Source organism: Kitasatospora sp. NPDC087861, from assembly GCF_044742585.1.
GTDB lineage: Bacteria > Actinomycetota > Actinomycetes > Streptomycetales > Streptomycetaceae > Kitasatospora.
Map to the genome: position 1 here is coordinate 173,015 of NZ_JBIUUS010000003.1, position 57,671 is coordinate 230,685.

Sequence of the window (57,671 nt, forward strand, 5' to 3'; positions counted from 1 at the left end):
CCGTTGTCCTTCCGGGTGGTCGCGGCGATCTTGCCGAGGACGTCCGCGCCGCCGCCCGAGTAGGTGCCGACCACCTCGGTCTCGCCGGTCTGCGCGACGTGGAAGGCCAGGCTCGGGTTGGGGCCGACGTAGGCGTCGATCCGGCCGGAGGAGAGCGCCAGGTAGAACTCGGTGCCCTGGAAGTACTTGATGTCGATCGGCTTGAGGCCGTTCCTGACGTTGTCCTCACTCCAGGAGATCAGCAGCTTCTCCTGGTTGGTGCCGGAGGCGACGCCGACCGACCGGCCGGCGAGGTCCTTGGCGCCGGCGACCTTGAGGCCGCTGCCCTTCTTCGCCTCGAAGCCGAGGACGTCCAGCCGGTAGGTGGCGAAGTCGTACTTCTCCTTGCGGGCCTCGGTGACGGTGATGTTGGAGAGCCCGACGTCGTACTTTCCGCTGTCCAGGCCGACGAAGATGTTCTCCCAGGAGACCGGGTTGAACTCGACCTTGAGGCCGAGGACGTTGCCGACCAGGGAGGCGAGGTCCGGCTCGACGCCGATGACGGTCCGGTCGTCGTCGGCGTAGAAGTCCAGCGGCGGGGTGGTGCCGAGGGAGTCGACGACGGTCAGCGTCCCCCGCCTTCTGATCTCCTCCGGGACGAGCGCCGCGATCGCGTCGACCTTGGGCGTGGTCACCCGGTTCTGATGGGGCGTCAGATTCACCGCGGTGCCGTTCGGCGCCGTGGTGCCCCTGGCCGGGGCGAGTCCCGCCGAGGCTCCCGAGGACGCGCCGCCGCAGGCGGCCAGGGCGAGGGCGGCGGCGAACACGCCGGCGGCGGCCACCAGGGCGCGACGGGGTAGGGACATGGCGGAACTCCTGCTCGGTGAAAGGGATTTCGGCAGTAAGGGGGGTGATGGCGGTGCGGCGGGTCAGAGCACCTTGGCCAGGAAGGCCCGGGTGCGCTCGTGCCGCGGGTGGTCCAGGACCTCGGCCGGCGGGCCCTGCTCGACCACCACGCCGCCGTCCATGAAGACGACGGTGTCGGCGACCTCGCGGGCAAAGCCGATCTCGTGGGTGACTACGATCATGGTGGTGCCGGTCCGGGCGAGGTCCTTGATGACGTCCAGCACCTCGCCGACCAGCTCCGGGTCGAGCGCCGAGGTGGGCTCGTCGAACAGCAGCACCTTCGGCTCCAGGGCCAGCGCCCGGGCGATCGCCACCCGCTGCTGCTGGCCGCCGGACAGCTGCCGGGGGTACGCGTCGGCCTTGTCGGCCAGCCCGACCCGCTCCAGCAGCGCCAGCGCCGCCGTCCTGGCCCGGGGCCGGCGCAGCGCCGCGATCGGCGCCTCGACCAGGTTCTCCAGCACGGTGAGGTGCGGGAACAGGTTGAAGTTCTGGAACACGAAGCCGATGTCGGTGCGCTGGCGCAGCACCTCGCGCTCCTTGAGCTCGTGCAGCCGGTCGCCGGAGCGCCGGTAGCCGATCAGCTCGCCGTCGATGGCGACGTAGCCGCCGTCGAGCTTCTCCAGGTGGTTGATCGCGCGCAGCAACGTGGACTTGCCGGAGCCGGACGGGCCGAGCACCACCGTCACCGAGCCGGCCGGGACGTCCAGGTCGAGCCCGCGCAGCACCGCCAGTTGCCCGAAGCTCTTGTGCAGGCCGCGGACCTGCACCATCGGCGCGGCGGTGTCCGGGGCGGGCTTGGCGAGCGCGGTCATGAACGTCCTCCGGGGGTACGGGCGGCGGCCGGCGTGCGGGCCGGCCGGGCCCGGACGAAGGCCCGGGCGCGCTGGAGCGGGGTGGGCGGCGGGGTGCGCTGCGCGCCGCGGGCGAAGTAGCGCTCGACGTAGTACTGGCCGATCGACAGCACCGTGGTCAGCAGCACGTACCAGACGGTGGCGACCATCAGCAGCGGCACCACCCGGCCGGTCCGGCCGTAGACCACCTGGGCCTGGTAGAAGAGCTCGCCGATGGCCATCACGTAGACCACCGAGGTGCCCTTGAGCAGCGAGATCACCTCGTTGGCGGCGGCCGGCAGGATGCCGCGCATCGCCTGCGGCAGCACGATCCGCCAGCCCTGGCGCCAGCGCGGGATGCCGAGCGCGGCGGCGGCCTCCCGCTGGCCGGCGTCCACCGCGATGATGCCGCCGCGGATGATCTCGGCGGCGAACGCGCCCTGGTGCAGCCCGAGGCCGAGCACGGCGGCGCCGAGCGCGCTCAGCACGCCGCCCGTCTCCACGTCCCCGAAGGTCGGACCGAACGGGATGCCGATCCCGAACCGCTTGTACAGGTACGACAGGTTGAACCAGAACACCAGCTGGACGATCAGCGGGATCGACCGGAACACCCAGACGTACGCCCAGGCGATGGACCGCAGGATCGCGCTGCGGGACAGTCGCATCCCGGCCACCACGGCGCCCAGCAGGAAGCCCAGCAGCGTGCCGTAGGCGGTGAGTTCGAGGGTGCGGCCGACCGCCTGGACGATGGTGTCGGCGGTGAAGTAGACCCGGAAGGTGGCCCAGTCCCAGCCGGGGTTGGTGGCCAGCCCGTGGGCGAACTGGACGAGGACGACGAGCGCGGCGATCCCGATCCCCCAGCGCCAGGGGTGCCGGGCGGGGACGGTCCGCAGTCCGGCCAGTTCGTCGAGGTCGAGGCGGGGATCGGGGCCGGGGTCGGAACCCGGGCCGGACGCGGGCCCGCGGCGGGCCGGGGCCCCGGGCGGTGCGGTGGTGCTGACGGTCATCGGGGGGCTCCTTCGGCAGACCCGGGGATCACGGGTGTTCGGGCGGGCTGATCCGGGACTCCGCGATCGCCGAGTCGGTGACCCCCCACTTCCGGAGGATCCGCTCGTACGTCCCGTCCTTGATCAGCTGGTTGACCGCCGCCTGGAAGGCCGGGGTGAGCTTCGAGCCCTTCTTGAACGCGAAGCCGACGTCCAGCCGGTGGAACTCGCCGAGGAAGCGCGTCCCCGAGGCCTCCTGCGCGGCCTGGTAGCGCAGGCCGTTGATGGTGGACATCAGGACGTCCACCCGGCCCTGCTGGAGGCCGGTGAGCACGGCGCCGCCGTCGCTGAACGCCTTGACCTCGTACGGCTTCTTCCCGGCGTCGGTGCAGACGTTCCTCCTCGCGTTCAGCGTGGTCTCGAAGGTGGTGCCGGCGCCGGTGCCGATGGTCAGCCCGCAGAGCTGGACCAGGTCGGTGACCGGCTGGACGTCCTTGTCGTCCTTCCTGACCGCGAAGCCCTGGCCGTCGTCGATGTAGGTGACGAAGTCGATGGTCTTCAGCCGGGCCGTGGTGACCCCGAAGTTGCCGGTGCCGACGTCGAACTTGCCGCTGTCCAGGGCGGGCAGGATGGTCTCGAAGGCGGCCTCCTCGCGCCGCACGGTCAGCCCGAGCAGCCTGGCCACCGCATCGGTGAAGTCCACGTCGATCCCGGCCGGCTTCTTCGTGGCCTGGTCGGCGTAGAAGGCGGTGGGCGGCGCGCCGAAGGACGCGCCGAACGTCAGCGTGCCGGCCTTGCGGACCTCCTCGGGCAGCAGCGCGGCGGCGGCGTCCGACTTCGCGAGGCCGGAGACGACGTCCTGGGAGGCGGCAGTGGCGGCGGGCCCGCTCGCCCCCGCCGCACCCGCGATCTTCGGGTCCGAGCCGCACGCGGCCAGCGCCAGCACCGGCAGCAGGGCGGTGGCCGCGAGCAGGCGGCGGACGGTGGTGGTTCTCACGAAGGGCCTTTCAGGGGGTCGGAGCCAGCACCGGCAGGTGCTTCTCGAAGGGGAGCGGGCCGATCGGAATGGGCCCCTCCTGCCCGTCGGCGGGCAAGGAGGGAGGATCGGCGGCGACGTCGAACAGCGGGGTGTAGCCGGCCGCCAGGTAGAGGCCCCTGGCCTCGGGTTGGCGCGGGCCGGTGGTGAGGTGGATCCGGGCGTAGCCGGCGGCCGCCGCCGTCCGCTCCAGCTCGGCCAGCACCCGGCGGGCCAGGCCGCGCCGGCGGTGCGCGGAGTGCGTCCACATCCGCTTCAGCTCGGCGGTGCGCTCGTCGTACCGCTTGTACGCGCCGCCGGCCACCGGCTCGCCGTCCTCCAGCAGGAGCAGCAGCACGCCGTGCGGCTCGGCGAAGGCGTCCCGGGGATAGCGGGTCATCTCCTGGCGCGCCTCGGGGCCGTAGCGGCTGACGTACTCGTGGGTGAGTTCGCGCAGCAGCGGCTCGACCAGCGGGTCGTCGATGGTGACCCGGCGGAACTCGGCCACCGGGCCCGCGCCACTCGTGCCGCTCCTGCTCGCACCGCCCGTGCGGGAACCGCTCACGCCTGCACCGCGATCAGCTGGTGCCGGTCGCGCTCGGCCCGCTCGGCCGCCGCCTCGGCGGCCTTGGCGGCGTCCCGCTTCGCGACCTCCTCGCGGACGATCGGGATGACGTGGCGGCCGAAGTCGATCGCGTCGTCGAGCAGGTGGTAGCCGCGGGCGGAGAGGATGTCCACGCCGAGGTCGTAGTAGTCGAGCAGCGCCTCGGCGACCGTCTCCGGGGTGCCGACCAGGGCGTTGGAGTTGCCGGCCCCGCCGGTGGCCGCGGCGGTCGGGGTCCACAGCGCGCGGTCGTAGCGCTCGCCGGCCTCGGCGATCTCGATCAGGCGCTGGGAGCCCGTGTTCTCCGGCGTCACGGCCGCGGCGCCGAGCGGGCGGCCCCGGCGGACCAGGTCCCCGGCGGCCCTGCGGGCCTTGATCGCCGCCACCGTCCGGTGCGCCTTCTCCCAGGCCAGCTCCTCGGTCGGCGCGATGATCGGCCGGAACGCCACCTGGATCCGCGGCACGTCGGTGCGCCCGGCGGCCCGGGCCGCCTCCTTCACCCGCTCGATCTGCTCGGCGGTGCGGGCCAGCGGCTCGCCCCACAGGCAGTAGATGTCCGCCTCGGCGCCGCCGGCCGCGTAGGCGGCGTCCGAGGAGCCGCCGAAGGAGACCGCCGGGCGCGGCTGCTGGACGGGGAAGACGTCGGAGACGAAGTCGTTGAAGCGGTAGTGGGCGCCCTCGTGGTCGAAGGGCTCCCGGCTGGTCCACGCCTTCTTGACGATGCCGATGTACTCGCGGGTGCGCTCGTAGCGCTGGTCCTTGGCGAGGAAGTCGCCCTCGCGCTGCTGCTCGTGGTCGCTGCCGCCGGTGATGAAGTGGACGGTCAGCCGCCCGTCGCTGATCTGGTCCAGGGTCGCGAAGGTCTTGGCGGCGAAGGTCGGGTAGGAGACGTTGGGCCGGTGCGCCAGCAGGATCTGCAGCCGGTCGAGGTGCGAGGCGAGGAAGGCCGCCGCGGCCGCCGGCTCCGGGGAGCCGGCGCCGTACGCGAAGAGCACCCGGTCCCAGCCGTGGTCCTCGTGGGCCCGGGCCAGCCGCAGGGTGTAGTCGCGGTCGAAGGCGGCGGTGGAGCGGGGGGTGGTCTCCGAGCCGTCGCCGGTGGCGGCGATACCGAGGAATTCGACGGGCATGGCGGAACCTTTCGGGTGAGCGGAGTCCGGCGGACTGCGGGTGGGCAGGCCGGAGTCGGCCGGGAGGGACGGCCGTCAGTTCCTGTCCGACCGAGTAGGGGTGCGCGGCGGGCGCGCCGACAACGGTGTCGGCGCCCGGGCTCGGCGGGAGGCAGGCGTGGACGAGGGAGTACTGCCGGAGTTCAGTGCGAGGTCGTCGGACGGCAGCGTGCGCCTGGGGCGCCGTCAGCTACGAACGGCGGATCCCGGCCCGCGACGGGGCGGACCGAGGGAGGACTCCCCGGGGGAGATCAGGGCCGGACGGGCGGCCCGCTACCGGGTCAGCCGCGACACGCCGCGGACCACACCCGACCGAAGTCGATGTGGTCGCGGGTGACCAGGGGCTGCTCGGCGTACATGGCCTCAAGTTGAGCAGCCGCCCGAGTGGTCCGTCAACCATCCATCATTGCCGCTCTGTTGCGATCTCCTGTCGTCCTGCAACCGGCCCCGGCCAGGGCTCGATCCGGATCCGGACCGCCCTTGACAGCCGTCGATCGCGCATGCGTACGATCACGGCGGAGTGCAGTGCACAGCGCCGGCCGTGTTGAGGGACGCGGGCCGGTGCGACGGCCGTACGTGACCACACCCGTACCTCCCGCCCGCCCGCACCTCCGCCAGGAGCCGCCGTCATGGCCACCCCGCAGGACGTCCTGCCCGCCCCGTCCGCCCTCGACCGCCCCGCCCCGCCGCCCGGCCCCGCCCCGGAAGCCCGGATCGTCGCCCGCCGCCGGCCCGGCCAGTGGGTCTTCGCCGGGATCGCACTGCTGCTGGCCGCGATGGCCGTCCACTCGATCGTCCGCAACAAGGCCTTCCAGTGGAGCGTGGTCGCCGACTGGTTCACCGCGCGATCGGTGCTCGACGGCCTCACCCTCACCCTCTGGCTCACCGCCGTCACCCTCGCCCTCGGCTTCGTCCTCGGCACTGGCCTCGCCAGCATGCGACTGTCCACCAACCCGGTGCTGCGCACCCTGAGTTGGGGCTACATCTGGGTCTTCCGCTCCACCCCGCCGCTGGTGCAGCTGCTGTTCTTCTTCAACATCGGCGCGCTCTACCCGACCCTCGGCCTCGGCATCCCGTTCGGCCCCGAGTTCGTCACCGTCAAGACCGTCAACCTGATCGGCCCCACCCTCACCGCCGTCATCGGCCTCACCCTGCTGGAGACCGCGTACGCCGCCGAGGTGATCCGCGGCGGCATCCTGTCCGTCGACCGCGGCCAGCTGGAGGCCGCCGCGGCGCTCGGCCTCGGCCGGTGGCGGGTGCTGCGCCGGATCGTCGCCCCGCAGGCGATGCGCTCGATCGTGCCGACCGCCGGGAACATGCTGATCAGCGCGCTCAAGGGCACCAGCATCGTCAGCGTGCTGGCCGTCTCCGACCTGCTCTACTCGGTCCAGCTGGTCTACCTGCAGTCGTACCAGGTCATCCCGATGCTGGTGGTCGCCACCATCTGGTACCTGGCGATCACCACCCTGCTGTCCATCGGCCAGTACTACGTCGAACGCCACTACGCCAAGGGCGCCACCCGGGACGGCCTGCCGCCCACCCCGCTCCAACGGGCCCGGGCCGGGCTGCGACGGCTGCGCGAGGTGGCGGCGTGAACCGGCTCGCGATCGTCGGCGCGGGCCCGCGCGGCACCGGCCTGCTGGAGCGGATCGCCGCCAACGCGACCGAACTCCTGCCCGCCGACCGGCCGTTGCACATCCACCTGATCGACCCGCACCCGCCCGGCGCGGGCCGGATCTGGCGCCACGACCAGTCCCCGCTGCTGCGGATGAACTCGATGGCCGAGGACGTCACCATGTTCACCGACGAGCGCTCGACCATCGACGGGCCGGTCCGGCCGGGCCCCTCGCTGGCCGAATGGGCGCCCCGGCAGCGGGAGTTCGCGCCCTACCGGGAGGTCGCCGACCCGGCCGTCCGGGCCGAACTGGACACCCTCGCCCCCACCGACTTCCCCACCCGCCGGGCCCAGAGCGCCTACCTGGACTGGGTGTTCCGCCGCGCGGTCGCCGACCTGCCGCCGCACGTCACGGTCACCGTGCACCGGGACACCGTCCAGCGGATCGACGGCCCGGCCGACGGCCCGCAGACCGTCCACCTCACCGACCGGACGCTCACCGCCGACCACGTCGTCCTCACCCTCGGGCACCTCGACTCCACCCCGCACCCCCGGTACGCCGCCGACGCCGACTTCGCCGCCCGGCACGGCCGCTTCCACCTCCCGCCCGCCTACTCCGCCGACGCCGACGCCGACCTGGACGGCATCGCCCCCGGCGAGCACGTCGTCCTGCGCGGCCTCGGCCTGGCCTCCGTCGACCTGATCGCCCTGCTCACCGAGGGGCGCGGCGGCCGCTTCGAACCCGCCTCCGCCGGGCTGCGCTACCGCCCGTCCGGCCGCGAGCCGGTGCTGCACCTCGGCTCCCGGCGCGGCGTCCCGTACCACTCCAAGACCGGCTACCGCCTCCAGGGGCCGCCCGCCCCGCTCCCCCGGTACTTCGACGCGGCCGCCGTGGACGCCGCCCTCGCCACCGAGGGGCCGCTCGAACTCCGGCGCGACTTCTGGCCGTTGATGGCCAAGGAGACCGCCTTCGGGCACTACCACGAGCTGTTCCACGCCCACCCCGAGCGCACCACGCTGCCCTGGCCGGAGTTCCTGGCCCGGTACGACCGGCACGACTGGTACTCCCCCCGGCTCGCCGCCCTGATCGCCGAGGCCGTGCCCGACCCGGCCGACCGGATCGACTTCGAACGGCTCGACCACCCGCTGGCCGGCCTCGAACTCGGCTCCGCCGACGAGCTCCAACAGCACCTGCGCGCCTACGTCACCGCCGACGCCGACCGCCGCGCCGACCCCGCGCACAGCGCCGACCTCGGCGCCTTCCTCGCCCTGCTCTCGCTGTTCGGCCAGCTCCCGCGCATCCTCGCGACCGGCCGGCTCACCGCCCGCTCGGTCGCCGAGGAGGTGGACGGGTGGTTCTTCGGCTACTTCAGCCACCTCGCCTCCGGCCCGCCCGGCTTCCGGCTGCGCCAGCTGCTCGCCCTCTCCGAGGCCGGGGTCGTCCGCTTCCTGGGCGCGGGCGTCCGGACCGAGCGGGACGAGGCCACCGGCACCTGGCGGGCCTGCGGCGACACCGTGCCGGGCCACACCGTCACCGTCACCGCGCTGGTCGAGGCGTACCTGCCCAAGCACCAGCTGGCCCGCACCCTCGACCCGGTGCTGCGCGCACTGCACCGTGCCGGGCGGATCGTGGAGGAGGTGGTCACCGACGAGGAGTACACCCACCGCTCCGGCCTGGTCACCATCGCCCCCGGCGACAGCCGGCTGCTCGACCCCGCCCTGGACGGTGCCCCGCACCCACGGCGCACCGCGCTCGGCCCGCACACCAGCCTGCGCGCCGCCGCCGCCTTCGCCCGCCCCCGCACCGACTCCCCGGGGTTCCGGCAGAACGACGCCGCCGCCCGCGCACTGCTGCGGGCACTGGCCGCGCTCCCGGCGGCCGCCCTGGCCGCGTAGCGTTCGCGCGCGTCGCCTCAGGGCCCGAAGATCTCCTCCACCAGGTCCTCGGCCGAGACGTGGTCCGGGGCGTTGAGCACCACCTCCGCGACGCCCTTCAGCCCGGTGCCGCGCTCCAGCGCGGTGATGCAGGCCCGCGCCTCCTGGTCGGTGGCGAAGTCCCAGGCCAGGAGGCGCCGGACCAGCACCACCGCCTCCATCGGGCTGATCCGCGGCCGCCGGGCGGCTCCGGACGGCGCCCGGCGGCCGGCCTCGACGAGCCGCTGCTGGTAGCCGGCCAGGTCGTGCCAGGCCTGGACGGTGCTCGGGTGGCCCTCCCCCAGCACCCGGGCGAGCTCCGGCAGCAGGGCGTGCAGCTGGCGCGCGGCGCCCTGGAGATCGCCCCGGTTGGCCTGGTGGACCGCGAGGTCGTGCCGGGCCTTCAGGACGCGGGTGTCGTGCGGGCCCCAGGTGGCGTGCAGGTCGGGCAGCAGCTCGGACATCAGCCGGACCGCGGTGACCGCCGCGCCGCTCTCGCCGATGCACCACACCAGGTGGTACCGGGCACCGAGGGTGTCCGGGTCGGTCGGGCCGAGCGCCGAGCGCATGTCCTCCACCACGGTCGACAGCAGCCGGATCGCGCCGTCCAGGTCGCCCGCCCGGCTGAGGTACCAGGTGAAGTCCCGCCAGGTGCACAGGGTGTCCCGGTCGGCGGCGCCGAGCGCGGTGACGCAGTCCTGGGCGACCGCCTGGAGCAGGATCACCGACTCGCCCGCGGTCGCCGCCCGGAAGGCGGCCGAACGCCGCTCGCGCAGCGCGGCCCGGACGCCGTCCGGCGGGGGCGCGGCGACCACCGGCGGCGTGGTGAGCGGCGACAGCACCGACGACGGCGCCGCCGGCGCCACCGCCGTCGGCGGGACGGCCGGAACAGGCGGCGGCCCCACCGGAACGGCCGGCGGTGCAGGCGGCAGGGTCGGCGGCGCCGGCGGAACCGGCGGCACGACAGCCGACGGCACCGGCGTCCCGCCCGTCCCACCGAGCCGTCGCTCGACCGTCCGGGCGTCGGCCGGCCGGTCCGCCGGGTCCTTGGCCAGCAGCTCGGCGACCAGCCCGGCCACCTCCGGCGGCAGCCCGAACCGCGCCGGATCCAACGCCGGGGGCGGCTCGTTGAGGTGCTGGTACATCAGCACCGGCGTCGAGTCCCCACCGAACGGCCTTGCCCCGGTGAAGAGTTCGACCAGCACGCAGCCGAGCGCGTACAGGTCCGTCCGGCCGTCCACCCGCCCGCCGGTCCAGCGCTCCGGCGCCATGTACGCGGGGCTGCCGACGATCGTCCCGGTGGTGGTCAGCCCGCCCGCGCCGATGTCCAGCTGGGCGATGCCGAAGTCGAGCACCTTCAGGCTCCCGGCCTCGGTGATCATGATGTTCTCCGGCTTGACGTCCCGGTGCACCATGCCCGCGTCGTGCGCCACCGCCAGCGCCTCGCAGAGCTGCCGCGCCCAGCGCAGGCTCTGCTCCGGAGCCGGCAGGCCGGCCCGCAGCACCTCGGTCAGGGTGCGGCCGGTGAGCAGTTCCATCACCAGGAAGGTCACCTGCCGGTCGCCGAGCACGCACGCGCCGAGGTCGTGCACGGTGACGATGTGAGGATGGGACAGGTTGCCGGCCGCACAGGCCTCCCGGACGAACCGCAGCGCCGCCTTCGCCTGGTCACCGCCGTGGTGCCCGATGACCTTGACCGCCACCGGCCGCCGCATCCGGGTGTCGAGCGCCCGCCACACCACCCCGAAACCGCCCTGGCCGAGCTTCTCCACCAGCTCGTACCGGCCGTCGAGGACATCACCGACGCGCATCCGCCCCTCCCCCACCCCTCCTGGACCCCCCGAGACTCTACCGACGCCCGTTCGGCCCCCCTCCCCCCGCCTTCACCCAGGTGGAAGGATGGGCCGGAGCCCCCGCGACGGCGCGGCGGCGCCGGTGGCGCGGCCGCCGGACGAGCAGAGCCGAGGAGAAGCGGTCATGGCCAAGCAGGCCCCGCAGAGCGACCCGGCGCAGGACGCCCCCGAGGTGTCCGCGCCCCAGCAAGCGGCCGCCGGGCTGCCGGCGGTCGGCCACAGCCTGCGGATGGCCGCCGAACAGATGGGCGCCCGCCGCACCCTGGCCACCCTGCTCAAGGTCAACCAGCCGGACGGCTTCGACTGCCCCGGCTGCGCCTGGCCGGAACCGGGCAAGACGCACACGGCCGAGTTCTGCGAGAACGGCGCCAAGGCCGTCGCCGAGGAGGCCACCGAGCGCCGGATCCGTGCCGAGTTCTTCGCCGCCCACCCGGTCGCCGAGCTGGCCGAGCGCTCCGGCTACTGGCTGGGCCAGCAGGGCCGCCTCACCCAGCCGATGCTGCTCGACGAGGGCGCCACCCACTACACGCCGGTCTCCTGGGACGACGCCTTCGCGCTGATCGCCGAGGAGCTGCACGCGCTGGACACCCCGGACGCCGCCGCCTTCTACACCTCGGGCCGGACCAGCAACGAGGCCGCCTTCGCGTACCAGCTGTTCGCCCGCCGGCTGGGCACCAACAACCTGCCGGACTGCTCCAACATGTGCCACGAGTCGTCCGGTTCGGCGCTCACCGAGACGCTCGGCGTCGGCAAGGGCAGCGTCAGCCTGAAGGACCTCTACCAGGCCGACCTGATCATCGTGGCCGGCCAGAACCCGGGCACCAACCACCCCCGGATGCTCTCCGCGCTGGAGCGCGCCAAGCGGGCCGGCGCCACCATCGTCAGCGTCAACCCGCTGCCCGAGGCGGGCCTGGAGCGCTTCAAGAACCCGCAGCAGGCCCGCGGCCTGGTCGGCCACGGCACCAAGCTGACCGACCTGTTCCTGCAGATCCGCCTCGGTGGGGACCTGGCGCTGTTCCGCGCGCTCAACCGGATCGTCCTGGAGCAGGACGGCGTCGACCGCGCGTTCGTCGACGAACACTGCCACGGCTTCGAGGAGTTCGACGAACAGGCCCGGACGACCGACCGCGCCGAGGTGCTCGCCGCGACCGGCCTGCCGTGGGAGCAGATCGAGGAGCTCGGCCGGCTGGTGCTGGCCTCCCGGAAGGTCATCGTCTGCTGGGCGATGGGCCTCACCCAGCACAAGCACGCCGTCCCCACCATCCGCGAGGTGGTCAACTTCCTGCTGCTGCGCGGCAACGTGGGCCGCCCCGGCGCCGGGGTCTGCCCGGTGCGCGGGCACAGCAACGTCCAGGGCGACCGGACGATGGGCATCTTCGAGCGGCCCGCCGCGGCCTTCCTGGACGCACTCGGCAAGGAGTTCGGCTTCGAGCCGCCGAGGGCGCACGGCCACGACGCGGTGGACACCATCCGGGCGATGCGCGACGGCCGGGTCCGGGTGTTCTTCGCGATGGGCGGCAACTTCGTCGCGGCCAGCCCGGACACCGACGTCACCGAGGCCGCGATGCGCCGCTGCCGGCTGACCGTGCACGTCTCCACCAAGCTCAACCGCTCGCACGTGGTCACCGGCGCCCGCGCGCTGATCCTGCCCACCCTGGGCCGTACCGACCGGGACGTCACCGGCACCGGCGCCCAGTTCGTCAGCGTCGAGGACTCGATGGGCCAGGTGCACTCCTCCCGCGGCGGCCTGCGCCCGCCCGCACCGGGCCTGCTCTCCGAGACCGCGATCGTCTGCCGGCTCGCCCGTACCGTCCTCGGCCCCGGGGACACCGTGCCGTGGGAGGACTTCGCCGCCGACTACGACACCCTGCGGGACCGGATCGCCCGGGTCGTCCCCGGCTTCGAGGACTACAACGAGAAGGTCCGCCGCCCCGGCGGCTTCACCCTGCCGCACGGCCCGCGCGACTCCAGGACCTTCCCGACCGCGACCGGGCGGGCCAACTTCACCGTCAACCCGCTCACCGCCCCCGAGGTCCCGCCGGGCCGCCTGCTGCTCCAGACGCTGCGCTCGCACGACCAGTACAACACCACCGTCTACGGCCTGGACGACCGCTACCGCGGGATCAAGGGCGGCCGCCGGGTGGTCCTGGTCAACCCGGCCGACGCCGCCGAACTGGGCCTGGCCGAGGGCGGGTTCGTCGACCTGGTGAGCGAGTGGCGGGACGGTGTCGAGCGCCGCGCCCCGCACTTCCGGGTGGTCCACTACCCGGTCGCCCGCGGCGGTGCGGCCGCCTACTACCCGGAGACCAACGTGCTCGTCCCGCTGGACTCCACCGCCGACATCAGCAACACGCCGACCTCCAAGGCCGTGGTCGTCCGCTTCGAACCGGACAGCGGCGCCCCGGCGTGACCGACGCGAAGGCCGCCCGGTGTCCCGAGGGACGCCGGGCGGCCTTGGGGCTGGTCTCAGTGGGTGCCCGCGGTGGCGCCGCCCGGGGCCGAGGCGCTCGCCGAGCCGGTGGTCCCCGTGGTGGCGGTGCCGGTGGAGCTCGGGGTGCCGGTGCCCGTCGGGGTGGGCGTCGCCGGGGTGCCGGTCGACGTCGGGGTCCCGGGGCCGGTCGGAGTGCCGGTCGGCGTCGGGGTGGGTGTCGGCGTCGGGGTGGGCGTCGACGTGCCCGTGCCGGTGGGCGTGCCGGGCGTGGTGGTCCCGGTGCCGGACGGCGTCCCCGGGTCGGCGGGCGTCCCGGTGCCGGACGGCGTGCCCGGGGTGGTGGACGGCGTGCCCGGAGTGGCCGGCGGGTTGGCGGGCGTGCCGGGGGCCGGGGTGGCCGGGACCTGGTTGGCCGGGCTGGGCGCGATCGGGGTGACGGTGTCCCAACCGGCGGGCAGGTCGGGCACCTTCCAGCTGCCGCCGGCCTCGTCCGCCGCGCCGGACGGGTCGGGCCGCACCGCCCCGAGGATCGGCATCGAGCCGATCGGCGACACCTTGATGACGGCGCCCGGCCGGGGCGCCTGGACGACCAGCCCGCCACCGATGTACATCGCGACGTGCGTGGCGCCCTCGAAGTAGATGACCAGGTCGCCGGGGCGGAGCTGGTTCAGCGGGATGTGCTGGAGCTGGGCCCACTGCTCCTGGCTGGTGCGCGGGATCGGCCGCCCGGCGTGCAGCCAGGCCTGCGAGGTGAGGCCCGAGCAGTCGTAGGAGTCCGGCCCCTCCCCGCCCCACAGGTACGGCTTGTTCAGCTGGGCGAGCGCGAAGGCGACGGCGGCGCGGCCGGCCAGCGACGGGGTGCGCTCGCCCTGGCCGAGGGCGCCGGAGGCGAGGAAGGCGAGCTGGGCCTCGTCGGCCTTGGCCTTCTCCAGCTTCTCCAGCTCGGTGCGCTGCGCGCCGGTGAGCGAGGCGACCAGCTGTTCGACGGACGCGAGGTCGGAGGCGACCTTGGCCTTGGCGGCGTCCTGCTGGGCGACCAGCGTCTGGGAGGTCTTGAGCGCGTCCTCGGTCTGCTTCGTCAGGCCCGCGAGGGCCTCGCGGTCGCTCTTCAGCCGGTCCAGGAACTCGGACTGCGAGCGGCTGGCGGCGGCGAGCAGCTCCGCGATGGTGACGGCCTCGTACGGGTCCTTGGAGAGCAGCAGCTCGGCGTAGGCGGAGGCGGCACCGTTGCGGTACTGGGCCGCGGCGAGCTGCGAGGCGATGTCGGTGCCGGCGTCGACCTGCTTCTGCTGGCGATCCAGCCGGCCCTGCAGGTCGGTGAGCGCGGCCTGCTGCTCGGTGACCTTGGCGACGGCGCCGTTGTACTGCTCGGTGGCGGTCTCGGCGCTCTGGTAGAGCGTGTGCAGCTGGTCGAGCAGCGGGCCGAGGGTGGCCTTGGCGGCGGCGAGCGGGTCGTCGCCCGGGCTGGCGGCGATCGGGGCGCCCGGATCGGGGGCCGCGTACGCGGCCTGGGTGGCGAGCGGGAGGGCGAGTGCGGCGGCCGCGAGGACGGCTCCGCACCGCAGCGCCGCCCGCAGCCAGGGCCGTACACCTGTCGCCTCCGTGCGCCGTGCAGCCCCGCCCATGGGTTGGTCCTCCCCGCCCCAGCCTTCTCCGGCCTCCCCGGAACCCGCCGATCCTCCCACGGGTTACTCGCCGGAAACAGAGCACATCCGGACCGGGAGGTTAATTCTCGATTGATCTGTGAGACAGCTCTCAGCAAACCGGATCGAACCGGGGCGAACTTCGCTAATGTCCAGCTCAGCGCGACCGAAGACACCCCTCCGAAAGCTGCTGGACACCACTGGGACACTATCGGAACCACGATTCCCGACCTAGTTCACCTTCCGTTTACCAAACAGACCTACGGTCGCGACGACACCAACGTCTCCGTGCGACAACTACGACGATTGTTTGGGTATGGAACACATCTCGTTCCTGGTGGCCGTTGTGATCATCACGGCGCTCGCCTTCGACTTCACCAACGGGTTCCACGACACCGCCAACGCGATGGCCACCTCCATCGCGACGGGAGCCCTCCGGCCGAAGGTCGCGGTCACCATCGCGGCCGTCCTCAACTTCGCGGGCGCGTTCCTGTCCGTGAAGGTCGCCACCACCATCTCCGGCGGCATCGTCAACGAGAAGACCGGCATCCACCCCGAGATCATCTTCGCCGCACTGGCGGGCGCGATCCTGTGGAACCTGCTGACCTGGCTGCGCGGCCTGCCGTCCAGTTCCTCGCACGCGCTGTACGGCGGCCTGATCGGCGCCACCGTGGTCGGCGTCGGCATGAACGGCGTCAACTTCGACACCGTCCTCTCCAAGATCCTGATCCCGGCGATCGCCTCCCCGCTGGTCGCCGGCCTGGCCTCCTGGGGCGCCACCAAGCTGGCCTACGCGATCACCCGCAAGGGCAACGCGGAGACCGCCACCAAGGGCTTCAAGACCGGCCAGATCTTCTCGTCCTCGCTGATCTCGCTCGCGCACGGCACCAACGACGCCCAGAAGACGATGGGCATCATCACCCTCACCCTGGTCTCGGTCGGCGCCCTGCCGCACGGCGCGCTGCCCCCCACCTGGGTGATCGTCTCGGCCGGCGGCGCGATCGCGCTCGGCACCTACATGGGCGGCTGGCGGATCATCCGCTCGATGGGCAAGGGCCTGGCGGACATCAAGGCGCCGCAGGGCTTCGCCTCCGAGTCGGCCGCCGCGACCGTCATCCTGACCTCGTCGCACATGGGCTTCGGCCTCTCCACCACCCAGGTCTGCTCCGGCGGCATCATGGGCGCCGGTCTCGGCGGCCCGAAGGCCGAGCTGCGCTGGAGCCTGGTCCGCCGCATGGTCTACACCTGGGCGCTGACCCTGCCGGCCGCCGCGCTGGTCTCGGGCGGCGCGGCGCTGCTGGTCCGCCAGGGCACCTGGGGCATCGTCCTGGTCGGCGCCGTGCTGGTGGCCGGCTCGGGCGCGATGTGGCTGATCTCCCGCCGCCAGCCGATCAGCGCGGACAACGTCAACGACGTCACCCCGGTGGAGGTCCCCGCGACCGCCCCCGCGAACGCCCCCACCCCCGCCTCGACCACGGTCGCGGCCTGAGCGCCGCAGGCTGAGGAGCACCCGCCATGCACATCAAGTGGAACGCCCTGGCCCAGACCGCCGGTGCCAGCTTCGGCATCACCGTCGCCGTGGTCGCCGTCTTCGCGCTCGGCATCCTGGCCCTGTCCCGCCGCGAGGCCGCGCTGAGCGCCCGCGAGGGCGAGGCCGCCCCGGCGGCGGGCGGCGGCCGACTGGCCCTGGCCGGCGCCTACGTCTGCTTCGGCCTCTGCGCCGCGGCCGTCGTCTACGGGCTGGTGCTGATCGCCGCGCCGTAGCGTCCGACGGTTCCCGCCCGGGACGCCGAAGGGGCCGGGGAGTGTGGTCCACACTCCCCGGCCCCTTCGCGCATCCCCGCCGGCGGTCAGCCCTGCTGGCTGGTCTTCAGCGCGGTCTCCCGGATGAACAGCACCGTGATGAAGGCCAGCAGCGCGAACGGCGCCGCGAAGAGGAACACCATGCCGACGCCGTGCCCGAACGCGTCCGTCACCAGCGGGACGATCGGGGCCGGCAGCTTGTGCAGGTCCGGGATGCCCCCGCCGCCGACCGCGCCGCCGGCCGGGATGTGCGCGGCGGCGAGGTTCTCCGTCAGGTAGTGGGTCACCTTGTTGTTCATCAGCGCGCCGAGCGCGGAGACGCCCATCGCGCCGCCCATGGTGCGGAAGAAAGTGACCACCGAGCTGGCCGCGCCGAGTTCGTGCCGCGGCACGGTGTTCTGCACCGCCAGGACGAGGTTCTGCATGGTCAGGCCGAGGCCGATGCCGGTGATCGCCATGTAGACGGACAGCAGCGTGTAGTCGGTGTCGGCGCGCACGGTGCCGAGCAGGCCGAAACCGATGGCGAGCAGCGCCGTGCCGGAGACCAGGTAGGCCTTCCACTTGCCGTACTTGGTGATCAGTCGGCCGGCCACGGTGGAGGAGAGCGCCAGGCCGAGGATCATCGGCAGGGTCATCAGGCCGGCCATGGTCGGGGACTTGTCGCGGGCCAGCTGGAAGTACTGGCTGAGGAAGGTGGTCGCGCCGTACATCCCGACGCCGACCAGCACGCTGGCGAGCGCGGCCAGGCTGACGGTGCGGTACTTGAAGAGGTCCGGCGGGATGATCGGCTCGGCGGCGCGACGCTCGATCACCACGGCGAGCGCGCCCAGCAGCAGGCCGCCGCCGACCATCGCGGCGGTCTGCCAGGACAGCCAGTCGTAGTTCTTGCCGGCCAGCGTGATCCAGATCATCAGCAGGCTGACGGCACCGGTGATGACCAGCGCGCCCAGGTAGTCGATCTTCGCCTTGCGCTTGACCACCGGCAGCTTGAGGGTGCGCTGGATCACCAGGATCGCGGCGATCGCGAACGGGATGCCGACGTAGAAGCACCAGCGCCAGCCCAGCCAGGAGGTGTCCACGATGACGCCGCCGATCAGCGGGCCGCCGATGGTGGCCAGCGCGAAGACCGCGCCGAAGTAGCCGCTGTACCGGCCGCGCTCGCGCGGCGAGACCATCGCGGCCAGGCAGATCTGGCCCAGCGCGACGACGCCGCCGGCACCGATGCCCTGGAGGGCCCGGCAGGCGATCAGCTGACCGGTGTTCTGGGAGAGGCCGGCCAGCGCCGAGGTGGCGATGTAGATCACCAGGGCTATCTGCAGCAGCAGCTTCTTGCTGGCGAGGTCGGAGAGCTTGCCCCAGATCGGGGTGGAGGCGGTCAGGGTGAGCAGGGCCGCGGTGATCACCCAGGTGTAGGCGGACTGGCCGCCGTGCAGGTCGGTGAGGATGTGCGGCAGGGCGTTGGAGACGACGGTCGACGAGAGCACGGCCACGAAGAGGCCGAGCAGCAGGCCGGACAGCGCCTCCATCACCTGCCGGTGGGTCATCGGTCGGTCGTCGACGGCGGCGGCTGTGCCGGTCGCGGCCTCGGTGGTCACGGTCATCTGGGTCCTTCGGCGAGGCGTGCGGGGATACGCGGGCGGGGTACGCGGGCGGCGGCGCGGACGCTGTCCGCGCGCGGCGAAAATTCGTTGCCTTAGGCAACCATAAGACCAATGGTTGACTTAGGCAACTTTCTTCAAGGCCACGTAAAGCCCGGCCGGATCCCGCACCGCACGGGCCCGCCGGGCTCACCCCGTCGCCGCCGGTCACTCCACCGGAGGCTCCCCGATCACGTCGTTGAAGCGGTGCAGCAGCTCCGCGAAGCGGTCGACGTCCCCCCGGGACCAGTTGCCCAGCAGCTCGCGCACCCGCCGCATCCGGACGTCCCGGGCCGCCAGGTAGCGCCGTCGCCCGTCCTCGGTCAGCGAGACCAGCGCGGCCCGGCCGTCCTGCGGGTCCGCCTCCCTGGCCACCAGACCCAGCTCCTCCAGCGCCCGGATCTGCCGGCTCACCGTCGCCTTGCCGACCGCGAAGTGCACGCCGACGTCCGTCACCCGCACCGGCCCGGCCTGCTCGACGTAGCCGAGCAGGCTGTACGCCATCCCCTCCAGCTCGGGGTGCACCCGGCGTGAGAGCTCCGCCACTCGGGCCCGGCCCCGCCGGAACATCAGCGCGACCTCGTGCTCCACCGCCAGCAGGGCTTTCTCGTCACTCACCGCGCCAGTATCCCGCAGCCGCACGGGCCCGGACCCGGCGCGCGAGGTGAGACAAGACAACTAGTTCATGGTATGAAGTATCCGCTTTCCCCCTATACACAAGGAGATGTGGATGGCCGCCCCGGGGCAGGGTTTCATCGCCGAACTCAAGGGAGCGGTCACGCCGCGCGCGGCGCTGCTGGTGGTCGCCGTACTGCTGCTCCAACTCGGCTTCATCACCTCGTACGTCGGGGCGCTGCACCACCCGACCCCGCACAACCTGTCGATCGCGGTGGTCGCCCCGCCGCAGGTCGCCCCCAAGCTGGTCCAGGCGCTGGACTCGGCGCCGAACGACGCCGTCAAGGCCGTCACCGCGCCGGACGCCGAGACCGCCACCCAGCAGATCAAGGACCAGAAGATCTACGCCGCGCTGGTCGTGAACCCGGCCGGCAACCAGGACACCCTGCTGGTCGGCGGCGCCCGCGGCCCGTCCGCCGCCAAGGCCGCCGAGACCATCACCACCGCGGTGGAGCAGACCCAGGGCCGCACGGTCAAGGTCGAGGACGTCGTGCCGCTCGCCAAGGGCGACACCAACGGCCTCTCCGCCTTCTACCTGGTGATCGGCTGGTGCGTCGGCGGCTACCTGGTCGCATCGATCCTCGGCATCAGCGCCGGCTCCAAGCCCGCCAACGCCCACCGCGCGGTGATCCGGCTCGGCGTGCTGGCCCTGTACTCGATCGCGGCCGGCATCGGCGGCACGGTGATCGCCGGGCCGGTCCTGGACGCGCTGCCCGGCTCGATCCCGGGCCTGTCCGCGGTCGGCGCCCTGGTGGTGTTCACGGTCGGCGCGTTCACCATGGCCCTGCAGTGCCTGTTCGACATCGTCGGCATCGGCATCGCGGTGCTGATCTTCGTGGTGCTGGGCAACCCGAGCGCGGGCGGGGTCTACCCGCCGCCGATGATGCCGGCCTTCTGGCGGGCGATCGGCTCCGTGATCCCGAACGGCGCCGGCACCAGCGCCGCCCGGTCGATCGCCTACTTCGGCTCCACCAACCTGGCGATGCCGATCGTGGTACTGGTGGTCTGGGCGGTGGCCGGCGTCGCCGTCACCTTCCTGGCCGTCCTGCGCGGACCCCGCTCCGGCGGCCGCGAGCTGGTCAAGGAGGCCTGAGCCTCCCGGTCCGGACGACCGCGCCCCGGCCCTCGGCCGGGGCGCGGTCGCGTTCCGGCGGCTCCGGCCGCTCCGGCCGCTCCGGCCGGAGGACGTCCGCCGTCGGTGCTCAGCCGCCGGCCAGCCGGCCCGGGTCGGCGACGACGGCGCGCACCACGCCCACCGCGGCACCCAGCAGCGGTCCGCGCCGGCCGAGCCGGGACACCGTCAGCCGCTCGTCCGACCAGGGCCGTACCGTCACCCGGGCGGCCAGCTCGGCCCGCATCGCCGGCAGCAGCCAGGGCGCCAGCCGCGCGTAGCCGCCGCCCAGCACCACCTCGGCCGGGTCCAGCAGGTTGACCGCCCCGGCGGCCGCGGTGCCCAGCGCCGATCCGGCCCCGGCCAAGGCCGCCCGCGCCGGTTCGTCCCCGGCCTCGGCGCGCTCGGCGAGCAGCGTCACCCAGTCGCCCCGCACGTTCGCCGACCCGGCCGCCCGCAGCACCGCCTCCCCCGCGTACTGCTCCAGGCAGCCGTGCGCGCCGCAGGCGCAGCGGGGCCCGTCCGGGTGAACCGGCACATGGCCGAACTCCCCCGCGTAGCCGCGCGCCCCGCGCAACAGCCGCCCGCCGACGACGATCGCCGCGCCGACACCGGCCTCCGCCGAGACGTACAGGAAGTCCTCCGGCCCGTCGTCCAGCCACCGCTCGGCCAGGCCACCCAGGTTGGCCTCGTTGTCCGCCTCCACCGGCAGCTCGGCCAGGTCGGCCGCACCGGCCGCGCGCAGGGCCGGGCGCAGTTCGGCCGCCAGCGGGACGTCCTGCCAGCCCAGGTTGGCCGCCCGCTGGAGCACTCCGCCGGAGGTGCCGACCAGTCCGGGGACGGCCAGGGTCAGCCCGGCCGGGCGCAGACCCGACTCGGCGACGGCCGAGCGCAGCAGTTCGGCGAGGTCGGCCATGACGGCGGCGGGCTGCCGGCCCCGGTTGCTGACCTCCCGGCGGAGCCAGGCCCGGACCTCACCGCGCAGGTCGACCACGCAGGCGCCGAGGTGCTCCACGCCGATCTCGGCGCCGAGGCCGCCGGGCCCGAGCGGGTTGAGCCCGAGCGCGGTGCCGGGGCGGCCGACCTTGCCGCTGGGCGCGGCCGGGCCCTCCTCGACGACCAGGGCGTCGGCGATCAGCTGCTCGGCGAGCGAGGAGACGGCGGCCCTGGTCAGCCCGGTCTCGGCGGCCACCTCGGCCCGCGAGCGCGGGGCCCGCGCGATCACCCCGAGCACCAGGGCCAGGTTGGCCCGGCGCATCCCCTGCTGGCTGGCGGGCCCGCGCCGGAGGCCGTCCGGCTCACGCATCACGTTCATGCGCCCACCTCGCTTCGCTCGCGCCGCTCTCTCACGCCGCTGGTACTAAGGCATGTCCGGTGGCATCTCGGGTGCAGCGTAACCGGGTTCCGGGGACGGCGTCCTCACCAGGGCGGGCCCGGCGGGCGGTACGGTGCGGGGGCGCTCGGCGGGGCAGGTGAAGACCCAGCGCTGCATCGCCCAGAAGCGGAACAGCATGGCGACGAAGGTGCCGACGACCATCCCGCTGAGGAAGTCCGCGGCCTCCTGGGCGAACGGGCCGACGTACGGCTCGCGCAGGTCCAGGACGTAGCGGGAGACCACCAGCGGCAGGTCGTTCACCGCGATCGCCACCACGCTGACCAGGGAGAACAGCAGCGCCTCCCGGTGGCGGCCGGCGGCCCGGAAGGACCACCGCCGGTTCAGCACGTAGGAGACCCCCGTCCCGATCACGGTGGCGACGGTCAGCGCGGCCACCGGCTTGTGCGCCAGCACGGTGAACTTCAGCTCGAAGTCGATCACCAGGGTGAGGGTGAAGCAGAGCGCGCCGACCAGCAGGAACTTCACCAGTCTGCGGTGCCGGAGCAGGAACGGGCACAGCCGGGCCGGCACCCGGGCCAGGGCACGCTGCGTGGGGGACGGCATCTTCGCAGTCTCGCACGCGTGCCGCCGTCCCTCCCGTCACCGTCGCTGCGCGGGTGAACCCGCCCGCTCGTTCGAGGGGGGCCGTGGAGCGCACGGGCAGGGGCCCGCCCGGCGGTCGATCCGCCAGGAGGGCCCCTTGCGCGCCCGTCAGGCCGCCGCGACCAGGACCTCAGCCGGCTCCAGGGCCAGCGTCAGCACCTCGCGCACGTCCGCCACCGGGTGGACGGTGAGCCGCTCCAGCACCTCGGCCGGGACGTCGTCCAGGTCGGCCTCGTTGCGCTTGGGGATGATCACCGTGGTGACACCGGCCCGGTCGGCGGCGAGCAGCTTCTGCTTCACCCCGCCGATCGGCAGTACCCGCCCGGTCAGCGACACCTCGCCCGTCATCGCCACGTCGGTGCGCACCCGGCGGCCGGACAGCAGCGAGGCCAGCGCCGTGGTCATGGTGATGCCGGCGCTCGGCCCGTCCTTGGGGACGGCCCCGGCCGGGACGTGCAGGTGCACGCCGCGGTCGCGCAGCGAGGTGACCGGCAGCTCCAGTTCGGCGCCGCGCGAACGCAGGTAGGAGAGCGCGATGTGCGCGGACTCCTTCATCACGTCGCCCAACTGCCCGGTGAGGGTGAGTCCGGTGCCGCCGGTCTCGGCGTCGGCGAGCGAGGCCTCGATGTAGAGGACGTCGCCGCCGGCGCCGGTGACCGCGAGGCCGGTGGCCACGCCGGGGACGGCGGTGCGCCGCTCGGCCGGCTCCTGGGCGGCCTCCGGCACGTGGTGGGGCCGCCCGATCAGGGCACGCAGGTCGTCCGGGCCGATCGCGACGGGCAGTTCGCGCTCGCCGAGCTCGGCCTGGGCGGCGATCCTGCGCAGCACCCGGGCGATCGAGCGCTCCAGGTTCCGCACTCCGGCCTCCCGGGTGTACTCCCCGGCCAGCCGGCGCAGCGCCGCCTCGTCGACGCTGACCTGCTCGCCGCCCAGCCCGGCCTTCTCCCGCTGGCGCGGGAGGAGGTGGTCGCGGGCGATGACGACCTTCTCGTCCTCGGTGTAGCCGTCGAGGCGGACCAGCTCCATCCGGTCGAGCAGCGGCTCGGGGATGGCCTCCAGCACGTTGGCGGTGGCGAGGAAGACGACGTCGGAGAGGTCGAGCTCGACCTCCAGGTAGTGGTCCCGGAAGGTGTGGTTCTGCGCCGGATCCAGCACCTCCAGCAGTGCGGCGGCCGGGTCTCCCCGGTAGTCCGAGCCGACCTTGTCGATCTCGTCGAGCAGGACGACCGGGTTCATCGAGCCGGCCTCCTTGATCGCCCGCACCAGCCGGCCGGGCTGCGCGCCGACGTAGGTGCGCCGGTGGCCGCGGATCTCGGCCTCGTCCCGCACGCCGCCGAGCGCGACCCGGACGAAGCCGCGGCCCATGGCGCGGGCCACCGACTCGCCGAGCGAGGTCTTGCCGACGCCGGGCGGGCCGACCAGCGCCAGCACCGCTCCCCCGCGGCGGCCGCCGACCAGCCCGAGCCCCTGGTCGGCCCGGCGCTTGCGCACCGCGAGGTACTCGACGATGCGGTCCTTCACGTCCGCCAGGCCCGCGTGGTCGGCGTCCAGCACCGCGCGGGCGCCGGCGATGTCGTACGCGTCCTCGGTGCGCTCGTTCCAGGGCAGCTCCAGGACGGTGTCCAGCCAGGTGCGGATCCAGGAGCCCTCGGGCGACTGGTCGGAGGACCGCTCCAGCTTGTCGACCTCCTTGAGCGCCGCCTCCCGGACCTTCTCGGGCAGCTCCGCGGCCTCGACCCGGGCGCGGTAGTCGCCCTCCTCGTCGGCCGGGTCGCCGTTCAGCTCGGCCAGCTCCTTGCGGACGGCCTCCAGCTGGCGGCGGAGCAGGAACTCCTTCTGCTGCTTGGCCACACCCTCCTCGACGTCCTTGCGGATGGTGTCGTTGACCTCCTCCTCGGCGAGGTGGTCGCGCAGCAGGGTCAGCGCGTACTCCAGGCGGGCGACCTGGTCGGCCTCCAGCAGCACCTTGAGCTTCTGCTCGGCGGTGACGAAGGCCGCGTAGCCGATGTTGTCGGCGAGCTCACCGACGCCCTCGATCTGGGCCACCCGGTCGACGATCTGCCAGGCGCCGCGCCGGCGCAGCCACTGGGTGGACAGCGCCTTGTACTCCTTGACCAGCTCGGCGGCCCGGCCGGCCACCGGGGTGTCCACCGAGGACTCCCGGAACGGCGTGGTCTCCACCCACAGGGCGGCGCCGGGGCCGGTGGTGCCGACCCCGATCCGGACCCGGCGCACGGCGCGCACCAGCGCCGCCGGCTCCCCATCGGCCAGTCGGCCGACCTGCTCGACGGTGGCCAGGGTGCCGACCGCCGCGTACGAGCCGTCCACCCGCGGGACCAGCAGGACCTGCGGCTTGCCGGCGCCGGTGGCCGCCGCGCGGGCGGCCTCGACCGCGGCCCGCACCTCGGTGTCCTTCAGGTCCAGCGGAACGACCATGCCCGGCAGGACGACCTCGTCGTCGAGCGGCAGCACGGGCAGGGTGAGCGGTGTGGACGTCGATGCCATGATCTCTCCCCAGTCAGTGAAGTTGAGTCGACCTGACTAAGGCCTGGCGCCCGCCGGATGTTCCCGCGGGCTTGTTCGCCGTGAGCGAACGGGAGGGAGCGGCAGGCGGCGCCGTCAAAAGCGTCCGGGGAAAGCACCCGAAGGGGTCAGCGCGCGTCCAGGACCGGGGCGCCACCCGGTGCGGGCGCGGAGCCCGCGGCCTCCACCCCGGTACGACGCGGCCGCGGCCGACGCGCCTGGGTCCGGCGCAGCCAGCGCCACAGCGCCACCCCGGTGAGCACCGCGGCCGGGTGCCCGACGGCGGTGACCACGTCCCGATCGGTGAGGATCTGCTCGGCGATCAGCAGCCCGGCGCCGCCGAGCGCCACCAGCCGGCCGCGCCGGGGGAGCAGTCCGGCCACCGCGCCCAGGCAGGCGAGCACGCCGTAGCTGACGCCGATGTCCAGGTAGTCCAGCGCCCGGGTCTCCAGCCGTCCGGTCTCCACCGCGACGATCACCACGCCCTGGGACAGCAGGGTGGCCGTGACGTGTCCGATCGCGAAGACCGCCGCCGCCCGGGCCGAGCCGATCCGGCGCTCCAGCGGCGCGAGGGTGACGGCGAATCCCCACAGGTACGGCATCCACACCTCGCCGGCCACCCAGAAACCGCTGAGCAGCAGCGCGCGCAGCGGATGCTGCAGGAGGTTGTGACCGTCGGAACTGGAGGCCTCCTGCAGCCGCTGCACGAGTTCCGGATCGGCGAGTTTGGCAAAAGTCGTGGTGGCACCCACCACCGCGAGATAGCCGAGGGTGAAGGGGTTGCGCCGGGGGGTCGGCACCCGCGCCAGCAGCCATTCGACGACGCCGGTGCGCAGGCCGTGGCGCAGCATCCCGTACGGCGGGCCCGCCGACGGCGCCCCGACGTGTCCGGCGCCTCGCCGCACCCCAGCCATGCCGCCTCCGCTCCACGCCCGCAGCCACCGGCCCCTCACCCAGGTGCCCAACGTACCGGCGCGCGCCGCGGATCCCACCCGGCGGGGCGTTGTCGTGACCACGTTACGTCGAGGTTCTGAGAGGCACCTGAGAAAAGCCGGTGAAGACCATCGGGAAACCGGTCGGCCGGATTCCCGCTATTGGTCCAGACCTTCTTCCGATCAACCCGCCGACAGGGGCTCTGACCGGCAACTTGGCGTCAACTCGACTGCATACGTACCGTTACGCAGGGAAAAATCGCCGGGTAAGGTATCGGCCCGTGCCCACTCGTGCAGTGGGTCCGCGGGCGGCCCGACGGCCGGTCCACGGGCCGGAAATGTCCGGTCCACCTGCCGGGAAGCATCCACTGTCCGTACGCTGCGAAGTGCGCGGGAGAAGTGGGCGGCCGACAATCCGCCCACCGACCCGGGCGCGCGACGGGACGGCGGACCCGGCACAGTCCACGACGGAACAAGACTACGAGCGGAGCCCCGCCATCCCCACAGGTGGCCGGCCCGCAGCCCTGGGGGCGGTGGCGTGACCGTGACAGAACTTCAGCAGGACAACAACAACAGCGGCGGCACGGTGAGCAGCCAACGCAGAGTGCTGGTGGTGGAGGACGAGCCGACGATCGCGGAGTCGATCGCGGCCCGGTTGGGCGCGGAGGGCTTCAAGGTCGCCGTGGCCCACGACGGGCCGGGCGCGGTCGACGGCTTCCACACCTGGCAGCCGGACCTGGTGGTCCTCGACATCATGCTGCCCGGCTTCGACGGCCTTGAGGTGTGCCGCCGGATCCAGGCCCAGCGCCCGGTGCCGGTGCTGATGCTGACCGCGCGCGACGACGAGACGGACCTGTTGGTCGGCCTCGGCGTGGGCGCGGACGACTACATGACCAAACCGTTCTCGATGCGCGAACTGGCCGCCCGGGTCAACGTGCTGCTGCGCCGCGTCGAGCGCGCCCAGCAGGCGGCCCGTACGCCCGCGCTCGGCTCGCTGCGCTTCGGCGAGCTGGAGATCGACCACGTGCAGCGCCGGGTCCGGCTCGCCTCGGGCGACGTCCACCTGACGCCCACCGAGTTCGACCTGCTCGCCTGCCTGGCCGCCCAACCGCGCGCCGTGCTAACCCGCGAGCAGCTGCTGGCCGAGGTCTGGGACTGGACGGACGCGTCCGGCACCCGCACCGTGGACAGCCACGTCAAGGCGCTGCGCCGCAAGATCGGGGCGAGCTGGATCCGTACCGTCCACGGTGTCGGGTACGCGCTGGAGGCTCCGCTCTCGTAGCGCGCGCCTCGGGCGACGGGCCTCCGGGGGGCCCGTGTCCCGAACCGCCGCGCACACCACGCGAGGGACGTACGCGGGGATCACAGGGGACCGATGACCTTTCCACAGCAACGCAACGGGGACACCGGCGGCACGCGGTCGCAGACGCTGGCCGCCCGCGCCGCCCGCCGGGTCTGGGCCGACATCCGGCCGCTCGACCCGGTCCGCTCGATTAAGGGCAAACTCGCCCTGCTGGTGATCGTCTCCGTCTTCCTGGCCACCGGCATGGTGGTCGTGGCGATCCGGTCCGAGACCCAGATCCGGATCATCATGGTCTTCTCCATGATCGCCTCGCTGCTCTTCATGCAGTTCCTCGCACACGGGCTGACCGCCCCGCTGCGCGAGATGACGGCCGCCGCCCGCGCGATGGCCTCCGGCGACTACAGCCGCCGGGTCGAGGTGAACTCGCGCGACGAGATCGGCGAGCTGGCGGCCGCCTTCAACCAGATGGCCGCCGACCTGGGGGCCGCCGACCGGCACCGCCGCGAGCTGGTCGCCAACGTCTCGCACGAGCTGCGCACACCCATCGCCGCACTGCGCGCCGTCCTGGAGAACGTGGTGGACGGCGTCGTCCAGCCCAACCCGGCGACCCTGGGGGCCGCGCTGGAGCAGACCGAGCGGCTCGGCCGCCTGGTCACCCACCTGTTGGACCTCTCCAAGATCGACGACGGCGTGGTCGACCTGGACGCCCGCCCCTTCGAGGTGCGCGAGTTCCTGGACGGCGTGCTGCGCGGGGTCACCGTGGACGGCGCGACGGCCGGCGGGGCGTTCTCCCGGCGCGGCGACGTCCGGCTGGCCCTGGAGGTCAGCCCGACCGGCCTGACCGGGGTGGCGGACCCGGAACGGCTCCACCAGGTGGTCGCCAACCTGGTCGACAACGCCTGCAAGCACTCCCCTCCCGACGGCACCGTGACGGTCCGCGCGCGGCCCGACGGCGGGCCCGGCGGCCTGCTGCTGGAGGTCGAGGACGAGGGCCCGGGCATCCCGCCGGCGGACCGCGGCCGGGTGTTCGAGCGGTTCAGCCGCAGCGGCACCGCGACCGCCCAGGGGCCCGGCTCGGACGGCGGCACCGGCCTCGGCCTGGCCATCGCCCGCTGGGCGGTGGACCTGCACGGCGGCCGGATCGCGGTCGCCGAGTCGCCCCGCGGCTGCCGGATCGAGGTCCGGCTGCCGGGGCAGCGCTGAGCCGTGGACGGCCGGGCCGGACCCTCCCCCCGGTCGGATCGTCCAACCGCATGCGGGGAGGGCTGTGTCACAGAACCGACACAGACGTATACGAAGATCATTCGACGATCCGGCCGGGTCTTTGTCCGTTTTCATCCCGGTTTGTCACGCGATCGGGCGCGATCAGTTCCCCTCAGATACGGCTTTCTAACGTACGTTTCCAGCCAATCTGCAGGTCAGGACTGTGATCTGGGCGACGCCGGACCCCCGGGGACTGCGCGATCACTGGTCAGGGGCGTAGCCTTAATCCCCGCTGTCCAAACATCCCAAAAGGAAGCGGAAGAGGGCGGTTGCCGCCGTGTCGCCACAGTCCCCTGAAACCCCCAATAGCTCGGCAAGCTCCACTGGCTTCGGCCCCAATGAGTGGCTCGTCGATGAGATCTACCAGCAGTACCTCCAGGACCCGAACTCGGTCGACCGAGCCTGGTGGGACTTTTTCGCCGACTACAAGCCCGGTACCGAGGTGACTCCAGTGACCCAGGCCGCGACCCAGGCCGGCCCCACGCCGACCCCTGCCGCTGCCCCCGCGCCCGCCGCTGCTGCTCCGGCCGCGCCCGCGCCCGCCGCTGCTGCTCCGGCCGCGCCCGCGCCCGCCGCACCGGCCGCTCCGGCGCCGGCCCCCGCGCCGCTCGCCGCAGCTCCCGCCGCGCCCCCGGCCCCCAAGGCCGCCGCCCCGGCCGCCGCTGCCGCTCCGGCCGCGACCGCCGGCCCCGAGCTGGTCCAGCTGCGCGGCCCGGCGAAGGCCGTCGCCACGAACATGGACGCCTCGCTGGAGGTACCGACCGCGACCTCGGTCCGCGCGGTGCCCGCGAAGCTGTTGATCGACAACCGCATCGTCATCAACAACCACCTGCAGCGCGCCCGCGGCGGCAAGGTCTCCTTCACCCACCTGATCGGCTACGCCCTGGTCCAGGCCATCAAGGCCTCCCCGGGGATGAACTACAGCTACAAGGTGGAGGACGGCAAGGCCTTCCTGGTCAAGCCCGAGCACGTCAACCTCGGCCTGGCCATCGACCTGGTCAAGCCGAACGGCGACCGCCAGCTCGTCGTCGCGGCCATCAAGAAGGCCGAGACGCTCGACTTCTTCGGCTTCTGGCAGGCCTACGAGGACATCGTCCGCCGGGCCCGCGCCAACAAGCTGACCATGGACGACTTCACCGGCGTCACGGTCTCGCTGACCAACCCCGGCGGCATCGGCACCGTGCACTCCGTGCCGCGCCTGATGCAGAACCAGGGCACCATCGTCGGCGTCGGCGCCATGGAGTACCCGGCCGAGTTCCAGGGCTCCGCCCCGGAGACCCTGTCCCGCCTGGGCGTCTCCAAGATCATGACGCTGACCTCGACCTACGACCACCGCGTCATCCAGGGCGCGGCGTCCGGCGAGTTCCTGCGCGAGATCCACCGCCTGCTGCTCGGCGAGAGCGGTTTCTACGACGAGATCTTCGAGTCGCTGCGGATCCCGTACGAGCCGGTCCGCTGGGCCACCGACGTCGCCACCACCCACGACGACGAGGTCAACAAGACCGCCCGCGTCATGGAGCTCATCCACGCGTACCGCGTGCGCGGCCACCTGATGGCCGACACCGACCCGCTGGAGTACAAGCAGCGCAAGCACCCCGACCTGGACGTCACCACCCACGGCCTCACCCTGTGGGACCTGGAGCGCGAGTTCGCGGTCGGCGGCTTCGGCGGCCAGAAGATGATGAAGCTCCGCGACATCCTCGGCCTGCTGCGCAACACCTACTGCCGCACCGTCGGCGTCGAGTACATGCACATCCAGGACCCGAAGCAGCGCAGGTGGCTGCAGGAGCGCCTGGAGAAGCCGTACTCCAAGCCGGAGCGCGAGGAGCAGCTGCGCATCCTGCGCCGGCTGAACTCGGCCGAGGCCTTCGAGACCTTCCTGCAGACCAAGTACGTCGGGCAGAAGCGCTTCTCGCTGGAGGGCGGCGAGTCGCTCATCCCGCTGCTGGACGCCACCATCGACGCCGCCGCCGAGCACCGCCTCGACGAGGCCGTGATCGGCATGGCCCACCGCGGCCGCCTCAACGTGCTGGCCAACATCGTCGGCAAGCCGTACGGCAAGATCTTCGGCGAGTTCGAGGGCAACCTCGACCCGAAGTCGATGCACGGCTCCGGCGACGTGAAGTACCACCTCGGCTCCGAGGGCACCTTCACCGGCCTGGACGGCGAGACCATCAAGGTCTCGCTCGCCGCGAACCCCTCCCACCTGGAGACGGTCGACCCGGTCGTCGAGGGCATCGCCCGCGCCAAGCAGGACATCCTGGACCAGGGCGGCACCACCTTCCCGGTGCTGCCGATCCAGATCCACGGCGACGCGGCCTTCGCCGGCCAGGGCGTCGTCGCGGAGACCCTGAACATGTCGCAGCTGCGCGGCTACCGCACCGGCGGCACGATCCACCTGGTGGTCAACAACCAGGTCGGCTTCACCGCGGCCCCGGCGTCCTCGCGCTCCTCGATGTACTGCACCGACGTGGCCCGCATGATCGAGGCCCCGATCTTCCACGTGAACGGCGACGACCCGGAGGCCGTGGTCCGCGTCGCGCGGCTCGCCTTCGAGTTCCGTCAGGCGTTCCACAAGGACGTCGTGATCGACCTCATCTGCTACCGCCGCCGCGGTCACAACGAGGCCGACAACCCGTCGTTCACCCAGCCGCTGATGTACGACCTGATCGACAAGAAGCGCTCGGTGCGCAAGCTGTACACCGAGGGCCTGATCGGTCGCGGCGACATCACCATGGAAGAGGCGGAGCAGGCGCTCCAGGACTTCCAGGGCCAGCTGGAGAAGGTCTTCGCCGAGGTCCGCGACGCCGCCCAGACCCCGGCCGTGGCCCCCGCCGGCAAGCCGGTCGCCGACTTCCCGGTCAACATCCAGACCGGCATCTCCCAGGAGATGGTCAAGCGGATCGCCGCCTCCCAGGTCAACCTGCCGGACTGGCTCACCGTCCACCCGCGCCTGCTGCCGCAGCTGCAGCGCCGCGCCGCCTCGGTCGAGGACAACACCATCGACTGGGCGACGGGCGAGACCCTCGCCATCGGCTCGCTGCTCATGGAGGGCCACCCGGTCCGCCTGGCCGGCCAGGACAGCCGCCGCGGCACCTTCGGCCAGCGGCACGCCGTCCTGATCGACCGCAACACCGGCGAGGACTACACCCCGCTGCAGTACCTCACCGAGGACCAGGCCCGCTACACCGTCTACGACAGCCTGCTGTCGGAGTACGCGGCGATGGGCTTCGAGTACGGCTACTCGCTGACCCGCCCGAACTCGCTGGTCATGTGGGAGGCGCAGTTCGGCGACTTCGTCAACGGCGCGCAGACCGTGGTGGACGAGTACATCGCCTCCGCCGAGCAGAAGTGGGGCCAGCACTCGGGCGTCACCCTGCTGCTGCCGCACGGCTACGAGGGCCAGGGCCCGGACCACTCGTCCGCCCGCCCGGAGCGCTTCCTGCAGCTGTGCGCGCAGAACAACATGACGGTCGCCATGCCGACCCTGCCGTCGAACTACTTCCACCTGCTGCGCTGGCAGGCGCACAGCCCGCACCACAAGCCGCTGGTCGTCTTCACCCCGAAGTCGATGCTGCGTCTCAAGGCCGCGGCGAGTGCGACCGAGGAGTTCCTGTCCGGCTCGTTCCGCCCGGTCATCGGCGACAACACCGTCGACCCGGCGCAGGTGCGCAAGGTCGTCATCACCGCCGGCAAGTTCTACTACGACCTGGCGGCGGCCCGCACCGAGCGCGGCGTCACCGACACCGCGATCGTCCGGGTCGAGCGGCTCTACCCGCTGCCGGTGGCCGAGCTCCAGGAGGAGCTGGCCCGCTACGGCGAGAACGTCCAGTTCGTCTGGGCGCAGGAGGAGCCGGCCAACCAGGGCGCCTGGCCGTTCATCGCGATGAACCTGGTCGACCACCTGCAGGTCGTCATCGGCCGCAGCGCCAACGGCTCGCGGCTGCGCCGCGTCGCCCGCGGGGCGGCCTCGTCCCCGGCGGTCGGCTCGGCCAAGCGGCACGCCGCCGAGCAGCAGGCGCTGATCGAAGAGGTCTACTCGCTCTGAGGCCGTACGCCCCGAGGCGCTGAAGCACCGACGCCCGCGGCCCCCGCCCCTCCCACCCGGGAGGACGGGGGCCGCGGGCGTTCGCGCTTCGCACTGCCGCCGTGCCGAGGTCGCGGCTCTGCAACCAATCCGACACCGCCCTGCACGGTCACCTGGCGGATCGATAGGTTATGCCTCGCCAGATCGCCGCCCGGCGCCCGTCATCGCGCCCCGGCCCTGGTCGGACGACCGCACCGCTCTCCCAGGGGGAACACCGCATGACCGCCGACACGCCACGGGACGCCAGCCAGCTCCCACCGGTCTTCCAGCCGCTGCACCCGGACGACCCCCGGGAGGTCGGCGGCTACCGGCTGTTCGCCCGGCTCGGCGCCGGCGGCATGGGCCGGGTCTACCTGTCGTACACGCCGGGCGGGCGCCCGGTCGCCCTCAAGGTGGTCCGCCCGGAGTTCGCCGAGGACGGCGAGTTCCGCCGCCGCTTCGCCCAGGAGGTCAGCAACGCCCAGCGGATCCACGGCCTCTACACCGCGCAGGTGATCGACTCCGGTGGTCTGGACTCGGACGCCCCCTGGCTGGTCACCGCGTACGTCCCGGGCCCGTCCCTGCAGCAGGTGGTGCGCGAGCACGGCGCGCTGCCGGTGCGCACCGTGCTGCTGCTGATCGGCGGCATCGCCGAGGCGCTGCAGGCGATCCACAGCGTCGAGGTGGTGCACCGCGACCTCAAGCCCGCCAACGTGCTGGTCGCCGGGGACGGCCCGCGGGTGATCGACTTCGGCATCGCCCGGGCCGCCGACGCCACCGCGCTGACCGGCACCGGCTACCGGATCGGCTCCCCCGCCTTCATGTCCCCCGAGCAGGCCCAGGGCCGCCCGGTCACCCCGGCCACCGACGTCTTCGCGCTCGGCGCGCTGGCCGCGTACGTGGCCGGCGGCACCGCGCCGTTCGGCGACGGGCCGGACACCGCGGTGCTCTACCGGGTGGTGCACGAGGAGCCCGACCTGACGGCCGTCCCGGCGGACCTGCGCGAACTGGTCGAGCGCTGCCTGGCGAAGTCCCCGGAGGACCGGCCCCTGCCCGCCGAGATCATCCGGATCGCCCGCAACCACCCGGAGGTCGGCGGCCAGCTGCGGTTCGGCGACGACTGGCTGCCGCGGCAGGTCAACACCGAGATCACCCGCCGCTCGAACCTCCCGCAGACTCCGCCCACCCCGCTGCCGGCCGCCCCCGCCACTCCCCCGCCGCCGGCCGCCGCGCCGACCCACCCGGCCACCGCGCCCGTCCGGCCGCCGCAGCCGCCCGCCGGGCCGCCGCCGGGCTTCGTACCGCCGCCGCTCGGCGCGTACGGCGCCCCGCAGCCGCCCACCGAGACGCCGACCGCGCCGGTGCTGTCCGCCCCGCCGACCGCGCGGCTCCACCCGGAGCCGCCGTCCTACGACACCCCGCCGCCCGGCCCGGTGGTCACCGGCACCCCGGAGCCCGAGCCGGAGCCCAAGCGCAAGGGCGGGGTCTCCTGGAAGGTGCTGCTCACCGTCGCCCTGGTGATGGCGATCGGCGGCACGGCGGGCGGCGTGGTGCTGATGAAGAAGCTGGGCGACGGCAGGAAGAGCGACGCCGCCGCGACGACCTCGCAGCAGCCCACCGGGCAGCCCAAGCCGCCCGCGCCCGCCCAGACCATCCCCAGCCCGAGCGCCACCGCCTCCGACACCCCGGTGACGGCCGCGCCCTCGAAGTCCGCCCAGAGCTCCGTCTCGGCCCCCGCCCGGCCGACCGGCTACACCCCGATGCTGGACAAGAAGTCGCTGGCCATCCCCGGCGCCGACTACTCCTCCGACGCCTACCGGATCGACCTGGACGCAGGCACCGTGGTGCCGCACTCCAACGACCTGAAGTGGGGCCTGGGGGTGACCAACAACGCCAGCGGCAGCAAGGCCAACTCCTTCGCCAGCACCGGGGACGACCGGTCGGACTTCGCGGTGATCACCGAGGCGTCCGTCACCGCCGAGCAGTGCGCCGCCGCGATCGACTCCCGACCGGACACCGACCTCTCGTACAACCGGGTCGCGCCCGGCCGCCTGCTGTGCGTCCGCGACCGGGTCACCCACAACGTCGCCGTCGCGGCGATCGAGGCGGCGGATCCGACCACCGGCGCCGCCAAGGTCACCGTCAGCACCTGGCGGGCCAGCTGACCGCCCCGACTATCCTGACCAGGTCAATCCCCACCGGACCGGAGTGAACCGTGTACTTCACCGACCGCGGCATCGAGGAGCTGGAGAACCGGCGCGGCGACGAGGAGGTCACCTTCGAGTGGCTGGCCGAGCGACTGCGCGAGTTCGTCGACCTCAACCCGGACTTCGAGATCCCGGTCGAGCGGCTGGCCACCTGGCTGGCGCGGCTCGACGACGAGGACGACGAGTGACCTGGTGAACCGCTGGTGAGGGGCCCGGGAGGCGATTGCCTCCCGGGCCCCTCGCATGCCCCGGCCTCCCCGTAGGGGGCGCCTCGGGGACGGTTCAGGGACGACTCGGGGCCGCGATCGGGGCGGGCACGCTTGACTTGCGCGGCACGCGATATATCGTCTTTACCAGAGAACGCGATACATCGCGATCGGCAACGGGAGGCGGCAGAGATGAGCCAGTGGACGGTCGAAGGACCCGACAGGATCACCATCGACGAGGCGGTCCGGGCGCTGCACGTGCGGATCATCGACGGCACGGTGAACGTGGTGGCGGCCGAGGGCCCGGCCCGCCTGGAGGTCACCGAGCTCCAGGGCGAGCCGCTGCACGTGACCCTGGTGGACGGCGTCCTGACGATCACCTACAAGGACATCAACAGCTGGGGCGAGTTCGGCGACCGGCTCAAGTCGGTCGACGCCGTCAAGGGCTTCTTCGGTTCCTTCAAGCGCAAGCGGGTCGCCGGCATCACCCTGACCGTCCCGGCCGACGCCGAGGTCAAGGTCGGCACCGTCTCGGCCGACGCCACCGTCTCCGGCATCACCGGGCACGTCTCGGTGCAGAGCGCCAGCGGTGACGCCACCCTGGTCGGGCTCACCGGCCGCACCGACGCCAACACCGTCACCGGCGACGTGGACGCCCAGTCGGTGGCCGGCCAGCTCAAGGTGAACACCGTCTCCGGGCAGCTCACCGTGGTCGCCGGCACCGCCGACCGGGTCCAGGCCAACGCCGTCACCGGCGCGGTCACCCTGGACCTCGACGTCTCCAGCCCGGCCGACGTCAAGGTCGCCACCGTCAGCGGCCCGGTCGTGATCCGGATCCCCTCGGTCACCGACGCCAAGGTCGAGGCCGGCTCCACCAGCGGCGACATCTCCAGCACCTTCGAGGGGCTCAAGCTGAGCGGCAGCTGGGGCGCCAAGCGCCTGTCCGGCCAGCTCGGCGACGGCCGGGGCAGCCTCTCCGTGACCACCGTCTCCGGCGGCATCACCGTGCTGCGCCGCCCCGACCCCGAGGACGACGCGCCGGTGGTCGTCAAGGAGCTCCCGGCCGGCCTCGGCAAGCCCGACCTCACCAAGGAGGCCTGAGATGACGCCCGTGTTCGGCCACGGCCGGCTCCGGCTCTACCTGCTGAAGCTGCTCGACGAGGCCCCGCGGCACGGCTACGAGGTGATCCGCCTGCTGGAGGAGCGCTTCCAGGGCCTGTACGCGCCCTCCGCCGGGACGGTCTACCCCCGGCTCGCGAAGCTGGAGCAGGAGGGCCTGGTCACCCACAGCACCGAGGGCGGCCGCAAGGTCTACCGGCTGACCGACGCCGGGCGCGCCGAACTGGAAGCCCGCCGGGGCGAGTTGGACGACCTGGAGCTGGAGATCCACGACTCCGTGGCGCAGTTGGCCGGGGCGATCCGCGAGGACGTCCGGGACAGCGCCAAGGACCTGCGCGAGGAGCTGTGGCAGGCCGCCAAGCAGGCCCCCCGGCCCGACCGCGCCGAGGGCGGGGACCCGTGGTCCGGCCCGTGGGGTGACAACGAGTCCTGGCAGCGCGCCAAGGAGGAGTTCGCCCAGTTCAAGCGGCAGGCCAAGGACCAGGCCAAGCGCGCCCGGGAGCAGGAGAAGGCGGCCAAGGCCAAGGCGAAGGCCGCCGAGGAGGAGGCCCGCCGGCTGCGCGAGCAGGCCAAGGCCTCACGGACGGCCGCGCAGCAGGAGGCGCTGCGGATCAAGCGCCGGGTCGAGCAGCAGGTGCGCGAGCACGCCGCGAAGGGCGACTGGCCGACCGGCCTGGCCGAGGGACTGTCGGAGCTGACCAAGGGCCTGTCGGGGCTGGCCGACGCGGCCCGTTGGGGCCAGCCGTCCGACGAGCCGGCCGAGCAGGTCACCGTCACCCGGATCGACCTGGACAAGGACGGGCCGACCACCCCGACCGCCCCGGCCGACCTGCCGCCGTGGGCGCGGACCGACCCGGCCGGCGACCCGGCCCGCGAGCTGGAGCGGCTGCTCGACCGCTTCCGCGACCAGGTCCGCGACGCGGCCCGGGACGGCGTCGTGAGCGCCGACGGGCTGGCCGAGGCCCGCTCGGTGCTGGGCGCGGCCGGCGAGCGGCTGAAGCGCCTGCTCGGCTGAACACCGGACCGCATCACCGGCCCGGCACGCTCCGCGGAGCGTGCCGGGCCGGTCCGCGTCAGGACCGCACGAGGTCAGGACCGTCCGACGCCAGGACCGCACGACGTCAGCGCCTCACGGAGTCAGCACGATCTTGCCGAAGACGTCGCCCTTGGCGAGCCGCGCGAAGCCGTCCCGGGCCTCGGCCAGCGGCAGCACCGAGTCGATCACCGGCCGGACGCCGGTGGTCGCGCAGAGCGAGAGCAGCCCGGCCAGCTCCTCCTTGGTGCCCATGGTCGAGCCGACCACCTTGAGCTCCAGGAAGAAGATCCGGTTCAGCTCGGTGGCACTCGGGTTGGAGCCGGAGGTGGCACCGGAGATGACGATGGTGCCGCCCGGGCGCAGCGCCTTCACCGAGTGCGACCAGGTGGCGGCGCCGACCGTCTCCATCACCGCGTCCACCCGGGCGGGCAGCCGGGCACCGCTCTCGAAGGCGGCGTCGGCGCCGAGTTCGACCGCCCGGTGGCGCTTGGCCTCGTCCCGGCCGGTGACCCAGACCCGCAGCCCGGCGGCCTTGCCGAGGACGATCAGCGCGGTCGCCACGCCGCCTCCCGCGCCCTGCACCAGGACGGTGTCACCGGGCCTGACCCCGGCGTTGGTGAACAGCATCCGGTAGGCCGTCAGCCAGGCCGTGGGCAGGCAGGCGGCCTGTTCGAAGCTCAGCTCGGCGGGCTTGGGCAGCAGGTTCCAGGTGGGCACGGCCACCTGCTGGGCGAAGGTGCCCTGGTAGCGCTCGGTCAGGATGGAGCGGGGCTCGTCCGGGCCCACCCCGTGGCCGGTCTGGCCGATCACCGAGTGGACGACCACCTCGTTGCCGTGCTCGTCGACGCCCGCGGCGTCGCAGCCGAGGATCATCGGCAGCTTCCCGGCGGGCAGGCCGACCCCGCGCAGCGACCACAGGTCGTGGTGGTTGAGGCTGGCGGCCCTGACCGTGACCAGGCTCCACCCGGGACGGGCCTGCGGCTCGGGGAGTTCGCCCAACTCCAGCCCGCTGAGCGGGTCGTCGGCGTCGATACGTGCGGCGTAGGCAGCAAACATGCTGCGGACGATAGCCGCGACGGCCGGGGCCGGGAACCATGCGTGGGTGTGACGCGTGTCCCGGCCCCGGCCGTCGGCGGGGTTCGGACCGTCAGATCCGGGCCACGCCCTCGGCCCGGGCCGCCTCGGCGACGGCCTTGGTGACCGCCGGGGCGACCCGCTCGTCGAACGGCGACGGGATCACCTTCTGCGGCGTCAGCTCGTCGGCGACGACGCCGGCCAGCGCCTTGGCGGCGGCCAGCTTCATGCCCTCGGTGATCCGGCTGGCCCGCACCTGCAGGGCGCCGGCGAAGATGCCGGGGAAGGCCAGCACGTTGTTGATCTGGTTCGGGAAGTCGCTGCGCCCGGTGGCGACGACCGCCGCGTACTTGTGCGCGACCTCGGGGTGGATCTCCGGGGTGGGGTTGGCCATCGCGAAGATGAACGCGCCCTCGGCCATGGTCGCGACGACCTCCTCCGGCACGGTGCCGCCGGAGACGCCGATGAACACGTCGGCGCCGGCCAGCGCCTCGGCCAGCGAGCCCTTGAGGCCGGTGCGGTTGGTCAGCTCGGCGATCTCGGCCTTGACGTCGGTGAGGTCGCCGCGGCCGTCGTACACCACGCCCTTGCGGTCGCAGACCGCGACGTCGCCGATGCCCGCCGCCACCAGCATCTTGGCGATGGCGATGCCGGCCGCGCCGGCGCCGGAGATGACGGCCCGCAGCGAGCCGATCTCGCGGCCGGTCACCGCGGCCGCGTTCCACAGGGCGGCGGTGGTGACGATCGCGGTGCCGTGCTGGTCGTCGTGGAAGACCGGGATGTCCACGGCCTCCTGGAGCCGGCGCTCGATCTCGAAGCAGCGGGGGGCGGAGATGTCCTCCAGGTTGACGCCGCCGAAGGAGGGGGCCAGCCGGACCACGGTCTCGACGATCTCGTCGACCTCGGTGCAGGCCAGCGCGATCGGCACCGCGTCCACGCCGCCGAACTGCTTGAACAGGATGGCCTTGCCCTCCATCACGGGCAGGGAGGCCTCCGGGCCGATGTCGCCGAGGCCCAGCACGGCGGTGCCGTCGGTGACCACGGCGACGGTGTTGGACTTCCAGGTGTAGTCGTTGACCAGCTCCGGCTGCTCGGCGATGGCCGTGCAGACGCGGGCGACACCCGGGGTGTAGGCGAGGGACAGGTCGTCCGCGTCGCGCACCGGGACGGTCGCCCGGATCTCCATCTTGCCGCCGCGGTGGAGCGCGAAGACGGCGTCGATCGGATCGTCGGTGTCCTGGGTGCTGCTGTGCATGATCTCCGCTGCCACGATGACCTCTTCGTCATTGATCTGGCGAGGGTGCACGACCGACGGGCAGGACGACCCGTCCGGAAACCGGAAACCGGGTACGCCGAAGCGGACCCGGGGGCTGGGTCGGGGCGCTGCCGTCGGGCGGCGCCCTCGGATGAGGGTTTATGGGTCTTGTTTGTCCGCGTTGTGCTTCCGGGCCGAGCGTAGGACGGACAAAGGCATCGCACCTATGCCTTTTCGTCCTCGTCACGTGCAGTTCATCGCCGAGCTGTCGCGTCACTGGGGCCCGGCGTCGGAAGCGCCGGGCTCCGGCGGCGGCGACGGCGATGGCGCACGCGCACCCGCAGGAGTGAACGCAGACGCGAAGGGGAGTCGGCGCCCCGGATACGGAGCCACGTGATGACTTCCGTTCCCGGACACCCCGAGCCTGTCGGGACTCGTCGGTCTGGTTCGAGCGTTCGGGGGTCACCCGGTACCGAATTCTGACACACCCGCCGCCGGGCCCGGCAGGGCGGGATGGCGGGATCGCCCGTCCGCCATGTCGCGTCCACCCGCGCTCCACTGTCGCGCCGGGCGGCGGGCCTCCGGCCACCTGACAGCGGGATCTGCATACTTATGCACGGAGTGACAGGGACGCTGAATAAGTCCGAATAGCGGACAACCAGAACCCTCGTTATCCGATTTTGACCTGGATGAGGGCCATCTGACCGTCCTCAGATGGCAGGATTCCCCCCATCTCGGATCGAGCCGGCCCCTGGTCGAGGCGGTTCGCTCGACGTCCACCTCGGCGGAGGGTGGCGCACGCAGTACCCCGCACCACCCTGCGCGGTTCGCCCGCACAGGCACCGCACCACCCGGCCCTGCATGTACGACGACGTACAGCGAAATACACCCGTACAGCGCCGTACCCCGGTGTGCCGCCCCCCGCGGCGCGCTCCGCCCGACCTCTCCCTCAGGAGGAGATCCCCCTCATGACCGCCCGTACCCAGCGCACCCGGCTCCTCGCAGCCGGCGCGGTTGCCGCCTCCGTGACCCTTGTCCTGACCGGCTGCAGCAGCAGCAAGAGCGACAACGGCGGCGGCGCGCCCAACGCCTCCGCGACCGTCAACGAGGTGAAGGCCGACGACAAGCTGGCCGCCCTCGTCCCCGCCGACGTCAAGTCCTCCGGCAAGCTCGTGGTCGGCTCGGACGCCTCGTACGCGCCGGACGAGTTCAAGGACGACAGCGGCAAGGTCATCGGCATGGACGTGGACCTGGCCAACGCCATCGCGGCCAAGCTCGGCCTGAAGGCCGACGTCCAGGACTCCGGCTTCACCGCGATCATCCCGGGCATCCAGTCGAACAAGTTCCAGCTCGGCATGTCGTCCTTCACGGACAACAAGGAGCGCGAGCAGATCGTCGACATGGTGACCTACTTCAACTCCGGCAGCGCCGTCGCGGTCAAGAAGGGCAACCCCGACAAGGTCGACCCCAACGACCTCTGCGGCAAGAAGGTCGCCGTCCAGACCGGCACCACCCAGGCCGACGAGATCAAGGACACCCGCAACCCGGACTGTGCCAAGGCCGGGAAGCCGGGCATCCCGAACGACGGCGACAAGTTCGACCTCCAGACGGACGTCACCAACGCCGTCGTCTCCGGCCGCGACCAGGCCTTGATGGCCGACTCCCAGGTCGTCGACTACGCGATCAAGCAGTCCGGCGGCCAGCTGGAGAAGCTCGGCTCCACCTACGGCGTGGCCCCCTACGGCGTCGCCGTCGCCAAGGGCTCCAAGCTCACCCCCGCGATCCAGGGCGCCGTCCAGTCGCTGATCGACGACGGCACCTACAAGCAGATCCTCACCAAGTGGGGTGTCGACGCCGGCGCCCTCGACAAGTCGGTCATCAACGGCGCCGCGAGCTGACCGTCCCCCTGCTCCATCTCTCACCCGAGGCCACACCGTGAACTCTCTGGACAAGGGGCGGGCGGAGGAGGGACGGCCTGAGACCATCAAGGCCATCCCGGTCCGCCACCCCGGACGTTGGGCGGGCGCCGTCGTCATCGCCCTGCTCGCGGCGATGCTGCTGAGCGCCCTCTTCACCAATCCCGCCTTCAAGTGGGACATCGTCGGGCAGTACCTGTTCCACGACAGCATCGTGCACGGCATGGTCGTCACCCTGGAACTGACCGTCCTCGCCATGCTGATGGGCGTGGTCGGCGGCATCGCCCTCGCCGTCATGCGCCTGTCCCCGAACCCGCTGCTCTCCGGCACCGCCTGGCTCTACATCTGGATCTTCCGCGGGACCCCGGTGCTGGTGCAGCTGGTGTTCTGGAACTTCCTCGGCCTGATCTGGGCCAAGCTGTCGATCGGCGTCCCGTGGGGACCGGAGTTCTGGTCCGAGTCCACCAACGTCCTGATCCCGACCTTCGTCGCCGCCCTGCTGGGCCTCGGCCTCAACGAGGCCGCCTACATGGCGGAGATCGTCCGCGGCGGCATCCAGTCGGTGGACGAGGGGCAGACCGAGGCCGCCCACGCGCTGGGCATGAGCCGGTTCCAGACCATGCGGCGGATCGTCCTGCCGCAGGCCATGCGGGTGATCATCCCGCCGACCGGCAACGAGACCATCTCGATGCTCAAGACCACCTCGCTGGTCAGCGTGATCTCCCTGGAGGAGATCTTCCGGGCCGGCCAGGTCATCTACTCTCGGAACTACCAGAACATCCCGCTGCTGATCGTGGTCAGCCTCTGGTACCTGTTCTTCACCTCGGTGCTGACCATCGGCCAGTACTACATCGAGCGCTACTACGCCCGCGGCTCCAACCGGACCCTCCCGCCCACCCCGCTGCAGCGGCTGCGGGGCCTGTTCGCCGGAAGGCCCACCCCGAAGACCGGCGCCGACGTCGTCCCGGGGCTTGAGGGAGGTGGTCACGTATGACCGATCTGAGCAAGACCCCGGCCGACGCCACCGCCACCGGCCACCCGATGGTCCGTGCCGAGAACGTCCACAAGTCCTACGGCGCCGTCCACGTGCTGAAGGGCATCGACCTGGAGGTCCGACAGGGCGAGGTGTTCTGCCTGATCGGCCCGTCCGGCTCCGGCAAGTCGACCTTCCTGCGGTGCATCAACCACCTGGAGAAGGTCAACGCCGGCCGCCTCTGGGTGGACGGCGAACTGGTCGGATACCAGCAGAAGGGCGACAAGCTCCACGAGCTCAAGGACCGCGAGGTCGCCGTCAAGCGGCGCGACATCGGCATGGTCTTCCAGCGCTTCAACCTGTTTCCGCACATGACGGCCGTCGAGAACGTCATGGAGGCCCCGGTCCAGGTCAAGGGCGAGAGCAAGGCCGTCGCCCGGGAGCGGGCGATGAGCCTGCTGGAGCGGGTCGGCCTCGCCGACAAGGCGAGGAACTACCCCTCCCAGCTCTCCGGCGGCCAGCAGCAGCGCGTCGCGATCGCCCGCGCGCTGGCCATGAAGCCCAAGCTGATGCTCTTCGACGAGCCCACCTCGGCGCTCGACCCCGAGCTGGTCGGCGACGTCCTGGACGTCATGCGCGGCCTCGCCGAGGAGGGCATGACCATGGTGGTCGTCACCCACGAGATGGGCTTCGCCCGCGAGGTCGGCGACGCGCTGGTGTTCATGGACGGTGGCGTGGTGGTCGAGTCCGGCAACCCCCGCGAGGTGCTCACCGACCCCCAGCACGAGCGCACCCGGGCGTTCCTCTCCAAGGTGCTGTAGAGCCCGTACCGTCGGCGCCCGGCAGGCTGCTCCTGCCGGGCGCCGACGTTTTCCCCACCCAGGTAATAGGCTGGACGCAGTCAGCCCGTTACCGACCCTTCTGGAAGGACCTCCGTGGAGCTCGCCTCGTACGCCGATCTCGCCGTTCGGCTGGTGAACACCGAGGAGCCCGAGCGCGGCACCGACGCGCTGACGTCCGTGGACGCGGTGCGCGCCCTGTTCTCCGACTCCTCACGGGCCGCCGCACAGGCCGACGAATCCGACCTGCCCCGGCTGCGGGCGGTGCGCACCAGGCTGCGCGGGGTCTTCGAGGCCGCCGCCGAGGGCGACGAGATCCGGGGCGTCGACCTGCTGAACAGCCTGCTGATGGAGTACCCGGTCAGCCCGCTGGTCTCCGGGCACGACTTCCTGGACGACGCCGGCCGGCCGCGCTGGCACCTGCACCTGGCCGACAACTCCCCGACCGCCACCGCGCACTTCAGCGCGGTCGCCTGCATGGGCCTGGCCGTCCACCTGACCGAGCTGGGCGCCGACCGGCTCGGCATCTGCCAGGCCGCGCCCTGCCGCAACGCCTACCTGGACACCTCGACCAACCGCTCCCGCCGGTACTGCTCGGACCGCTGCGCGACCCGCGCCAACGTCGCCGCGTACCGGGCCCGCAAGCGCCAGGAGGCGGAGGCCGCGGCCCTCGGCGCCGCAGGGTAAGCGGCGCCTTTAGAGCTCCTCCGCCCAGACGCCCAGGCGGCGGGCCAGGCCCGGCACCCGGGCCAGCCGGGTGGTCAGCAGCAGCCGCTCCAGCCGGCGTCCCGGCGCCAGCCAGGCCGGGCGCGGGCGCAGCCGCAGCAGCACCCGGCCGAGCACCAGTTCGTCCGGCACCGGGCCGTAGCTGCGGCTGTCGCTGTCCACCGGCCGGTTGTCGGACAGCAGCCACCAGCCCCGGGGGCGCCGTTCGGCGGCCCGCTTCACCACCAGCAGGTCCTGCTGGAAGGGGTGCCGGAAGAGCACCACCGCGCCGGGCCGGATCGGCGCGCCGTAGCGCACCAGCAGCTGGTCGCCCTCGCGCAGGGTCGGGACCATCGACGGGCCCGCCACGTCGACCAGCCCGAACGGCACCGCGCCGCCGCCCCGGCCCCGCCCCTGGGGTTCCGTGCCCTCCGGTTCCGTGCTCCGCGCCACGACTCCTCCTCCCGGACCACCCGGTCCCAGTCTGCCGTACGGACCGTCACCCTGTTCGATGTCCGGAATACCCCGGTTGCGGGTCCGCCTTTTGCCCTAGGCCCACCGCCCGATCGCGAAACGGCGGGGGCGGAAGGGTAATCTCGGGCGCGGGAAGACGATCTAAGGAAGGACTCCCATGTTCTCTCGTCTGTTTGCACCGCGCGCCACCGCCCACGCCCACTGCGACCTGCCCTGCGGCGTGTACGACCCGGCGCAGGCGCGGCTCGAGGCCGAGTCGGTCAAGGCCACCCAGGAGAAGTACCAGGCCAACGAGGACCCGCACTTCCGCGCCCGCGCCATCATCATCAAGGAGCAGCGCGCCGAGGCCGTCAAGCACCACATCTCGGTGCTGTGGAGCGACTACTTCAAGGCCCCGCACTTCGAGAAGTACCCGCAGCTGCACCAGCTGGTCAACGACACCCTGAAGGCCGCCTCGGCCGCCAAGGCGTCCACCGACCCGGCCACCGGCCAGGCCCTGCTGGACCTGATCGCCGAGGTCGACAAGATCTTCTGGGAGACCAAGCAGGCCTGAGCCTGACGCGTCGCCACCCGACCGCCCCCGTCCGCAGCGCCGGACGGGGGCGGTCGTGCGTCCACGCCCGATCCCGGCCCCGGTAAGGGTTGCCTGGCCTGAGTGGCTGTTATGCTGCCAGGGCGTCCGAGGGGGAAGTCCGGTGTGAATCCGGCGCTGACCCGCAACGGTGAGCGCGGCCCGTCGGCCGTGCCAGCCCGATCGCCCTCGGCCGCCGACCTCCCGACAACTCGCCGTGGACTGCGAGGGGATGGCGCCCGGGCCCGCGCCCGTCCGGCGCCCGCCCCCGCACACCCGCGGCCCGAGGCAAGGCGCACCCGTGGACGAGCGGAGCGAGAGAACCACCCGGAGGTGCGCGTGAGCACCGCACCCGTGGGCGGCGGCGCGGTGAGCCCACCCGCCCGTCGCATACCCGCCGCACCCCTCGCCGTCGGCCTGGCCGCCGCCCTGCTGCTCTCACTGGTCTGCGGGGTCGCCCTGGGCGCCGCCGGGATCGGCCTGCCCCGCGCCCTGCGGCTGCTGGCCGCCGGACTGACGGGCGGACGGCTGGAGGCGGGCGAGGCCGCCGCCTACGCGATCGTCTGGGAGATCCGGCTGCCGCGCACCGTGCTGGCCGCCGTGGTCGGCGCCGGGCTGGCCGCCACCGGGGTCGCCGTACAGGCCCTGGTGCGCAACGCGCTGGCCGACCCCTTCGTGCTCGGCGTCTCCTCCGGCGCGGCCGTCGGCGCCAACGCCGTCCTGCTGCTCGGCGCCTTCGCCTCGCTCGGGGTGTGGGCCATCTCGGTCTCCGCGTTCGGCTCCGCGCTGCTCGCCATGGTGCTGGTCTACCTCGCGGCGCGGACCGCCTACGGGCTCACCCCGCTGCGGCTGGTGCTCACCGGCACCGCGCTCTCCTACGGCTTCTCCGCGCTCACCGCGCTGATGGTCTTCGCGGCCGCCCGCGGCGAGGCCGCCCGGGACGCCATGATGTGGCTGCTCGGCAGCCTCGGCGGCGCCACCTGGGGCTCGGTGCCGATCGCCGCCGCCACCGTGCTGGCCGGCCTGGCGTACCTGGCCTGCGCGGCCGGCCGGCTGGACGCGCTCGCCATGGGGGACGAGACGGCCGCCTCGCTCGGCGTGGACCCGGACCGGCTGCGCCGCGAGCTGTTCGTGGTGACCGCCGCCGTCACCGGCACGGTGGTCGCCGTCAGCGGGGCGATCGGCTTCGTCGGGCTGATGGTGCCGCACCTGGCCCGGATGCTGGTCGGCGCCGGACACCGCCGGGTGCTGCTGGTCGCGCCGCTCGCCGGGGCGCTGCTGCTGGTCTGGGTGGACATCGTCTCGCGCACCCTGCTGGCGCCCGCCGAACTGCCGGTCGGGGTGGTCACCGCGGTCCTCGGGGTGCCCTGCTTCCTGCTGCTGATGCGCCGGCGCGGCTACTCCTTCGGAGGCCGCTGATGGACCTCGCCCTGGACTCCGTCTCGGTCGAACTGGCCGGCGCCCGGCTGGTCCACGACGTCGCCCTGGACGCCGCCGCCGGGCAGGTGGTCGGGCTGGTCGGGCCGAACGGCAGCGGCAAATCGACCCTGCTGCGCTGCGTCTACCGGGCACTGCGGCCCGCCGCCGGGGCCGTCCGGCTGGACGGCGACGACCTGCACGCGCTCACCGCGCGCGAGGCCGCCCGACGGGTGGCCGCGCTGCCCCAGGAACACTCCGCCGAGTTCGACTTCACGGTCGCCGAGGTGGTCGCCATGGGCCGGCTGCCGCACCGGCGCGGGCTGGGCGGCCCGGGCGCGGGCGACCACGCGCGCTGCACGGGGGCGCTGCGCAGGGTCGGCGCCGAACACCTGGCCGGGCGGGGCTTCCTGAGCCTGTCCGGCGGCGAGAAGCAGCGGGTGCTGATCGCCCGCGCACTGGTCCAGGAACCCCGGCTGCTGGTGCTGGACGAGCCCACCAACCACCTGGACATCGCCCACCAGTTGGACGTCCTGGCGCTGGTCCGGCAGGCCGGTCCGACGGTGCTCACCGCGCTGCACGACCTCAACCTGGCGGCCGGCCACTGCGACCTGCTGTACGTGCTGCGGGCCGGCCGGATCGTCGCCTCGGGGCCGCCCGCCGAGGTGCTCCGCACCGACCTGCTGGCCGAGGTGTTCGGCGTCCGGGCCACCCCCGTGCGGCACCCGGTGACCGGCGCCGTCCAACTCCTCTTCGACCGGATCCGGCCCACCCCCGAAGACTGATCGACCCCGCAGACCGATCGACCCCGAAAGCTGTTCGACCTCGAAAGAAGGCCCGTGCGCACCAAGGCCGTTGCCGCCACCGCCCTGCTCGCCCTCGGACTCACCGCCTGCGGCGCCGAGATCGCCCCGAGCGCCGACTCCACCGCCGCCTCCGCCCACTACCCGGTGACCGTGGAGAACTGCGGCACCAAGCTCACCTTCCCGCAGAAGCCCGCCCGGACGGTGACCAACGACGTCGGCATCACCGAGCTGATGCTCGCCCTCGGCCTCGCCGACCGGATGGCCGGCTACGTGATGCCCGACGACAAGGGCAAGGTCGACCAGGTCGCCTGGAAGGACGGCTACCGGCAGACCGGTTGGCTCTCCAGGAAGCAGATCACCAAGGAGATCGTGCTGGGCGCCAAGGCCGACCTGGTCTTCGCCGGCTGGCACTACGGCTTCGACGAGGGCAGCGGCTTCACCCCGCAGGCGCTCAAGGACCTCGGCATCGCCTCGTACGTGCTCAGCGAGTCCTGCCGCAGCGGCAAGGGCACCGAGCGCGGCGTGATGTCCCCGCTGGACGCGCTCTACACCGACCTGGCCAACCTCGGCGAGGTCTTCGACGTCCGGGACCGGGCCGACAAGCTGATCGCCGACTTCAAGGCGCAGGTCGCCGCCGTCCCGCAGCCCGGGCGCCGGCCCTCCGTGTTCCTGTACGACAGCGGGCAGGACAAGCCGTACACCGCGGGCAGGTTCGCCGCGGCCGACGAGATCATCACCAAGGCCGGCGGCACCAACGTCATGGGCGATCTGGCGGACTCCTGGGTCACCACCGGCTGGGAGAGCGTCGTCCAGCGCGACCCCGAGGTGATCGTGATCAACGACTACGGCGAGACCGGCGCCGAGGCCAAGCGGAACTTCCTCACGTCCTTCCCGCCGCTGGCCGGCGTCTCCGCGATCAGGAACGACCGGATCTTCGTGCTGGACTACGTCGACCTGGTGGAGAGCCCGCGCAACCCGGCCGCGATCTCCGCGCTGGCCGCCTACCTGGGCACCGTCCCCGCCCGCTGACCGGTCCGCCGCCCGGGCAGGCGGATCGCCGAACGGACCCCGTCCGGTCCTGGGCCGGGACGGGGCCCGCGCAGTAGGCTCGCAGCATGATCCGCACCGCCGTCGTGACCGACGTTCCCGTCATCCACGCCCTGATCCGCGAGCTCGCGGACTACGAGAAGGCCCCGCACGAGGCCGTGGCCACCGAGGAACAGTTGCGCGACGCCCTGTTCGGCGCCGCCCCGGCGGTGTTCGGCCTGATCGCCGAGGACGACACCACGGGCGAACCGGTCGGTTTCGCGATCTGGTTCCTCAACTTCTCGACCTGGCGCGGCACCCACGGGATCTACCTGGAGGACCTGTACGTCCGCCCGCAGGCCCGCGGCGGCGGCCACGGCAAGGCGCTGCTGCTGGAACTGGCGCGGATCGCCGTCGAACGCGGCTACTCCCGGATGGAGTGGTCGGTGCTTGACTGGAACGTGCCCTCGATCAACTTCTACAAGTCCCTCGGCGCGGTGCCGATGGACGGTTGGAGCGTCTACCGGCTCACCGGCGAGGCCCTCGCCGCCGCCGGCGGCCGCTGAACGGACCGCCTTGAACCCCTGCCACCCTGCGTCGCGATGGCTTACCATGAGTGACTCCCGAGCCCTGGCCGGCGTGCGGAAAGCGGTAAGGTCTCAGGCGGATACGCGGCGTCCGGTCGCCCTGCGAAGGGTATGACCGGTACGTACCGCACCACCCCTCTGGACAGTTGGGGCGAAGCAGTTGAGCCAAGCAACAGACAGTGCCGCGGCCACCGGCCCGGAAGCACAGCGCGTCACCCAGGAGGTGAGGGTGTCCCAGATCAACGGCGAGCCCGGAGTGCAGGACTTCGTGGAGGTCCGGCTGCCCGCGGCAGGGGCCTACCTCTCGGTCCTGCGAACAGCGACAGCCGGCCTGGCGGCGCGGCTCGACTTCACCCTCGACGAGATCGAGGACCTGCGGATCGCGGTGGACGAAGCCTGCGCCATCCTGCTCCAGCAGGCGGTGCCCGGCTCCGTCCTGTCCTGCGAGTTCCGGCTGGTCGGCGACTCGCTGAAGGTGACCGTCGCCGCCCCGACCACCGACGGCAAGGCGCCCGAACGGGACACCTTCGCCTGGACGGTGCTCTCCGCACTGGCCGGCGAGGTCGACTCCTCGGTCGCCGAGGACAAGACCGTGTCGATCAGCCTGCACAAGAAGCGCGGCGGCCCCTCCGCCCACTAGGCGGGACGTCGAACAGCAGCACCGCACAAGGGCCGTCCGCCCGGCACCCGATCCGGGGCCGGGCGGACGGCGCCCGGTACCGCCCCCACGCGGTACGACCAACGAGACGATGCCGGGGCCCCGAGGCCCCGGTGCTCCCGGAACGGAACGGGGGAATGGCCGTGAGTGATCTGGACCGTACCGGCCTCGCGACGGCGGGACCTGCCGTACCGACCCAGGCGAGCGTCCCTGGCCTCGCCGCCAACGACGAAGCGCACCCGAAGGACGCCCACCGGATGAGCCACCCGACCGAGCCGACGTCTGATCCGTCGCCCGCCTCCCCGCCCCCGCCCGATCCGGCGGACGGGACCGGGGACCTGCGCGGCGCGGTGCCCACCCAGGCCCCGCACCGCTCGGGCGCCCCGGACCGGGAGGCGGCCCGCGCACTGTTCGTCCGGCTGTCCGTGCTGCCCGAGGGCTCCCCGGAGCGCGTCGAGCTGCGCAACCAGCTGGTGCGGATGCACATCCCGCTGGTCGAGCACCTGGCCCGGCGGTTCCGCAACCGGGGCGAGCCGCTGGACGACCTGACCCAGGTCGCCACCATCGGCCTGATCAAGTCGGTGGACCGCTTCGACCACGAGCGCGGGGTCGAGTTCTCCACCTACGCCACGCCGACCATCGTCGGCGAGATCAAACGGCACTTCCGCGACAAGGGCTGGGCGGTCCGGGTGCCGCGCCGGCTCCAGGAGCTGCGGCTGTCGCTCACCACGGCGACCAGCGAGCTCTCCCAGCGGCACGGGCGCTCCCCCACGGTGCACGAGCTCGCCGAGCACCTGGGCATCTCCGAGGAGGACGTCCTGGAGGGCCTGGAGTCCGCCAACGCGTACTCCACGCTGTCCCTGGACGTGCCGGACAGCGACGACGAGTCGCCGGCCGTGGCGGACACCCTGGGCGCCACCGACGAGGCGCTGGAGGGCGTCGAGTACCGCGAGTCGCTCAAGCCGCTGCTGGCCCAACTGCCGCCCCGGGAGCAGAAGATCCTGGTGCTGCGGTTCTTCCGGAACATGACCCAGTCGCAGATCGCCGCCGAGGTGGGGATCTCCCAGATGCACGTGTCCCGCCTGCTGGCCAGGACCCTGGCCCAGCTGCGGGAGAAGCTCCTCGTGGAGGAGTAGGACCGACGGCCGCCGAACCGGCGGCCGGTCCCGGCGGCCCTGTGTGCTCAGCCCTCGCGCGGAGCGTACAGGGCCGCCGTCGACTTCGGGCTCAGCAGCGAGCCGATGCCCACCAGCCCGAGCAGGCCGACCAGCACGCCGACGCCGACCATCGCACCGCCGCTCTCCAGCATGTAGTACCCGATCGGCAGGCAGATCGAGTTGGTGAGCACGGCCGGGCTGCGGCCCCAACGGCGCTCCTTGAGCAGCGCGCGGGCGGCCAGCACCGGCAGTACGCCGAGCAGCACGATGACCACGCCACCGAACTCGTTCAGGGCGAGTTGCTTGGACTGGCCGGACAGCGCGGACACCATGTCCCAGACGCCGACGACGGCCAGCGCGGCGCCCTCCAGGGCGGTGATGGCGGCGCCCACGGTCAGCGGCAGGGGGCGGGCCGGGGCCGCCGTGGGTACGGGTGCGGAGGATTCTGCGGTCACTCCAGCAGGGTAGCCGCCGGTTGGTCCGTACCGACCCGTAGGCTTTCCCCATGCGCGCTCTCCTGGTCGTGAACCACAACGCCACCACCACCAGTGGCCGCACCAGGGACGTGCTGATCCACGCGCTGCGCAGCGACCTCAAGTTGGACGTGGCCGAGACGCAGTACCGGGGCCACGCGCGTGACCTGGCCCGCGCGGCCTCCGAGGACGGCACGGTCGACCTGGTGGTCGCGCTCGGCGGTGACGGCACCGTCAACGAGGTGGTGAACGGGCTGCTGGCGCACGGCCCGGGCGAGAAGGTCCCGCGACTGGCCGTGGTGCCGGGCGGTTCGACCAATGTGTTCGCCCGCGCGCTCGGCCTGCCCAACGACCCGGTGGAGGCCACCGGCGCCCTGCTGGACGCGCTGGAGCACGGGCGCGAGCGGCCGGTCGGCCTGGGCAAGGCGATGACCGAGGGGCTGCCGGACCGCTGGTTCACCTTCACCGCCGGCCTCGGCTTCGACGCCGGGGTGGTCGGCCGGGTCGAGGAGCAGCGCCGGGCGGGGCGCAAGTCCACCCACGCCCTCTACGTGGGGCAGGCGCTGCGGCACTACGTCACCCAGCGTGAGCAACGCCGTTCCGGCCCGGTGACCCTGGAACTACCGGGCCACCAGGACCTGCCGGGCCTGGCGCTGACCATAGTCAGCAACACCTCGCCGTGGACGTTCCTCGGCAACCGTCCGGTGTACCCCTCGCCGCTCGCCTCCTTCGACACCGATCTCGACGTCTTCGGCATCACTCGGATGACGGCGTTCGGCACGGCTCGAACGATCCGTCAGATCCTGCGGTCGTACACGTCTTCGAGCGACGGCGCCCCGCCGGCCGGCCCGTCCGGCAAGCACGTCGTCACCTATCACGACGTCAGACACTTCACCTTGGTTTCAGAGGAACCCGCCCCGTTCCAGGTTGACGGGGATCACCTTGGAGACAGGAGTCGCGTCAGTTTCACAGGCGTACGGCGGGCACTGCGTGTGATTGTGTGACCGGAAGGGGGTTTCACCCTTCTTCTCGAACGCACAAGCCCCCTTCACTCCATAGAAGTACTGGCTGTGAGCTAGGCGACACCGAAGAATCAAAAATTCCTCCCTGAAGGGGGTTGTATCCGGGCCCGAGGTTTGCGAACCTCTACATGGCGATCGGGACGCATCGCAGCGACGGCAACCTCAGATCCTGACGGGTGCCGACCGCGGAGCGTCCCTCGAATTGCCGAATCCCTCCCCAGCACAGACCACCCGGGCCCGGTGGGCCTTTGGTCTCTTTTGCTGTTGCGGGATTCGTGAAAGCGTTCACATTCACAAGCCATCGATTATGCCGATCGGGTGACCCCCGCCGGCAGGAGGAGTTGGACGACCATGGACTGGCGCCACCGCGCTGTCTGCCGCGAAGAGGACCCGGAGCTGTTCTTCCCGATCGGGAACACCGGTCCTGCTCTGCTGCAGATCGAGGAAGCCAAGGCCGTGTGCCGCCGCTGTCCGGTCATGGAGCAGTGCCTGCAGTGGGCTCTCGAGACCGGCCAGGACGCCGGCGTCTGGGGCGGCATGAGCGAGGACGAGCGTCGCGCGATGAAGCGCCGTGCCGCCCGCAACCGCGCCCGCACCGCCTGATCACACGCCGTAGTACCAGCAGTAACCGCAGCACCGATCAACACATGATCAAAGGCTTCCCTGCACTTCCTGGTGAAGCCTTCCGCACAAAGGGCCTTGCCTGGCGAGGTCCCGCGACACCGGACCGTCCAGCCACTTGATACTGTTCACTTAGAGCAATATTGTGGAGCTGTGGCGCTCACCGTGTGCAACGCACCGGCGAGGTGTCGCACCACCTAGAGCCCCCGTTCCGGCCGACTCCCCCCGACGGCCGGAACGGGTTGAGAGGCCCTGTCGACCCACCCCCCCCCCGGTCGACAGGGCCTCGTTTTTGTGTCCGCGCCCCAGCGGACCGGCCGTGCGCGGGGCTCGCACGGCGGGCGCCCGGCGCCTTCGCCGCGCGCACGCCCCCACCGCGCTCCTCGATGCACCGATCCGCACCGGTGCACCGGTCCGCAGAGCCGTCGGCGTCAGCGGACCGGGATCTCCAGGATCACCTTGGTGCCGCCGTCCGGGCCGGCCACCATGTCGAAGGTGCCGCCCAACTCCCCGGTGGCCAGCGTGCGGACGATCTGCAGGCCGAGGTTGCCCGCCGTCTGCGGGTCGAACCCCTCGGGCATGCCGCGGCCGTCGTCCTGCACCGTGATCAGCAGGTACTCCTCCGGGCGGGCGCCGCCGTTCCAGCTGTCCGACCAGCCCATCCCGGTCGCCGGCGCCCGCCCGCGCAGCGCGCTGACCTCCAGGTTCCCGGAGGCGGTCGGGCCGAAGGCGTGCTCCAGCGCGTTCTGCAGCAGCTCGGTCAGCACCATCGACAGCGGGGTGGCGACCTCGGCGGACAGGATGCCGAAGCTGCCGCTGCGGCGGGTCGCCACCCGACCGTCCTGGGACAGCTCCATCACCATCGCCAGCACCCGGTCGGCGATCTCGTCGAAGGCCACCTGCTCGTCCAGCGCCTGGGAGAGCGTCTCGTGCACGATCGCGATCGAGCCGACCCGGCGCACCGCCTCGTCCAGCGCGGCCCGGCCGGCCTCCGACTCCATCCGGCGGGACTGCAGCCGCAGCAGCGCCGCGACGGTCTGCAGGTTGTTCTTCACCCGGTGGTGGATCTCCCGGATGGTGGCGTCCTTGGTCATCAGCTCGCGGTCGCGGCGGCGCAGCTCGGTGACGTCCCGGCAGAGCACCAGCGAACCGGTCAGCGTGCCCTTGGGCTTGAGCGGGATCGCCCGCAGGGTCACCACTCCCCCCTGGACCTCGACCTCGGTCTGCCGCGGCGCCCAGCCGCTCGCCAGCTTCACCAGCGCCTCGTGCACGGCCGCCCGGGAGGGCGGGACGAGGTCGGCGGTGGCGCGGCCGAGGTGGCTGCCGACCAGGTCGGTGGTGAGGCCGAGGCGGTGGTAGGCGGAGAGCGCGTTGGGGCTGGCGTAGGTGACGATGCCGTCCGCGTCGAGCCGGATCAGGCCGTCGCCGACCCGGGGGGCGGCGTCCATGTCGATCTGCTCGACGCCGGGGAACGGGAAGCTGCCGGCGGCGATCATCTGGGCCAGGTCGGAGGCGCTCTGCAGGTAGGTGAGCTCCAGCCGGCTGGGGGTGCGGACGGTCAGCAGGTTGGTGTTGCGGGCGATCACCCCGAGCACCTTGCCCTCGCGCCGGACCGGGATGGACTCGACCCGGACGGGCACCTCCTCACGCCACTCCGGGTCGCCCTCGCGCACGATCCGCCCCTCGTCGAAGGCGGCGTCCAGCAGCGGGCGGCGCCCGCGCGGGACGAGGTGGCCGACCATGTCGTCCTGGTAGGAGGTGGGGCCGGTGTTGGGCCGCATCTGCGCCACCGAGACGTAGCGGATGCCGTCCCAGGTGGGGATCCACAGGACGAGGTCGGCGAAGGAGAGGTCGGAGAGGAGCTGCCACTCCGAGACCAGCATGTGGAGCCATTCCACGTCGGCCCCGGTGAGGGTGGTGTGGCGGCGGACGAGTTCGTTCAGCGAGGGCACATGGCGAGGGTAGCGCCGCCGGTCCGCGCGGGGCGCGGCGGACCGGCGGGCGGATCATGCTCCGGGCCTGCGACGGGACCGTGCGGGCGAAGTTGTCCAGACCAATTTTTGGAGCGGCCTGGACAACCCAGATTGGTCTAGTCCACAATGAAAGGGCACCAAGGAGAGGCCCACCGCGCAACTGCCCTGACCGCGCGAGGCCTTTCCTCGGTCGGACGCCGCCGAACGAGGACCCCGCACAGTTCTCGCTCGACTCCGGTGCCCGACGACAGCTCCGGGCTACGGTGCCGCATGGGTTGAGGGTCCCGTGTCGGCGCCGTGGCCCGTAGTGCTTTCCGGGGCCGGTTCCGTTCGCGGCCGGGAAGCACGACGAAGCACCACGGGGCACCACGAAGCACCACGGGGCGCCCCCACCGAAGCCATGTTCCGCCGCTCAACGAGTCGGGCCCCCGTCCACAGGCTGTGGACGGGGGCCCGGCTCGTGGCGCCGTACGTCAGTGCGTCTCGGTGACCTTGGCCAGGGCGCGCGGGGCGTCCGGGTCCTGACCGCGGGCGATGGTGACCTCGTAGGCCAGCAGCTGCAGCGGCAGGATCTCCAGGATCGGCTGGACCTCCTCGGGCACGCCGGCCGGCAGCGCGAAGCCGGCCGAGGCGGCGTCCACCTGCGGCTGCTGGCCGACCACGACCAGGTCCGCGCCGCGGCCGCGCAGGCGGTCCAGCACCGGCTGCAGGGCCTCGCCGCCCTTGCCGTCCGGGACGATCGCGATGACCGGCGAGACGTTGTCCACCATGGCCAGCGGGCCGTGCAGCAGGTCGGCGCCGGAGAACGGGGAGGCCGGGATGTAGGTGGTCTCCATGAGCTTCAGCGCCGCCTCGCGGGCGGTCGGGTAGCCGTAGCCGCGCGAGGTGATGACCAGGCGCTGGGCGAAGCGGTAGCGCTCGGCCAGCGCCCTCACCTCGGCATGGCGGGACAGGACGCCGGCGGCCAGGCCCGGCAGCTCCTTGGCCGCCGACCCGTCGCCGCCCCGCAGGCCCTCGACCAGCAGGTAGAGCGCCAGCAGCTCGGCGGTGTAGGTCTTGGTGGCGGGCAGCGCCTTCTCCGGGCCGGCCAGCACGTCGATGTGGTACTCGGAGACCTCGGCCAGCGGCGAGGCCGCGTTGTTGGTGACGGCGAGGGTGATGGCACCGGCCTCGCGGGCGGCCTTGGTGGAGGCCACCAGGTCCGGCGAGCCGCCGGACTGGCTGACGGTGATCACCAGCACGTCGGTGAGGTCCGGCTTGGCGCCGTAGGCGGTGGTGGTGGACATCGAGGTCAGGCCGGCGGGCTTGCCGAGCAGGATCTCGATCAGGTACTTGGCGTACAGCGCCGCGTTGTCGGACGTGCCGCGCGCGGTCAGCAGGACGAAGCGAGGGTTGCGGGCGGCGATCTCGGCTGCGATCTCGCGGATCTTCGGAGCGCCCTCGTCGAGGATGCGCTGGAGGACGGCCGGCTGCTCGGCCATCTCCGCCGCCATGATCCGGCCGGGGACGGAAACAGTCTGCGGGTCGGACATCAGGATGTGCCTCCGATGAGATGGTTCGACCCCGACCGGGCAGTTGCCCGGCGGGGACCTCTACGGCGGCGAGTCCGCACACTCGCTGCGGTGGTTTCCTGCCGCAATCCTACGGTGGACGCCCCGGGCGGGCACACCCGAACCGCCCCGGCCCGGGCGCTCGGCGGCGGCGCCCGGGGACGGGACGGACGGTCAGGACGGGGTGTTGATCAGCTGGTCGATCGCGGCGTCGGCCTCCTTGGTGGCCTGGTCCACCGACTTGCCCTTGAGGATGGCGCTCAGCATGTCGGGCAGGATCTTCTGCTTCTCGATCGCGCCCCAGCCGGGCGCCAGCGGGGTGAACCAGGCGTCCGGCACCGCGTTGGCCGCGGCGGAGGTGCTCGGCTTGCTCTTCAGCGGGTTCAGCTGGGTGAGGTTGTTCGGCAGGATGTCCTTGTCGGCCAGCGCCTGCTGGGACTTGGTGCCGGTGAACATCCGCACCCAGTCGGTGGCCAGCGCGACCTGCGCGGACTTGGCGGTGACGGCGAGGTCGGAGCCGCCGATGAAGGTGGGCAGCGGCTTGCCGTCCGGGCCGGGCATGGTGGCCACCTTGACGGCGTCCTTGAGTCCCGGGTCGCCGGTGACCGGCGCGGTCACGCTGGCCGCCTCGTAGCCGTTGCCGTAGAAGGACGCGGCGTGCCCCCGGGCCATCGACTCGAACTGGTTCTGCTCGTTCACCGCCAGGTCGCCCTTGTTGTACTTGCGGACCAGGTCGATGAAGTGGCTGACGCCCTGCTGGGACTTGGCGTCGTGCAGGGTTCCGTGCCAGTTGCCGGAGCTGTCGAACTTGGCGATGCTGCCGCCGTACGCGGCCACGTAGCTCATCGCGGCGTACCAGTACGGGCCGGGCAGGTAGAGCGGGGAGAAGCTCTTGTCGGCCTTGTTCTTGTCGGCGACCTTGTCCAGGGCCGTCAGCAGGTCGGCTTCGGTCTTGGGGAACTCCGCGCTGCCGGTGGCCTGTTGGAAGCCGGCGGAGTTGTAGATGGCGACCCGGGCGCCGGCGTAGTAGGGCACGCACCAGAGCTTGTCCTGGTACGTACAGGTGTTGGCGAGCGCCTTGATCCAGCTGTCGGAGTTGTCGAAGCTGGTCCGGTCGACCGGAGCCAGCGCGCCGGAGAGCACGTACTTCATGGTCTCGGTGTTGCCCAGCTCGACCACGTCGGGGGCGCCGCCCTCGGCGATGGCCTTGTCGAGCTTGGTCACCTTGTCGGCCCAGCCCTGGTACGAGAGCCTGAGGGTGACGTTCGGGTACTTCGCGGCGAACTGGTCGTTGACCTGCTGCACCAGGTCGGGCCAGTTCTTCTGGGCGTCGTCCATCAGCCAGACGGTGACGGTGCCGGTCGCGGCCTTCGGATCGGCGGCGGGGCTCCTGCCGTCCGTCGACGATGTGCCGGCCGAGGAACAGGCCGTCAGTCCGACCGCCAGGGCTGTGATTCCGAACGTCGACATGAGCTGACGCTTCTTCACGCCATCCTCCGAGGGTGCTAGAGCCGTGTTGCCCGCCGGCAGCGTGATGGCGCCCGCAGCGGAGAGTCCGGGCAGGGGCGAAGAGCTTCGGGGAGGGCCGATACCACATCCGGTGAGGTTGAAGTTCGAACCGGATGACTGGACTCTGGCCTAGACCAATGGTGGTGTCAACGGCCAAAAGCCCTCGTCACCAAGGCCGTTGCAGAGCCGTTGTACCCCGTGGCCAACCGTTGCCGTTCCATCACCCTCAGTGGAACTTAAGGTGGATTTAAGGCTCACTTGAGGG

The 57,671-nt window shown here is 72.5% G+C and carries 47 protein-coding genes and 1 riboswitch (1 of these 48 cut by a window edge); of the genes, 26 read left to right on the forward strand and 21 right to left on the reverse strand.

What is annotated here, in order from left to right:
* The 6 genes from ACIOJE_RS05830 to ACIOJE_RS05855 form a co-directional block, all read right to left on the reverse strand.
* Positions 1-845, reverse strand: partial view of an ABC transporter substrate-binding protein gene (locus ACIOJE_RS05830; protein WP_280676078.1) — the 5' portion only. It extends 145 nt beyond the left edge of the window; 845 of the gene's 990 nt are visible here — the first part of the coding sequence; the start codon lies at positions 843-845; its stop codon lies off the left edge, out of view.
* 63 nt (positions 846-908) lie between these two features.
* The gene (locus ACIOJE_RS05835) at positions 909-1,697 is read right to left on the reverse strand and encodes an amino acid ABC transporter ATP-binding protein (protein ID WP_400773587.1); all 789 of its coding nucleotides are present in this window, start codon (positions 1,695-1,697) and stop codon (positions 909-911) included.
* Positions 1,694-2,722 carry an amino acid ABC transporter permease gene (locus tag ACIOJE_RS05840; RefSeq protein ID WP_400773590.1) on the reverse strand — a complete coding sequence of 343 codons (1,029 nt, stop codon included), beginning with the start codon at positions 2,720-2,722 and terminating at the stop codon, positions 1,694-1,696. Before ACIOJE_RS05840 ends, ACIOJE_RS05835 begins: the two co-directional genes overlap by 4 nt.
* Positions 2,723-2,750: 28 nt before the next feature.
* On the reverse strand, positions 2,751-3,698 hold the full coding sequence (locus tag ACIOJE_RS05845) for an ABC transporter substrate-binding protein (RefSeq protein ID WP_400773592.1): 948 nt from the start codon (positions 3,696-3,698) through the stop codon (positions 2,751-2,753).
* 10 nt (positions 3,699-3,708) lie between these two features.
* A complete protein-coding gene (locus ACIOJE_RS05850; RefSeq protein ID WP_280676607.1) occupies positions 3,709-4,224 on the reverse strand; it encodes a GNAT family N-acetyltransferase in 516 nt (171 codons plus the stop codon).
* Positions 4,225-4,277: 53 nt separating this feature from the next.
* Complete coding sequence (locus tag ACIOJE_RS05855; RefSeq protein WP_280676087.1) at positions 4,278-5,447, reverse strand: LLM class flavin-dependent oxidoreductase; 1,170 nt, start codon at positions 5,445-5,447, stop codon at positions 4,278-4,280.
* Between the two features lie 668 nt (positions 5,448-6,115).
* Between ACIOJE_RS05855 and ACIOJE_RS05860 the strand changes: the two genes are divergently transcribed.
* Positions 6,116-7,081 (forward strand): amino acid ABC transporter permease, encoded by a 966-nt coding sequence (locus ACIOJE_RS05860; RefSeq protein WP_400773594.1) that lies wholly within the window; start codon positions 6,116-6,118, stop codon positions 7,079-7,081.
* Positions 7,078-8,997, forward strand: a complete 1,920-nt coding sequence (locus tag ACIOJE_RS05865) for an FAD/NAD(P)-binding protein (protein WP_400773597.1) — start codon at positions 7,078-7,080, stop codon at positions 8,995-8,997. The genes ACIOJE_RS05860 and ACIOJE_RS05865 overlap by 4 nt, the downstream gene beginning before the upstream one ends.
* A 17-nt stretch (positions 8,998-9,014) precedes the next feature.
* On the opposite strand, the gene ACIOJE_RS05870 is transcribed toward ACIOJE_RS05865, so the two are convergent.
* Positions 9,015-10,826, reverse strand: coding sequence for a protein kinase (locus ACIOJE_RS05870; protein ID WP_400773600.1), 1,812 nt, complete (start codon positions 10,824-10,826; stop codon positions 9,015-9,017).
* A 166-nt stretch (positions 10,827-10,992) separates the two neighbouring features.
* On the opposite strand from ACIOJE_RS05870, the gene ACIOJE_RS05875 reads away from it, so the two are divergent.
* Complete coding sequence (locus ACIOJE_RS05875; protein WP_400773604.1) at positions 10,993-13,278, forward strand: FdhF/YdeP family oxidoreductase; 2,286 nt, start codon at positions 10,993-10,995, stop codon at positions 13,276-13,278.
* 56 nt (positions 13,279-13,334) lie between these two features.
* Here the strand turns inward: ACIOJE_RS05875 and ACIOJE_RS05880 are convergent, their stop codons facing one another.
* Positions 13,335-14,924 carry an NlpC/P60 family protein gene (locus ACIOJE_RS05880; protein ID WP_400773606.1) on the reverse strand — a complete coding sequence of 530 codons (1,590 nt, stop codon included), beginning with the start codon at positions 14,922-14,924 and terminating at the stop codon, positions 13,335-13,337.
* A 334-nt stretch (positions 14,925-15,258) separates the two neighbouring features.
* Here ACIOJE_RS05880 and ACIOJE_RS05885 point away from each other — a divergent pair, with 334 nt between their 5' ends.
* Positions 15,259-16,431, forward strand: coding sequence for an inorganic phosphate transporter (locus ACIOJE_RS05885; protein WP_280676100.1), 1,173 nt, complete (start codon positions 15,259-15,261; stop codon positions 16,429-16,431).
* 26 nt (positions 16,432-16,457) lie between these two features.
* Positions 16,458-16,706, forward strand: a complete 249-nt coding sequence (locus ACIOJE_RS05890; protein WP_280676102.1) for a hypothetical protein — start codon at positions 16,458-16,460, stop codon at positions 16,704-16,706.
* Between the two features lie 86 nt (positions 16,707-16,792).
* On the opposite strand, the gene ACIOJE_RS05895 is transcribed toward ACIOJE_RS05890, so the two are convergent.
* Together ACIOJE_RS05895 and ACIOJE_RS05900 are read right to left on the reverse strand one after the other, a co-directional pair.
* A complete protein-coding gene (locus ACIOJE_RS05895) occupies positions 16,793-18,346 on the reverse strand; it encodes an MDR family MFS transporter (RefSeq protein ID WP_280676104.1) in 1,554 nt (517 codons plus the stop codon).
* A 204-nt stretch (positions 18,347-18,550) separates the two neighbouring features.
* Positions 18,551-19,000 carry a MarR family winged helix-turn-helix transcriptional regulator gene (locus tag ACIOJE_RS05900; RefSeq protein WP_280676106.1) on the reverse strand — a complete coding sequence of 150 codons (450 nt, stop codon included), beginning with the start codon at positions 18,998-19,000 and terminating at the stop codon, positions 18,551-18,553.
* Positions 19,001-19,112: 112 nt separating this feature from the next.
* Between ACIOJE_RS05900 and ACIOJE_RS05905 the strand changes: the two genes are divergently transcribed.
* Positions 19,113-20,150, forward strand: coding sequence for an ABC transporter permease (locus tag ACIOJE_RS05905; RefSeq protein ID WP_400773610.1), 1,038 nt, complete (start codon positions 19,113-19,115; stop codon positions 20,148-20,150).
* A gap of 109 nt (positions 20,151-20,259) precedes the next feature.
* Here ACIOJE_RS05905 and ACIOJE_RS05910 read toward each other — a convergent pair whose 3' ends face one another.
* The 4 genes from ACIOJE_RS05910 to ACIOJE_RS05925 form a co-directional block, all read right to left on the reverse strand.
* Positions 20,260-21,483: an ROK family transcriptional regulator gene (locus ACIOJE_RS05910; protein WP_280676110.1), complete on the reverse strand. Its 1,224-nt coding sequence runs from the start codon at positions 21,481-21,483 to the stop codon at positions 20,260-20,262.
* Between the two features lie 45 nt (positions 21,484-21,528).
* Positions 21,529-22,107 (reverse strand): GtrA family protein, encoded by a 579-nt coding sequence (locus tag ACIOJE_RS05915; RefSeq protein ID WP_400773612.1) that lies wholly within the window; start codon positions 22,105-22,107, stop codon positions 21,529-21,531.
* Positions 22,108-22,254: 147 nt separating this feature from the next.
* A complete protein-coding gene (lon, locus tag ACIOJE_RS05920) occupies positions 22,255-24,651 on the reverse strand; it encodes an endopeptidase La (protein WP_400773614.1) in 2,397 nt (798 codons plus the stop codon).
* Between the two features lie 146 nt (positions 24,652-24,797).
* Complete coding sequence (locus tag ACIOJE_RS05925; RefSeq protein ID WP_280676116.1) at positions 24,798-25,583, reverse strand: rhomboid-like protein; 786 nt, start codon at positions 25,581-25,583, stop codon at positions 24,798-24,800.
* A gap of 562 nt (positions 25,584-26,145) precedes the next feature.
* Between ACIOJE_RS05925 and ACIOJE_RS05930 the strand changes: the two genes are divergently transcribed.
* The 7 genes from ACIOJE_RS05930 (at position 26,146) to ACIOJE_RS05960 (ending at position 36,780) form a co-directional block, all read left to right on the forward strand.
* Entirely contained in the window at positions 26,146-26,883 is a 738-nt protein-coding gene (locus ACIOJE_RS05930; RefSeq protein WP_280676118.1) for a response regulator transcription factor, read from the forward strand.
* 93 nt (positions 26,884-26,976) lie between these two features.
* Positions 26,977-28,107, forward strand: a complete 1,131-nt coding sequence (locus ACIOJE_RS05935) for a HAMP domain-containing sensor histidine kinase (RefSeq protein ID WP_280676120.1) — start codon at positions 26,977-26,979, stop codon at positions 28,105-28,107.
* A gap of 337 nt (positions 28,108-28,444) precedes the next feature.
* Positions 28,445-32,215 carry a multifunctional oxoglutarate decarboxylase/oxoglutarate dehydrogenase thiamine pyrophosphate-binding subunit/dihydrolipoyllysine-residue succinyltransferase subunit gene (locus ACIOJE_RS05940; protein WP_400773617.1) on the forward strand — a complete coding sequence of 1,257 codons (3,771 nt, stop codon included), beginning with the start codon at positions 28,445-28,447 and terminating at the stop codon, positions 32,213-32,215.
* Between the two features lie 257 nt (positions 32,216-32,472).
* Positions 32,473-34,398 (forward strand): serine/threonine-protein kinase, encoded by a 1,926-nt coding sequence (locus ACIOJE_RS05945; RefSeq protein WP_280676124.1) that lies wholly within the window; start codon positions 32,473-32,475, stop codon positions 34,396-34,398.
* A 50-nt stretch (positions 34,399-34,448) separates the two neighbouring features.
* Entirely contained in the window at positions 34,449-34,628 is a 180-nt protein-coding gene (locus tag ACIOJE_RS05950; RefSeq protein WP_030057990.1) for a DUF6104 family protein, read from the forward strand.
* A 210-nt stretch (positions 34,629-34,838) separates the two neighbouring features.
* Complete coding sequence (locus tag ACIOJE_RS05955; RefSeq protein ID WP_280676128.1) at positions 34,839-35,747, forward strand: DUF4097 family beta strand repeat-containing protein; 909 nt, start codon at positions 34,839-34,841, stop codon at positions 35,745-35,747.
* 1 nt (position 35,748) lies between these two features.
* Positions 35,749-36,780, forward strand: coding sequence for a PadR family transcriptional regulator (locus tag ACIOJE_RS05960; RefSeq protein WP_280676130.1), 1,032 nt, complete (start codon positions 35,749-35,751; stop codon positions 36,778-36,780).
* A gap of 114 nt (positions 36,781-36,894) precedes the next feature.
* Here ACIOJE_RS05960 and ACIOJE_RS05965 read toward each other — a convergent pair whose 3' ends face one another.
* A complete protein-coding gene (locus ACIOJE_RS05965; RefSeq protein WP_280676132.1) occupies positions 36,895-37,857 on the reverse strand; it encodes a zinc-binding dehydrogenase in 963 nt (320 codons plus the stop codon).
* A 91-nt stretch (positions 37,858-37,948) separates the two neighbouring features.
* On the reverse strand, positions 37,949-39,145 hold the full coding sequence (locus tag ACIOJE_RS05970) for an NADP-dependent malic enzyme (RefSeq protein WP_280676134.1): 1,197 nt from the start codon (positions 39,143-39,145) through the stop codon (positions 37,949-37,951).
* A gap of 953 nt (positions 39,146-40,098) precedes the next feature.
* Here ACIOJE_RS05970 and ACIOJE_RS05975 point away from each other — a divergent pair.
* From ACIOJE_RS05975 to ACIOJE_RS05990, 4 genes are all read left to right on the forward strand, one after another.
* The gene (locus ACIOJE_RS05975; protein ID WP_280676136.1) at positions 40,099-41,028 is read left to right on the forward strand and encodes an ABC transporter substrate-binding protein; all 930 of its coding nucleotides are present in this window, start codon (positions 40,099-40,101) and stop codon (positions 41,026-41,028) included.
* A gap of 37 nt (positions 41,029-41,065) precedes the next feature.
* Entirely contained in the window at positions 41,066-42,040 is a 975-nt protein-coding gene (locus ACIOJE_RS05980) for an amino acid ABC transporter permease (protein WP_280676138.1), read from the forward strand.
* Positions 42,037-42,840, forward strand: coding sequence for an amino acid ABC transporter ATP-binding protein (locus ACIOJE_RS05985; protein WP_280676140.1), 804 nt, complete (start codon positions 42,037-42,039; stop codon positions 42,838-42,840). The genes ACIOJE_RS05980 and ACIOJE_RS05985 overlap by 4 nt, the downstream gene beginning before the upstream one ends.
* Positions 42,841-42,954: 114 nt before the next feature.
* Complete coding sequence (locus ACIOJE_RS05990) at positions 42,955-43,545, forward strand: CGNR zinc finger domain-containing protein (protein WP_280676142.1); 591 nt, start codon at positions 42,955-42,957, stop codon at positions 43,543-43,545.
* A 9-nt stretch (positions 43,546-43,554) separates the two neighbouring features.
* Here the strand turns inward: ACIOJE_RS05990 and sodX are convergent, their stop codons facing one another.
* Positions 43,555-43,917, reverse strand: a complete 363-nt coding sequence (gene sodX / locus ACIOJE_RS05995; protein ID WP_400773932.1) for a nickel-type superoxide dismutase maturation protease — start codon at positions 43,915-43,917, stop codon at positions 43,555-43,557.
* Between the two features lie 277 nt (positions 43,918-44,194).
* Between sodX and sodN the strand changes: the two genes are divergently transcribed.
* From sodN to ACIOJE_RS06030, 7 genes are all read left to right on the forward strand, one after another.
* Positions 44,195-44,590 (forward strand): superoxide dismutase, Ni, encoded by a 396-nt coding sequence (gene sodN / locus ACIOJE_RS06000; RefSeq protein WP_280676144.1) that lies wholly within the window; start codon positions 44,195-44,197, stop codon positions 44,588-44,590.
* 89 nt (positions 44,591-44,679) lie between these two features.
* Positions 44,680-44,818: riboswitch (cobalamin riboswitch) on the forward strand.
* A gap of 123 nt (positions 44,819-44,941) precedes the next feature.
* Entirely contained in the window at positions 44,942-46,027 is a 1,086-nt protein-coding gene (locus tag ACIOJE_RS06005; protein ID WP_400773624.1) for a FecCD family ABC transporter permease, read from the forward strand.
* On the forward strand, positions 46,027-46,809 hold the full coding sequence (locus tag ACIOJE_RS06010; protein ID WP_400773626.1) for an ABC transporter ATP-binding protein: 783 nt from the start codon (positions 46,027-46,029) through the stop codon (positions 46,807-46,809). The genes ACIOJE_RS06005 and ACIOJE_RS06010 overlap by 1 nt, the downstream gene beginning before the upstream one ends.
* A 54-nt stretch (positions 46,810-46,863) precedes the next feature.
* Complete coding sequence (locus tag ACIOJE_RS06015; protein WP_280676149.1) at positions 46,864-47,859, forward strand: ABC transporter substrate-binding protein; 996 nt, start codon at positions 46,864-46,866, stop codon at positions 47,857-47,859.
* 86 nt (positions 47,860-47,945) lie between these two features.
* Complete coding sequence (locus ACIOJE_RS06020) at positions 47,946-48,422, forward strand: GNAT family N-acetyltransferase (RefSeq protein WP_280676151.1); 477 nt, start codon at positions 47,946-47,948, stop codon at positions 48,420-48,422.
* Positions 48,423-48,672: 250 nt separating this feature from the next.
* Complete coding sequence (locus ACIOJE_RS06025; protein WP_280676153.1) at positions 48,673-49,083, forward strand: anti-sigma regulatory factor; 411 nt, start codon at positions 48,673-48,675, stop codon at positions 49,081-49,083.
* Between the two features lie 275 nt (positions 49,084-49,358).
* Entirely contained in the window at positions 49,359-50,237 is an 879-nt protein-coding gene (locus ACIOJE_RS06030; protein WP_400773934.1) for an RNA polymerase sigma factor SigF, read from the forward strand.
* Between the two features lie 47 nt (positions 50,238-50,284).
* Here the strand turns inward: ACIOJE_RS06030 and ACIOJE_RS06035 are convergent, their stop codons facing one another.
* Entirely contained in the window at positions 50,285-50,713 is a 429-nt protein-coding gene (locus ACIOJE_RS06035; RefSeq protein ID WP_400773631.1) for a hypothetical protein, read from the reverse strand.
* A gap of 50 nt (positions 50,714-50,763) precedes the next feature.
* Here ACIOJE_RS06035 and ACIOJE_RS06040 point away from each other — a divergent pair, with 50 nt between their 5' ends.
* Both ACIOJE_RS06040 and ACIOJE_RS06045 read left to right on the forward strand, forming a co-directional pair.
* Positions 50,764-51,735, forward strand: a complete 972-nt coding sequence (locus tag ACIOJE_RS06040; protein WP_400773634.1) for a diacylglycerol/lipid kinase family protein — start codon at positions 50,764-50,766, stop codon at positions 51,733-51,735.
* 369 nt (positions 51,736-52,104) lie between these two features.
* Complete coding sequence (locus tag ACIOJE_RS06045) at positions 52,105-52,356, forward strand: WhiB family transcriptional regulator (RefSeq protein ID WP_014138019.1); 252 nt, start codon at positions 52,105-52,107, stop codon at positions 52,354-52,356.
* Between the two features lie 449 nt (positions 52,357-52,805).
* Here the strand turns inward: ACIOJE_RS06045 and ACIOJE_RS06050 are convergent, their stop codons facing one another.
* The 3 genes from ACIOJE_RS06050 to ACIOJE_RS06060 form a co-directional block, all read right to left on the reverse strand.
* Entirely contained in the window at positions 52,806-54,326 is a 1,521-nt protein-coding gene (locus tag ACIOJE_RS06050; RefSeq protein ID WP_280676162.1) for a PAS domain-containing sensor histidine kinase, read from the reverse strand.
* A gap of 494 nt (positions 54,327-54,820) precedes the next feature.
* Positions 54,821-55,879, reverse strand: a complete 1,059-nt coding sequence (locus ACIOJE_RS06055) for an SIS domain-containing protein (RefSeq protein ID WP_400773637.1) — start codon at positions 55,877-55,879, stop codon at positions 54,821-54,823.
* 192 nt (positions 55,880-56,071) lie between these two features.
* Complete coding sequence (locus tag ACIOJE_RS06060; RefSeq protein WP_280676166.1) at positions 56,072-57,367, reverse strand: extracellular solute-binding protein; 1,296 nt, start codon at positions 57,365-57,367, stop codon at positions 56,072-56,074.
* Positions 57,368-57,671 lie beyond the last annotated feature (304 nt).

What these genes read in the sequence shown, in the direction of transcription:
- sodN (WP_280676144.1), top strand. Translation starts at nt 44,195, where the DNA reads ATGTTCTCTCGTCTGTTTGCACCGCGCGCCACCGCCCACGCCCACTGC.
- ACIOJE_RS06020 (WP_280676151.1), top strand. Translation starts at nt 47,946, where the DNA reads ATGATCCGCACCGCCGTCGTGACCGACGTTCCCGTCATCCACGCCCTG.
- ACIOJE_RS05905 (WP_400773610.1), top strand. Translation starts at nt 19,113, where the DNA reads ATGGCCGCCCCGGGGCAGGGTTTCATCGCCGAACTCAAGGGAGCGGTC.
- sodX (WP_400773932.1), bottom strand. Translation starts at nt 43,917, where the DNA reads ATGGTCCCGACCCTGCGCGAGGGCGACCAGCTGCTGGTGCGCTACGGC.
- ACIOJE_RS05915 (WP_400773612.1), bottom strand. Translation starts at nt 22,107, where the DNA reads ATGCCGTCCCCCACGCAGCGTGCCCTGGCCCGGGTGCCGGCCCGGCTG.
- ACIOJE_RS05895 (WP_280676104.1), bottom strand. Translation starts at nt 18,346, where the DNA reads ATGACCGTGACCACCGAGGCCGCGACCGGCACAGCCGCCGCCGTCGAC.
- ACIOJE_RS05955 (WP_280676128.1), top strand. Translation starts at nt 34,839, where the DNA reads ATGAGCCAGTGGACGGTCGAAGGACCCGACAGGATCACCATCGACGAG.
- ACIOJE_RS05880 (WP_400773606.1), bottom strand. Translation starts at nt 14,924, where the DNA reads ATGGGCGGGGCTGCACGGCGCACGGAGGCGACAGGTGTACGGCCCTGG.
- ACIOJE_RS05860 (WP_400773594.1), top strand. Translation starts at nt 6,116, where the DNA reads ATGGCCACCCCGCAGGACGTCCTGCCCGCCCCGTCCGCCCTCGACCGC.
- ACIOJE_RS05975 (WP_280676136.1), top strand. Translation starts at nt 40,099, where the DNA reads ATGACCGCCCGTACCCAGCGCACCCGGCTCCTCGCAGCCGGCGCGGTT.
- ACIOJE_RS06055 (WP_400773637.1), bottom strand. Translation starts at nt 55,879, where the DNA reads ATGTCCGACCCGCAGACTGTTTCCGTCCCCGGCCGGATCATGGCGGCG.
- ACIOJE_RS05890 (WP_280676102.1), top strand. Translation starts at nt 16,458, where the DNA reads ATGCACATCAAGTGGAACGCCCTGGCCCAGACCGCCGGTGCCAGCTTC.
- ACIOJE_RS05910 (WP_280676110.1), bottom strand. Translation starts at nt 21,483, where the DNA reads ATGAACGTGATGCGTGAGCCGGACGGCCTCCGGCGCGGGCCCGCCAGC.
- ACIOJE_RS06045 (WP_014138019.1), top strand. Translation starts at nt 52,105, where the DNA reads ATGGACTGGCGCCACCGCGCTGTCTGCCGCGAAGAGGACCCGGAGCTG.
- ACIOJE_RS05855 (WP_280676087.1), bottom strand. Translation starts at nt 5,447, where the DNA reads ATGCCCGTCGAATTCCTCGGTATCGCCGCCACCGGCGACGGCTCGGAG.
- ACIOJE_RS05965 (WP_280676132.1), bottom strand. Translation starts at nt 37,857, where the DNA reads ATGTTTGCTGCCTACGCCGCACGTATCGACGCCGACGACCCGCTCAGC.
- ACIOJE_RS05875 (WP_400773604.1), top strand. Translation starts at nt 10,993, where the DNA reads ATGGCCAAGCAGGCCCCGCAGAGCGACCCGGCGCAGGACGCCCCCGAG.
- ACIOJE_RS06060 (WP_280676166.1), bottom strand. Translation starts at nt 57,367, where the DNA reads ATGTCGACGTTCGGAATCACAGCCCTGGCGGTCGGACTGACGGCCTGT.
- ACIOJE_RS05840 (WP_400773590.1), bottom strand. Translation starts at nt 2,722, where the DNA reads ATGACCGTCAGCACCACCGCACCGCCCGGGGCCCCGGCCCGCCGCGGG.
- ACIOJE_RS06010 (WP_400773626.1), top strand. Translation starts at nt 46,027, where the DNA reads ATGGACCTCGCCCTGGACTCCGTCTCGGTCGAACTGGCCGGCGCCCGG.
- ACIOJE_RS06030 (WP_400773934.1), top strand. Translation starts at nt 49,359, where the DNA reads ATGAGCCACCCGACCGAGCCGACGTCTGATCCGTCGCCCGCCTCCCCG.
- ACIOJE_RS05945 (WP_280676124.1), top strand. Translation starts at nt 32,473, where the DNA reads ATGACCGCCGACACGCCACGGGACGCCAGCCAGCTCCCACCGGTCTTC.
- ACIOJE_RS06040 (WP_400773634.1), top strand. Translation starts at nt 50,764, where the DNA reads ATGCGCGCTCTCCTGGTCGTGAACCACAACGCCACCACCACCAGTGGC.
- ACIOJE_RS05960 (WP_280676130.1), top strand. Translation starts at nt 35,749, where the DNA reads ATGACGCCCGTGTTCGGCCACGGCCGGCTCCGGCTCTACCTGCTGAAG.
- ACIOJE_RS05985 (WP_280676140.1), top strand. Translation starts at nt 42,037, where the DNA reads ATGACCGATCTGAGCAAGACCCCGGCCGACGCCACCGCCACCGGCCAC.
- ACIOJE_RS05870 (WP_400773600.1), bottom strand. Translation starts at nt 10,826, where the DNA reads ATGCGCGTCGGTGATGTCCTCGACGGCCGGTACGAGCTGGTGGAGAAG.
- ACIOJE_RS05935 (WP_280676120.1), top strand. Translation starts at nt 26,977, where the DNA reads ATGACCTTTCCACAGCAACGCAACGGGGACACCGGCGGCACGCGGTCG.
- ACIOJE_RS05925 (WP_280676116.1), bottom strand. Translation starts at nt 25,583, where the DNA reads ATGGCTGGGGTGCGGCGAGGCGCCGGACACGTCGGGGCGCCGTCGGCG.
- ACIOJE_RS05835 (WP_400773587.1), bottom strand. Translation starts at nt 1,697, where the DNA reads ATGACCGCGCTCGCCAAGCCCGCCCCGGACACCGCCGCGCCGATGGTG.
- lon (WP_400773614.1), bottom strand. Translation starts at nt 24,651, where the DNA reads ATGGCATCGACGTCCACACCGCTCACCCTGCCCGTGCTGCCGCTCGAC.
- ACIOJE_RS05885 (WP_280676100.1), top strand. Translation starts at nt 15,259, where the DNA reads ATGGAACACATCTCGTTCCTGGTGGCCGTTGTGATCATCACGGCGCTC.